Source organism: Citrobacter sp. Awk 2, from assembly GCF_028069815.1.
In the GTDB taxonomy this organism is placed as follows: Bacteria; Pseudomonadota; Gammaproteobacteria; order Enterobacterales; family Enterobacteriaceae; genus Citrobacter.
This window is the reverse complement of sequence record NZ_JANEWL010000020.1, coordinates 1-55,942: the sequence shown is the minus strand read 5'-3', so window position 1 is coordinate 55,942 and position 55,942 is coordinate 1. Positions and strand designations below refer to the sequence as shown.

Annotated in this window: 50 protein-coding genes and 1 pseudogene; 15 read left to right on the top strand and 36 right to left on the bottom strand. The window is 52.9% G+C overall.

All coding sequences use genetic code 11. The annotated features are described in order from the left end of the window. Positions 1-76: 76 nt before the first annotated feature. Genes nrfG through nrfA form a run of 6 tightly spaced genes read right to left on the bottom strand, consistent with a single transcriptional unit; the run spans position 77 to position 6,584 of the window. Positions 77-697 carry a heme lyase NrfEFG subunit NrfG gene (gene nrfG, locus NNO02_RS07965; RefSeq protein ID WP_271449286.1) on the bottom strand — a complete coding sequence of 207 codons (621 nt, stop codon included), beginning with the start codon at positions 695-697 and terminating at the stop codon, positions 77-79. Next, positions 694-2,907 (bottom strand): heme lyase NrfEFG subunit NrfF, encoded by a 2,214-nt coding sequence (gene nrfF / locus NNO02_RS07960; protein WP_271454538.1) that lies wholly within the window; start codon positions 2,905-2,907, stop codon positions 694-696. Before nrfF ends, nrfG begins: the two co-directional genes overlap by 4 nt. A gap of 8 nt (positions 2,908-2,915) precedes the next feature. Beyond that, on the bottom strand, positions 2,916-3,872 hold the full coding sequence (gene nrfD, locus NNO02_RS07955) for a cytochrome c nitrite reductase subunit NrfD (RefSeq protein WP_202037162.1): 957 nt from the start codon (positions 3,870-3,872) through the stop codon (positions 2,916-2,918). Continuing rightward, positions 3,869-4,540 carry a cytochrome c nitrite reductase Fe-S protein gene (nrfC, locus tag NNO02_RS07950; RefSeq protein ID WP_271454537.1) on the bottom strand — a complete coding sequence of 224 codons (672 nt, stop codon included), beginning with the start codon at positions 4,538-4,540 and terminating at the stop codon, positions 3,869-3,871. Before nrfC ends, nrfD begins: the two co-directional genes overlap by 4 nt. Beyond that, positions 4,537-5,103 carry a cytochrome c nitrite reductase pentaheme subunit gene (gene nrfB, locus NNO02_RS07945; RefSeq protein ID WP_137381164.1) on the bottom strand — a complete coding sequence of 189 codons (567 nt, stop codon included), beginning with the start codon at positions 5,101-5,103 and terminating at the stop codon, positions 4,537-4,539. The genes nrfC and nrfB overlap by 4 nt, the downstream gene beginning before the upstream one ends. A 44-nt stretch (positions 5,104-5,147) precedes the next feature. Continuing rightward, positions 5,148-6,584, bottom strand: coding sequence for an ammonia-forming nitrite reductase cytochrome c552 subunit (gene nrfA / locus NNO02_RS07940; protein WP_137381165.1), 1,437 nt, complete (start codon positions 6,582-6,584; stop codon positions 5,148-5,150). 432 nt (positions 6,585-7,016) lie between these two features. Here nrfA and acs point away from each other — a divergent pair, with 432 nt between their 5' ends. The 3 genes from acs to actP all read left to right on the top strand — a co-directional run bounded on the left by acs (position 7,017) and on the right by actP (position 11,179). Beyond that, a complete protein-coding gene (gene acs / locus NNO02_RS07935) occupies positions 7,017-8,975 on the top strand; it encodes an acetate--CoA ligase (protein ID WP_271454536.1) in 1,959 nt (652 codons plus the stop codon). Between the two features lie 243 nt (positions 8,976-9,218). Next, positions 9,219-9,533, top strand: a complete 315-nt coding sequence (locus NNO02_RS07930; RefSeq protein ID WP_003031750.1) for a DUF485 domain-containing protein — start codon at positions 9,219-9,221, stop codon at positions 9,531-9,533. After that, a complete protein-coding gene (actP, locus tag NNO02_RS07925; protein WP_271449288.1) occupies positions 9,530-11,179 on the top strand; it encodes a cation/acetate symporter ActP in 1,650 nt (549 codons plus the stop codon). The genes NNO02_RS07930 and actP overlap by 4 nt, the downstream gene beginning before the upstream one ends. A gap of 45 nt (positions 11,180-11,224) precedes the next feature. Here the strand turns inward: actP and NNO02_RS07920 are convergent, their stop codons facing one another. Continuing rightward, a complete protein-coding gene (locus NNO02_RS07920) occupies positions 11,225-11,914 on the bottom strand; it encodes an LrgB family protein (RefSeq protein ID WP_137381170.1) in 690 nt (229 codons plus the stop codon). Then, on the bottom strand, positions 11,907-12,317 hold the full coding sequence (locus tag NNO02_RS07915) for a CidA/LrgA family protein (RefSeq protein WP_271440966.1): 411 nt from the start codon (positions 12,315-12,317) through the stop codon (positions 11,907-11,909). Before NNO02_RS07915 ends, NNO02_RS07920 begins: the two co-directional genes overlap by 8 nt. A gap of 101 nt (positions 12,318-12,418) precedes the next feature. Here NNO02_RS07915 and NNO02_RS07910 point away from each other — a divergent pair, with 101 nt between their 5' ends. Further along, the gene (locus tag NNO02_RS07910; protein ID WP_271440967.1) at positions 12,419-13,309 is read left to right on the top strand and encodes a LysR family transcriptional regulator; all 891 of its coding nucleotides are present in this window, start codon (positions 12,419-12,421) and stop codon (positions 13,307-13,309) included. An 84-nt stretch (positions 13,310-13,393) separates the two neighbouring features. Here the strand turns inward: NNO02_RS07910 and NNO02_RS07905 are convergent, their stop codons facing one another. From NNO02_RS07905 to soxR, 4 genes are all read right to left on the bottom strand, one after another. After that, positions 13,394-13,879 (bottom strand): REP-associated tyrosine transposase, encoded by a 486-nt coding sequence (locus tag NNO02_RS07905; RefSeq protein ID WP_271454535.1) that lies wholly within the window; start codon positions 13,877-13,879, stop codon positions 13,394-13,396. 670 nt (positions 13,880-14,549) lie between these two features. Then, positions 14,550-16,196: a Na+/H+ antiporter gene (locus NNO02_RS07900; RefSeq protein ID WP_040229801.1), complete on the bottom strand. Its 1,647-nt coding sequence runs from the start codon at positions 16,194-16,196 to the stop codon at positions 14,550-14,552. A 157-nt stretch (positions 16,197-16,353) separates the two neighbouring features. Then, the gene (gene ghxP, locus NNO02_RS07895; protein ID WP_137381172.1) at positions 16,354-17,703 is read right to left on the bottom strand and encodes a guanine/hypoxanthine transporter GhxP; all 1,350 of its coding nucleotides are present in this window, start codon (positions 17,701-17,703) and stop codon (positions 16,354-16,356) included. Positions 17,704-18,302: 599 nt separating this feature from the next. Further along, positions 18,303-18,761 (bottom strand): redox-sensitive transcriptional activator SoxR, encoded by a 459-nt coding sequence (soxR, locus tag NNO02_RS07890; protein ID WP_003826630.1) that lies wholly within the window; start codon positions 18,759-18,761, stop codon positions 18,303-18,305. A gap of 86 nt (positions 18,762-18,847) precedes the next feature. Between soxR and soxS the strand changes: the two genes are divergently transcribed. Further along, the gene (gene soxS / locus NNO02_RS07885) at positions 18,848-19,171 is read left to right on the top strand and encodes a superoxide response transcriptional regulator SoxS (RefSeq protein WP_005132611.1); all 324 of its coding nucleotides are present in this window, start codon (positions 18,848-18,850) and stop codon (positions 19,169-19,171) included. 2 nt (positions 19,172-19,173) lie between these two features. Here the strand turns inward: soxS and NNO02_RS07880 are convergent, their stop codons facing one another. Beyond that, entirely contained in the window at positions 19,174-20,760 is a 1,587-nt protein-coding gene (locus NNO02_RS07880; RefSeq protein WP_271440969.1) for an EAL domain-containing protein, read from the bottom strand. A 551-nt stretch (positions 20,761-21,311) separates the two neighbouring features. Between NNO02_RS07880 and NNO02_RS07875 the strand changes: the two genes are divergently transcribed. Further along, positions 21,312-21,593 (top strand): YjcB family protein, encoded by a 282-nt coding sequence (locus NNO02_RS07875; protein ID WP_048213921.1) that lies wholly within the window; start codon positions 21,312-21,314, stop codon positions 21,591-21,593. Between the two features lie 66 nt (positions 21,594-21,659). On the opposite strand, the gene ssb1 is transcribed toward NNO02_RS07875, so the two are convergent. Further along, positions 21,660-22,184 (bottom strand): single-stranded DNA-binding protein SSB1, encoded by a 525-nt coding sequence (gene ssb1 / locus NNO02_RS07870; RefSeq protein ID WP_003826621.1) that lies wholly within the window; start codon positions 22,182-22,184, stop codon positions 21,660-21,662. Between the two features lie 251 nt (positions 22,185-22,435). Between ssb1 and uvrA the strand changes: the two genes are divergently transcribed. Beyond that, entirely contained in the window at positions 22,436-25,258 is a 2,823-nt protein-coding gene (uvrA, locus tag NNO02_RS07865; protein WP_271454534.1) for an excinuclease ABC subunit UvrA, read from the top strand. An 83-nt stretch (positions 25,259-25,341) separates the two neighbouring features. Here uvrA and NNO02_RS07860 read toward each other — a convergent pair whose 3' ends face one another. Together NNO02_RS07860 and aphA are read right to left on the bottom strand one after the other, a co-directional pair. Then, positions 25,342-25,698 (bottom strand): MmcQ/YjbR family DNA-binding protein, encoded by a 357-nt coding sequence (locus NNO02_RS07860; RefSeq protein WP_271454533.1) that lies wholly within the window; start codon positions 25,696-25,698, stop codon positions 25,342-25,344. Between the two features lie 127 nt (positions 25,699-25,825). Next, entirely contained in the window at positions 25,826-26,539 is a 714-nt protein-coding gene (gene aphA / locus NNO02_RS07855; protein WP_137381176.1) for an acid phosphatase AphA, read from the bottom strand. 121 nt (positions 26,540-26,660) lie between these two features. Between aphA and NNO02_RS23845 the strand changes: the two are divergent. Beyond that, positions 26,661-26,779: pseudogene (locus tag NNO02_RS23845) on the top strand (hypothetical protein); the annotation flags it as partial. Here the strand turns inward: NNO02_RS23845 and tyrB are convergent. The 3 genes from tyrB to dnaB all read right to left on the bottom strand — a co-directional run bounded on the left by tyrB (position 26,780) and on the right by dnaB (position 30,750). Beyond that, complete coding sequence (gene tyrB, locus NNO02_RS07850; RefSeq protein WP_271454532.1) at positions 26,780-27,973, bottom strand: aromatic amino acid transaminase; 1,194 nt, start codon at positions 27,971-27,973, stop codon at positions 26,780-26,782. Between the two features lie 136 nt (positions 27,974-28,109). Then, a complete protein-coding gene (alr, locus tag NNO02_RS07845; protein WP_271440972.1) occupies positions 28,110-29,189 on the bottom strand; it encodes an alanine racemase in 1,080 nt (359 codons plus the stop codon). A gap of 145 nt (positions 29,190-29,334) precedes the next feature. Continuing rightward, positions 29,335-30,750, bottom strand: coding sequence for a replicative DNA helicase (gene dnaB / locus NNO02_RS07840; RefSeq protein ID WP_137381179.1), 1,416 nt, complete (start codon positions 30,748-30,750; stop codon positions 29,335-29,337). Positions 30,751-30,811: 61 nt separating this feature from the next. On the opposite strand from dnaB, the gene NNO02_RS07835 reads away from it, so the two are divergent. Then, complete coding sequence (locus NNO02_RS07835; protein ID WP_202037171.1) at positions 30,812-31,795, top strand: quinone oxidoreductase; 984 nt, start codon at positions 30,812-30,814, stop codon at positions 31,793-31,795. Positions 31,796-32,022: 227 nt separating this feature from the next. Here NNO02_RS07835 and pspG read toward each other — a convergent pair whose 3' ends face one another. The 3 genes from pspG to NNO02_RS07820 form a co-directional block, all read right to left on the bottom strand. Continuing rightward, positions 32,023-32,265 (bottom strand): envelope stress response protein PspG, encoded by a 243-nt coding sequence (gene pspG, locus NNO02_RS07830; RefSeq protein WP_048213926.1) that lies wholly within the window; start codon positions 32,263-32,265, stop codon positions 32,023-32,025. Between the two features lie 133 nt (positions 32,266-32,398). After that, positions 32,399-33,397: a tRNA dihydrouridine(20/20a) synthase DusA gene (gene dusA, locus NNO02_RS07825; RefSeq protein WP_271454531.1), complete on the bottom strand. Its 999-nt coding sequence runs from the start codon at positions 33,395-33,397 to the stop codon at positions 32,399-32,401. Between the two features lie 106 nt (positions 33,398-33,503). Next, positions 33,504-33,992, bottom strand: a complete 489-nt coding sequence (locus NNO02_RS07820) for a cupin domain-containing protein (protein WP_048213928.1) — start codon at positions 33,990-33,992, stop codon at positions 33,504-33,506. Between the two features lie 115 nt (positions 33,993-34,107). On the opposite strand from NNO02_RS07820, the gene zur reads away from it, so the two are divergent. Beyond that, positions 34,108-34,626 carry a zinc uptake transcriptional repressor Zur gene (gene zur / locus NNO02_RS07815; protein WP_271454530.1) on the top strand — a complete coding sequence of 173 codons (519 nt, stop codon included), beginning with the start codon at positions 34,108-34,110 and terminating at the stop codon, positions 34,624-34,626. A 44-nt stretch (positions 34,627-34,670) separates the two neighbouring features. Here zur and NNO02_RS07810 read toward each other — a convergent pair whose 3' ends face one another. From NNO02_RS07810 to NNO02_RS07795, 4 genes are all read right to left on the bottom strand, one after another. Beyond that, the gene (locus tag NNO02_RS07810) at positions 34,671-34,880 is read right to left on the bottom strand and encodes a CsbD family protein (RefSeq protein ID WP_005132658.1); all 210 of its coding nucleotides are present in this window, start codon (positions 34,878-34,880) and stop codon (positions 34,671-34,673) included. Between the two features lie 136 nt (positions 34,881-35,016). Then, the gene (gene dinF, locus NNO02_RS07805) at positions 35,017-36,336 is read right to left on the bottom strand and encodes an MATE family efflux transporter DinF (RefSeq protein WP_271440974.1); all 1,320 of its coding nucleotides are present in this window, start codon (positions 36,334-36,336) and stop codon (positions 35,017-35,019) included. A 121-nt stretch (positions 36,337-36,457) separates the two neighbouring features. After that, positions 36,458-37,066, bottom strand: coding sequence for a transcriptional repressor LexA (gene lexA, locus NNO02_RS07800; RefSeq protein WP_103777801.1), 609 nt, complete (start codon positions 37,064-37,066; stop codon positions 36,458-36,460). A gap of 109 nt (positions 37,067-37,175) precedes the next feature. Then, complete coding sequence (locus NNO02_RS07795) at positions 37,176-37,544, bottom strand: diacylglycerol kinase (protein ID WP_271454529.1); 369 nt, start codon at positions 37,542-37,544, stop codon at positions 37,176-37,178. 171 nt (positions 37,545-37,715) lie between these two features. On the opposite strand from NNO02_RS07795, the gene plsB reads away from it, so the two are divergent. Further along, complete coding sequence (gene plsB, locus NNO02_RS07790) at positions 37,716-40,136, top strand: glycerol-3-phosphate 1-O-acyltransferase PlsB (protein WP_188232235.1); 2,421 nt, start codon at positions 37,716-37,718, stop codon at positions 40,134-40,136. A 59-nt stretch (positions 40,137-40,195) separates the two neighbouring features. Here the strand turns inward: plsB and ubiA are convergent, their stop codons facing one another. The 5 genes from ubiA to malK form a co-directional block, all read right to left on the bottom strand. Beyond that, on the bottom strand, positions 40,196-41,068 hold the full coding sequence (ubiA, locus tag NNO02_RS07785; RefSeq protein ID WP_137381186.1) for a 4-hydroxybenzoate octaprenyltransferase: 873 nt from the start codon (positions 41,066-41,068) through the stop codon (positions 40,196-40,198). A gap of 13 nt (positions 41,069-41,081) precedes the next feature. Continuing rightward, positions 41,082-41,579, bottom strand: a complete 498-nt coding sequence (gene ubiC / locus NNO02_RS07780) for a chorismate lyase (RefSeq protein ID WP_005132668.1) — start codon at positions 41,577-41,579, stop codon at positions 41,082-41,084. 180 nt (positions 41,580-41,759) lie between these two features. Then, a complete protein-coding gene (gene malM, locus NNO02_RS07775; protein WP_202037176.1) occupies positions 41,760-42,707 on the bottom strand; it encodes a maltose operon protein MalM in 948 nt (315 codons plus the stop codon). A gap of 113 nt (positions 42,708-42,820) precedes the next feature. Then, positions 42,821-44,143 (bottom strand): maltoporin, encoded by a 1,323-nt coding sequence (locus NNO02_RS07770; RefSeq protein ID WP_271454528.1) that lies wholly within the window; start codon positions 44,141-44,143, stop codon positions 42,821-42,823. Between the two features lie 91 nt (positions 44,144-44,234). Next, a complete protein-coding gene (gene malK / locus NNO02_RS07765) occupies positions 44,235-45,344 on the bottom strand; it encodes a maltose/maltodextrin ABC transporter ATP-binding protein MalK (RefSeq protein WP_005132674.1) in 1,110 nt (369 codons plus the stop codon). A gap of 361 nt (positions 45,345-45,705) precedes the next feature. On the opposite strand from malK, the gene malE reads away from it, so the two are divergent. The 4 genes from malE to xylE all read left to right on the top strand — a co-directional run bounded on the left by malE (position 45,706) and on the right by xylE (position 51,287). Next, positions 45,706-46,896 carry a maltose/maltodextrin ABC transporter substrate-binding protein MalE gene (gene malE, locus NNO02_RS07760; protein ID WP_003031680.1) on the top strand — a complete coding sequence of 397 codons (1,191 nt, stop codon included), beginning with the start codon at positions 45,706-45,708 and terminating at the stop codon, positions 46,894-46,896. Between the two features lie 130 nt (positions 46,897-47,026). After that, complete coding sequence (malF, locus tag NNO02_RS07755) at positions 47,027-48,571, top strand: maltose ABC transporter permease MalF (RefSeq protein ID WP_271454527.1); 1,545 nt, start codon at positions 47,027-47,029, stop codon at positions 48,569-48,571. Between the two features lie 14 nt (positions 48,572-48,585). Next, on the top strand, positions 48,586-49,476 hold the full coding sequence (gene malG, locus NNO02_RS07750) for a maltose ABC transporter permease MalG (RefSeq protein ID WP_016155340.1): 891 nt from the start codon (positions 48,586-48,588) through the stop codon (positions 49,474-49,476). A gap of 335 nt (positions 49,477-49,811) precedes the next feature. Then, positions 49,812-51,287 carry a D-xylose transporter XylE gene (gene xylE / locus NNO02_RS07745; protein ID WP_271454526.1) on the top strand — a complete coding sequence of 492 codons (1,476 nt, stop codon included), beginning with the start codon at positions 49,812-49,814 and terminating at the stop codon, positions 51,285-51,287. A 40-nt stretch (positions 51,288-51,327) separates the two neighbouring features. Here the strand turns inward: xylE and psiE are convergent, their stop codons facing one another. From psiE to yjbE, 5 genes are all read right to left on the bottom strand, one after another. Next, entirely contained in the window at positions 51,328-51,738 is a 411-nt protein-coding gene (gene psiE, locus NNO02_RS07740) for a phosphate-starvation-inducible protein PsiE (protein WP_003031674.1), read from the bottom strand. A 175-nt stretch (positions 51,739-51,913) separates the two neighbouring features. Beyond that, positions 51,914-54,010: a YjbH domain-containing protein gene (locus NNO02_RS07735; protein WP_271440978.1), complete on the bottom strand. Its 2,097-nt coding sequence runs from the start codon at positions 54,008-54,010 to the stop codon at positions 51,914-51,916. After that, positions 54,010-54,747 carry a capsule biosynthesis GfcC family protein gene (locus tag NNO02_RS07730; protein WP_271449298.1) on the bottom strand — a complete coding sequence of 246 codons (738 nt, stop codon included), beginning with the start codon at positions 54,745-54,747 and terminating at the stop codon, positions 54,010-54,012. The genes NNO02_RS07735 and NNO02_RS07730 overlap by 1 nt, the downstream gene beginning before the upstream one ends. Beyond that, entirely contained in the window at positions 54,744-55,382 is a 639-nt protein-coding gene (locus NNO02_RS07725; protein ID WP_271440980.1) for a YjbF family lipoprotein, read from the bottom strand. The genes NNO02_RS07730 and NNO02_RS07725 overlap by 4 nt, the downstream gene beginning before the upstream one ends. Before the next feature lie 119 nt (positions 55,383-55,501). Beyond that, positions 55,502-55,744 carry an exopolysaccharide production protein YjbE gene (gene yjbE, locus NNO02_RS07720; RefSeq protein ID WP_003826562.1) on the bottom strand — a complete coding sequence of 81 codons (243 nt, stop codon included), beginning with the start codon at positions 55,742-55,744 and terminating at the stop codon, positions 55,502-55,504. Positions 55,745-55,942 lie beyond the last annotated feature (198 nt).

Below are 55,942 nucleotides of genomic sequence, written 5' to 3'. Positions count from 1 at the left end.
GAGTTTTTTTTGTCCACTTGTTCAACTGCCTGTTTTTTAAACAGGCAAAATGATACAAATCACAAAAAAAACAAATTTATTTTTGCCGATTCTGCAACAACTTCGCCATATTAATGGAGTCGATCAACTGCGCACGATTCACCCTAGGCGAGTTTAAATCCATTACTTTTTGCCACATTGAAATCGCCTGTGCGTAATCAGCCTGCATAAACGCATCAGAAGCCAACAGCATCAGCGCGGTGACTTCATTGCCGTCCAGCGCCAGGGATTTATCTATCATTTCGCGCGTTTGCGGTGTCATATGCTGTCCGGCCTGGTAATACAATACCGTCGCCAACGCCGAATAGATTTCGGCGTTTTCACCCCGAAAACGCAGCGCCTGCTCATAGGCCAGCAGTGCATTGTGATACGCATTTTGCCAAAGATAATATTCCCCCAGTTGCGCCCATAACACACCGTCCTGTGGCGTGGCACGAATCTGCGACTGCAAAGAAAGCAGCTGTTTTTCCTGAATATTTTCATCAGAGAACGCGTGCAATGGGTCGGCCAGTCGTGCTTGCTCCTGACGGACAGCCTGCCATTTTGGCGTTAACAGATAACCTCCGATGCAGGCAATAACCATCATCACAACCGCGGTAACCAGCCGTTTTACCGGCATCGGACGAAACGGTGCCACGGCGCGTTCGGAGTGACTCATCGCTCGTCCTCCTCAGTACGCTGGCGCGATCTCACCCGCCAAATCACCGCGCCCATCAGCAGCAATAACACGCACGGTAGCGCCCATAGCAGCAGTGTTTGCTCATTCAGAGGGGGGTTATAACGAACGAAATCACCATAACGCGCGGTCATCCAGGCAGTGATCTCTGCTTCGTTTTTGCCCTCTTCAACCATGCTGTAAACCTGATGACGCATACTGACCGCCACTGGCGCATTGGATTCCAGTAAGTTTTGGTTTTGGCACTGCGGACACCGCAGTTGGCTGGCAATAAACAGCGCCTTTTCCTGCTGTTGCGGGTTTGCAAAGCGCCAGGTATCCACAACCTGAGCATGCGTGATGAAAGGTAGAAAAATCAGTAAGAGCATAAGTAACATCGTTTTGCCGGATGGCGGCGTGAACGCCTTATCCGGCCTACCAGGCTTTTCACTCGTAGGCCTGATAAGCGCAGCGCCATCAGGCAATAACTCATGGCGTTTCCTTCCCCGCCAGCCGCTCAGCAGCGCACCAAATACCATCAGCAGTCCTCCCCCCCAAATCCAGCGCACGCCGCTTTGCACGTATAAGCGCATGGCATAACGATCCTGCCCTGTTTTTTCGCCCATTACCGCATACCAGTCATGCAGCAGATTCCAGCGGATACCCGGCTCCATCATTTGCTGGCGACGCGCGGCATAGAAGCGCCGTTCGGGTTGAAGACTGCCGATACGTTTCTCATCCTGCCACAGCGTAATCAGCGCTTTTTCACTGGTGTAATTTCCTTTTGCTTCCAGACTGAGGCGCTCAAAACGGAAGAGATAACCTGCCAGCTCAACCTGCTGGCCCGGACTCAGATTCAGGCTAATCTCCTGACGACTGCCGCTGGAAAAGACGATCCCCGCCGCGAAAACCAGTACCCCACTGTGCGCTAACAGGGCCGGAAGCTGGCTTCGTAGCGATCCTTTCCAGCTTCTGATGGTTGCGATAACGATGACCGCCAGCATCAATAACCCAAACGGCAACGTGGCGCGGTTAAAGTACGGCGCGCCAACCGAGAGTCGCCCCCAGCCAAACAGACCGTAAATCATGGGATAGAGCGTGCCGATCAGCACAATCAGTAGCACCGCACAAAAAAGCAGTAACGCGACCAGAATTAACATCTCGCGCGACCAACCGCCGAAACGCGCCGTCTGGCGACCATCCTGTGCCCGCCAGGCGTACAGCCCGAGCGACGCCAGGCTTAAGACGGAAAATAGTGCAAACAGCGGCGCGGCGCGGACATTATCCAGCGCGAAAGCATGAACAGACACCAGGATGCCGGAACGCACAATCAGCGTCCCGAGCAGCGATAGAATCAGTGTGACGATGGCCAGCAGCAGCGACCAGTGACGGAAGAGCCCGCGCTGGCGTGAGACATACAAACTATGCAGCAATGCGCTGGCAGAAAGCCAGGGTAATAAAGAGGCGTTTTCCACCGGGTCCCAGAACCACCAGCCGCCCCAACCCAGCTCGCAGTACGCCCACCAGGAGCCGAGGATGATGCCCAGCGTCAACGCACACCAGCCGGGTAAAGCCCAGCGCCAGCAGACCCATGCAGTTTCTGCGCTAAAGCCGCCACGCAGCAGCGAAGCCAGCGCAACCCCAGCCGCAACCATCAATCCACCGTAACCCAGATAGAGCAAGGGCGGGTGGAGGATGAGCCCAAGATGCTGCAACATCGGATTAAGATCGCGTCCTTCAATGGCTGGTGGGAAGATGCGCACGAACGGATCGGACCACACCACGACAAACAGCAGCAGTAAGGCCAACATCATTGACAGGACGCAGAGCGTCAGCGGAAAAAGCGCGTCGGTATCACGCCGATAGCGAAGAGCGAACAGCGCGCTCCAGCCGGAAAGAAACAGCACCCACAGCAGCAGCGATCCTTCATGACCGCCCCACACCGCCGCCAGTTTTAGTCCCCACGGCAGCAGGCTATAGCTATGCTGAGCAACATAGACAACCGAGAAGTCGCTGGTCATAAAACAGAAGACCAGAATGGCAAAAGCGATCAGCTGTAGCGTAAATTGCGTCCACGTCCCCACGCAGGCCAACTGCATCACACCCTGCCAGCGCCGGCGGAGCCCCACCAGCGCGACAAGCGGGGTCAACACGTTGACCCCGAAACTTAACAACAGAGCCAGAAAACCGGCTTCAGGAAGGAAGACGTCCAGATATCACCTTACGCAACGGTTAGCTGTCCTGCATACAAAATAAAGAAACGCAGCAGTAAAACACCAGTCAGGCTGGCACCACATACCGCCAGTACGCCATGAAACGTTGAGCTACGATTCGCCCACGGTTTCAACAGCATCGGGAGGATCAGTCCAAGCCCTGCCACACCCAGCCAGAACCACCAGGTCCAGAACCCACCGCCCAAGGCAGCAGCCAGCGCGCGCATTTTGCCGTCATCACCCAGCGCCAGCCCGACAAAGAAAGCCGCCAGCAGGAAGATTTCCAGCCACACCACCGGCGTTTCCATACGGTGGACAAAGTGCGCTTCAGTGCTGTGTGGGTTACTACGATGGCGTAATGCCATGGCGATTAACGCCACTGCAGCACCGGAGGAGATCCCAGAAAACAGGAACAGTACCGGCAGGATCGGGTTATTCAGGAACGGGTAGGATTTCAACGCCGACAGCAAGAACCCGGTGTACGCCCCGAGCAGTACCGCCAGCACCAGCATCACCGTTTCAAGCATCCGGTGGAACGGTGCGATCAACGCCAGCAGTTTCGGCACAATGCTCAGGCGTGGAATGAAGCGCTGTTGTAAGGCAATCACCTCTTTTTCAAAGATTTTTGCCAACCACAGCACCAGCACCACCATGTACAACTGAAACAGCATGACCCCCATCGACATCACTGACGTGAAGCTGTAGTGGAACATCAGCTTCCAGAAAGTCCATGGACGCGTCAGGTGGAATACCAGGATCAGCAGTCCAAGAATAATGGCTCCCGGTCCCAGTACCAGCGTGGTGCGCAGCAACGTGCTGTCAGCACCGCCCGCTTCCGGGTGCAGCCGTCGTAACAATACCGACAGTGTCACCAGCCCGGCAGATATGCCTATCAGAAACAAATAGATGGCAATGGGCCAGTCCCACACCAGTGATTCAAAATGAAATGCAGAAGCGGGTGTCATTGGCTCACCTCCCCATATTTAAAGGGAACGCGGTAGACCTTCGGTTTCGTGCCCAGCGCCAGCTTGTAACGGTAGGTATTTTTCTGGTGCAACAACCGCGAGATTTCGCTGTTGGGGTCGTCCAGATTACCAAACGTCAGCGCTTTCGTCGGACATGACTCCACGCAGGCGGGCTGCTTGCCCGCTTTCAGGTTGGTTTTGCGGCAAAAATCGCATTTATCCGCCGTCTTGCTGACCGGATGAATAAAGCGCACGCGATAAGGACAGGCGGCGATGCAATACTGGCAACCGACGCACAGATCCGGGTTCACATCCACAATGCCGCTGGCGGCATCGCGGTACGATGCCCCCGTCGGGCAGACGTCAACGCAGGGCGCGTGATCGCAGTGCTGGCACGAGTGACGGAAGAATCGATACTTCACATCGGGAAACGTCCCCAGCGGTTCACTGCGAATGATCGTCAGACGCGAGACGCCTTCCGGTACGCTGTTAACTTCCCGACAGGCATCCATGCACGCGGTACAGCCGATGCATAATGACTCATCATGTACCATGCCGTAACGCACGCCATTAATGTTTAACGTCTTCGCTACGACGCGTCCCGCCGTCCCGCTAACAGCCACTAGCGCGCTGACGCCGGTGATAAACTGGCGACGAGAGCAACTCATGGATGCTCCTTAAGCAAGGGAATAGACGCCGGGTTAAAGTTTGGATTGTTACGCTGATCGCTGTGGCAATCGACGCAAATCTTGATCCGTCCTTTATCGCTTAGCGTCTGCATCGTGTCTTGCTTCGGATGCAGTGAGTGACAGCTGGCGCACGCTACTTTCGTCACGTGAACATCGTGCGGCCAGAACGCTTTTTGCAACTGCTCAGGCAGGTGACAGGACATACAGACGCTGTTCTGCTGCTCCACGTTGTACATCGGCTCGTTAAAGCGCATCACATCCTTCACCCCTTCACGGTGGTTTGGCGATGGCTGGCCGTGACAGTTGGTGCAGGTAACCGGCAGTTTATTATTTGGGTTGATGACTTCTGCATGTTTACCATGCATGCCTTCGGTATCCGGCTTGTGACAATCGAGGCACGCCGCATCCGGATTACGCTGTTGGGTGACCGTCCAGCGTTGATCTGACTCCTGCGGGGTTGGCGTGGCGGTTATCCCGCTCAGGCTCCAGAACAGACCTGACGCCAGCACCCCAGCAGTTAATAACGAACGTAATACGCTCATATTCACTCCGTTGAGTTATCCGCCCCTTGCGAGGCGGAATGGGGTTATTGGCTTAACAGACCGTTTTTACGCGCCTGATCTTCCCATTGCGGAATCACCGTTTTAATGAAGTCCTGCTTCTCAGCGTTGATTTGCTGCATGTTCAGACCAATCGCCTGCTGGGCTTTCTCTTTGGTAGAGATATCCGGCAGAGGGATTTCATGCGTGATGCCTTTGGTCGCCAGCAGACGGACCAGTTTGGTACGCGCATCAGCGGCTTTATCCATCGCGCTACCCAGCATCCGCAGACCTTCTTCCGGTGCGTGCATATGGATACCGTGAGAAGCAATCGACAGATCCCAGCGCCATTGTGCGTGGCGAATGTCTTCCAGAATCGGCTTCATTTCCGCTTCCGTCGCACCCGCATCCCACGCAGCCTTCGCTTCGAAGTGCGCATGTACCAGTTGATCTTCAACTTTGATTTTCAGGTCATGAATCGCTTGCTTACGCTCAGCAACCACTTTTTGCAGAGACGCTTTGTCCTGGGTGTGGCAGTTGGCGCAAGTCTGTGGGAAGTTGTCGAACGGGTTACCAATCTTATGGTCGGTGTAGATTTTACCTTCTGCGTTCTGCACTTTCGGCATGTGACAATCGATACAGGTCACGTTGTTCTTACCGTGAATGCCCGCACTCCAGGTTTCATACTCCGGGTGCTGCGCTTTCAGCATTGGGGTTTTAGACAGAGAGTTGGTCCAGTCAGAGAAAGCTATGTTGTCGTAGTATTTCTCCATGTTCTCGACTTTCATACCGTCATCCCATGGGAACTTAACGGCTTTGTTCTTACCGTCGAAGTAGTACTCCACGTGGCACTGACCGCAGACCATGGATTGCTGATCAAAGCGGCTGGCTTTTTCAAACGGTTTGCCAATGGTTTCCATCGCTCGCTCGGCATAAGGACGCGACAGCGTCAGTTCCGGTTTCCCTTTCGCAAAATCTGCTGATGCCGTGTTATGGCAGTCAGCGCAGCCGAGGTTGTTAACAATTTCCGGGCCGCCACGCGCCCATTTACCGTGGAAGTACCCATCTTCACCGTCTTTCTGGATCAGACGTGCCACATCCGGGCTTTTACAGCTCCAGCAGGCCATCGGCAACGGACCATCTTCAGCCGTTTTTGGCGCACCGGTACGTAACGTTTCACGCACATCGGTAACCGCATACGCGTGTCCACGCGGTTTGTTGTAATCGCGGGAGAAAGGATATCCCGCCCACAGGATCACCAGACGAGGGTCTTCTGCCAGCGCATCTTCACGGGCTGACTGTTCAGACGTGGCTTTCCAGGAGAGGTATTGATCGGGATGCTGAGGGGCGAAGGTTTCATTCTTCGCTTCAACGGTGACGGTCTTTGCGGGTACAGAGGTTTGCTCAGCGTGAACGGCAGTAATAAATAAAAACGGTAATATCAGGCTGAAGAAACGGCGTACGCGTGATTTTGTCCTTGCCATAGGGGTCTCATCCAGATGTCGCCATTATCTGCAATGGCGGTTCTTTTATTGTTTTCCATAACAGCAACCACACAATACTGTCATGACATTGCTCCGCCCTATTTGTAACAAGAAACCACACAAGAAATGTTGTTTTTAATCAATTGTAAGTGTATGTAAAATACCACTTTAGAGTTATTCACCCCCTCTAACCCCCTACTCTTTTGTCTATACCCGACACAGATCACCTTTTCAAAACTCTCTATATAACCGCATGTTATCGCGATGTTTAATCAATTTTTGCTAGTTCTCTTCAAAATTCAGTTTGCCGCTAATTTGCACAATTCGGTTATTGCGTGATCTGTCGCCCAAATACTAAACAAAACTTGCAAAGCCCCTACATTTAACGTTTGTGCGACATATTATTAACATCCTACAAGGAGAACAAAAGCCATGAGCCAAATACACAAACACGCTATTCCCGCAAATATTGCGGACCGTTGCCTGATCAACCCGGAGCAGTACGAAGCGAAATACCAACAGTCCATTACCGATCCCGACACATTTTGGGGCGAGCAGGGAAAAATTCTTGATTGGATCACACCGTACAGCCAGGTAAAGAACACCTCTTTTGCCCCTGGCAACGTATCCATTAAATGGTACGAAGACGGCACGCTGAATCTGGCAGCAAACTGCCTTGATCGCCACCTACAGGAAAACGGCGATCGCACCGCCATTATCTGGGAAGGCGATGATGCTACCCAGAGTAAAAATATTACCTATCGCGAACTGCATCGCGATGTCTGCCGTTTTGCTAATACCCTTCTGGATTTGGGGATTAAAAAAGGCGATGTCGTGGCTATTTATATGCCAATGGTCCCGGAAGCCGCGGTTGCCATGCTGGCCTGCGCCCGTATTGGCGCGGTACATTCGGTCATCTTTGGCGGTTTCTCTCCAGAAGCCGTTGCCGGACGTATTATCGATTCCAATTCACGTCTGGTGATCACCGCCGATGAAGGCGTACGTGCCGGGCGCGGTATCCCGCTGAAAAAGAACGTTGATGATGCGCTGAAAAACCCGAATGTGAAGACGGTTGAGCATGTCATTGTCCTCAAACGTACCGGCGGAAAAACGGACTGGAAGGAAGGCCGCGATCTGTGGTGGTCCGATCTTATCGAGAAAGCCAGCCCTGAACATCAGCCGGCAGAGATGAACGCGGAAGATCCGCTGTTTATCCTGTATACCTCTGGTTCAACCGGTAAGCCAAAAGGCGTGCTGCACACCACGGGTGGATATCTGGTTTACGCGGCAACGACCTTTAAGTATGTGTTTGATTACCATCAGGACGATATCTACTGGTGTACCGCTGATGTGGGTTGGGTTACCGGCCACAGCTACCTGCTGTACGGCCCACTGGCCTGCGGTGCCACCACGCTGATGTTTGAAGGCGTACCTAACTGGCCGACCCCGGCGCGTATGTCACAGGTCGTGGACAAGCACCAGGTCACCATCCTCTATACTGCACCAACGGCTATCCGCGCCCTGATGGCAGAAGGTGATAAGGCGATAGAAGGCACTAACCGTTCATCACTGCGCATTTTAGGTTCCGTTGGCGAGCCGATTAACCCGGAAGCATGGGAGTGGTACTGGAAGAAGATCGGTAACGAAAAATGCCCGGTCGTCGATACCTGGTGGCAGACCGAAACCGGGGGGTTCATGATCACCCCACTGCCGGGTGCAACCGAGCTGAAAGCCGGCTCGGCAACGCGTCCATTCTTTGGCGTACAACCGGCCATCGTTGATAACGAGGGCAATCCGCAGGAAGGGGCGACCGAAGGCAACCTGGTGATCACCGACTCCTGGCCGGGTCAGGCGAGAACACTGTTTGGCGATCACGAACGCTTTGAGCAAACCTACTTCTCTACCTTCAAGAATATGTACTTCAGCGGCGACGGCGCACGCCGTGATGAAGATGGTTATTACTGGATAACCGGACGCGTGGATGACGTGCTGAACGTCTCGGGTCACCGCCTGGGTACAGCAGAAATCGAGTCGGCGCTGGTGTCGCATCCAAAGATTGCCGAGGCCGCCGTGGTCGGCATTCCACATAGTATTAAAGGCCAGGCCATTTACGCCTACGTCACGCTGAATCACGGCGAAGAGCCGTCACCTGAGTTGTACGCCGAGGTTCGCAACTGGGTACGAAAAGAAATTGGCCCGCTGGCAACGCCAGACGTGCTGCACTGGACCGACTCACTGCCGAAAACCCGCTCCGGCAAAATCATGCGCCGCATTCTGCGTAAAATCGCGGCGGGCGATACCAGCAATCTGGGCGATACCTCAACCCTTGCCGATCCTGGCGTGGTAGAGAAACTGCTCGAAGAGAAGCAGGCCATCGCGATGCCATCATAACAAAGTCCTGAAAATGCCGGATGGCGACGCGAAAGCGTCTTATCCGGCCTACAAATCTGACCCTACCCTCTCTTCACCGGGGGGGAAATATAAAAAAACCTCCCCCAAAGGATTTCGTGTTACAGGAAGGCGGCAAGCGAGCACATCCCCAGGAGCATAGTTCACTATGTGACTGGGGTGGGCGAGTGCGGCCAACGAACCTGTAGCGCGAAAGACGCAGGGGGACCTCTGGAGAGCTCTGTGATGAATGACCAAATTTATCAGCGGATAGAAGACAGTGCGCGTTTCAGGGAGTTAGTTGAAAAACGGCAACGGTTTGCCACTATTCTGTCCATCATCATGCTGGCAGTTTATATCAGCTTTATTTTACTGATTGCTTTTGCACCTGGCTGGCTGGGCACCCCACTGCATGCGGGAACCAGCGTTACCCGAGGTATCCCTATTGGCGTCGGCGTGATCCTTATTTCCTTTATCCTGACCGGGATCTACATCTGGCGGGCAAACGGTGAATTCGACCGTCTTAACAACGCGGTTCTGCACGAGGTTAAAGCATCATGAAGAGAGTCCTGACGGCGCTTGCCGCCACGCTGCCCTTCGCTGCGAACGCGGCGGATGCTATTAGCGGTGCAGTCCAACGCCAGCCAACGAACTGGCAGGCGATTATCATGTTCCTGATTTTCGTCATCTTTACGCTCTGTATTACCTACTGGGCGTCTAAACGTGTGCGTTCGCGTAATGACTATTACACCGCAGGCGGCAACATTACCGGCTTCCAGAACGGGTTAGCAATTGCAGGCGACTATATGTCGGCGGCCTCGTTCCTCGGGATTTCCGCACTGGTCTTTACCTCAGGATATGACGGGCTGATTTACTCGCTCGGCTTCCTCGTCGGCTGGCCGATCATTCTGTTCCTGATTGCTGAACGTCTGCGTAACCTCGGTCGCTACACCTTTGCCGACGTGGCCTCTTATCGCCTGAAGCAAGGTCCCATCCGTATTCTGTCAGCATGTGGATCGCTGGTGGTGGTCGCGCTGTATCTGATCGCGCAGATGGTTGGCGCAGGCAAGCTGATTGAACTGCTGTTTGGTCTGAACTATCACATTGCCGTGGTGCTGGTTGGCGTACTGATGATGATGTACGTGCTGTTCGGCGGCATGTTGGCGACCACCTGGGTGCAAATCATCAAAGCGGTACTGCTGCTGTTCGGTGCCAGCTTTATGGCTTTCATGGTCATGAAACATGTCGGCTTCAGCTTCAACAATCTGTTCACTGAAGCAATGGCGGTACACCCGAAAGGCTCCGCAATCATGAGTCCAGGCGGGTTGGTTAAAGATCCGATATCCGCGCTGTCGTTAGGCCTCGGTCTGATGTTCGGTACGGCAGGCTTGCCGCATATTCTGATGCGCTTCTTCACGGTCAGCGATGCCCGCGAAGCGCGTAAGAGTGTGTTCTATGCGACCGGTTTTATGGGTTATTTCTACATCCTGACCTTTATCATCGGCTTTGGTGCCATCATGCTGGTCGGTGCAAATCCGGCGTATAAAGATGCTGCAGGCGCGCTGATCGGTGGTAACAACATGGCGGCAGTGCATCTGGCTAACGCGGTGGGCGGTAACCTGTTCCTCGGCTTTATCTCCGCCGTAGCATTTGCCACTATCCTGGCGGTGGTTGCAGGTCTGACGCTCGCGGGCGCATCGGCGGTGTCGCACGATCTGTACGCTAACGTGTTCCGCAAAGGCGCGACCGAACGTGAAGAACTGCGCGTCTCGAAAATTACCGTACTGGTATTGGGTGTCATTGCCATCGTGCTCGGCGTGCTGTTCGAAAATCAGAATATCGCCTTCATGGTAGGTCTGGCATTTGCCATCGCGGCAAGCTGTAACTTCCCCATCATTCTGCTCTCCATGTACTGGTCAAGACTGACCACGCGTGGTGCCATGATGGGCGGCTGGTTAGGTCTGCTGACTGCCGTTGTGCTGATGGTACTTGGTCCAACAATTTGGGTACAAATCCTCGGTCACGAAAAAGCCATTTTCCCGTATGAATATCCGGCGCTGTTCTCGATAAGCGTTGCATTCCTCGGGATCTGGTTCTTCTCTGCCACGGATAACTCAGAAGAAGGTAACCGTGAGCGTGAGCAGTTCCGTGCGCAGTTCATCCGTTCCCAAACCGGGTACGGCGTGGAGCAAGGTCGCGCGCATTAATCTCACTTATCCTCCGGCTTTCGGGCCGGAGGATATCACCGAATCTCAGAACATCACCCTCGCAACCAGCGGTGCAACCAGCACCATCACCACACCGGACAGCATCATCACCAGACTTGCCACTACGCCTTCCTGTTGACCAAGCTCATAAGAGCGAGCCGTACCTGCACCGTGCGATGCTGCGCCAAACCCTGCCCCTTTGGCCATACCTTCGCGGATAGAGAGTCGTAAAAACAACACATCGCCGACCGCCATACCGAATACACCGGTCACCACCACAAACAACGCCACCAGATCTGGCTGCCCACCCAAGGGTTCTGCCGCTGCCAGCGCAAAAGGCGTAGTGACGGAACGTACCGCCAGGCTACGTTGGATCTCATCAGGCAGCATAAACAGACGCGCCAGCCACACGGAACTGGTGACAGCCACCAGCGTCGCCGTGATTACCCCCGCCGTCAACGACATCCAGTGACGCTTAATCACCGCGAGGTTATCGTAAACCGGAACAGCGAAGGCTATGGTCGCGGGACCTAATAGCCACAGCAGCCAGTGTGATTCGCCAATATAGTTTTGCCAGGAGATATGGCCGAAGACCAGCATCAGCACCAGTAACGCTGGCGTGAGAACCAGCGGCATCAGCGGCAATTTGCGAAAACGGCGATACAGACGCTTGTTGGCAAAATAGATACCCAGCGTAATCACCAGACACAGCACGCTTAGCTGGAAGTTACTCACGGTTTAACCTGCTCATTTCATAGCGGTACACTTTATCCACAACCCACGCGGTTGCGCCGAGAACCATCAGCGTGCTTATCGCAATGACAGCAAAAATACGCCAGCCATCGACCAACAGCAGCTGCGTATAGTTGACGACGGCAACCACCGCTGGAACAAAAAATAGTAGCATTTCAGCCAGTAACCAGCGGGCACCGGCGCGTATCCAACTCAGCGGGATGATCCGACAGACAATCAGCGCCAACATCAGCACCATCCCCACCAGATTGGCGGGAAGCGGTAAATGCAGCCAGGAGACAAGATATTGAGCAAATACAAATAAACCTGCGTACAACAGCACCTGGACAGGTATCTGAAGTCGGTGAATGACAGCAGGCGTCACGCGGCTTATCGCCACAGCCATGAGGGTATGTCCTTAAAAAATAGAGAGCGCCAGTATAGAGAGCACCCGTCCAGGACTGAAATGAATTAAACTCATTGCAGGCATAGTCTTAAGGAATAATCATGGATATCAGAACACTGCGATATTTTGTTGAGGTGGTGCGTCAGCAGAGCTTTACCCGCGCAGCGGAGAAGCTTTTTGTCACCCAACCCACCATCAGCAAAATGTTGAAGAACCTTGAAGACGAGCTGAACTGCACGCTGTTAATCCGCGACGGACGACGGCTGTTGCTGACCGATACCGGACAGGTTGTTTTTGAGCGCGGTCTGGCGATTTTGGCCGAGTTTCGCCAGCTTGAAGCCGAACTTAGCGACATTAACCACCTGAACAAAGGGCTATTACGCCTTGGTATCCCGCCAATGGTCGGTATGTTGATGGCAGGTCCCATCAGCCTGTTTCGCCAGCGTTATCCCGGCGTTGAACTTAAAGTATCAGAGTTTGGCGGCTTAACCGTCCAGCAGGCAGTAATGAACGGTGATTTGGATGTCGCCATGACGGCACTTCCGGTCGAAGAAGAGAGTGGACTGGCAACCTTGCCGCTTTTCAGTCATCCGCTCTGCGTGCTGGTCCCGCGCTCGGGCCAGTGGACAACCTGCGAATCCATTTCCCCCGAGGCGCTGGCGGAACACCCACTGCTTATCTACAACGAAGATTTCGCCCTGAGCCGTCAGTTACTGGAACTGTTTAACCAGCACGATGTAAAACCCCGCATCGCGGTACGTAGCGGGCAGTGGGATTTTCTGGCGGCCATGGTGCAAGCCGGGGTCGGTATCGCCATTTTACCGGAGCCAATTTGCCAACGGCTGGACAAACAGACGCTGCGCTGGATTCCGCTGGAGAGCGATTTACGCTGGCAACTCGGCATGATTTGGCGTGAAGGTGTGTATCTCTCGCACAGCGCTCAGGCGTGGCTGACATGCTGCGAAGGGTTTTGGCTAACGCAAGAATCGTAAGTGCCGGATGCGGCGTAAACGCCTTATCCGGCCTACATCGCTATTGCCGGTCTTGTAGGCCTGATAAGCGTAGCGTCATCAGGCTCATTCCCCCGTACGGAGGTCCATCATTTCCCCCGCCCAGTTTTCCGGATACAACCCCGATTTAACATCACGATGAAACGTTGAAAAAGGCCATGACTTCACCTGCTGCACCCAACCGTGTTTCACAGGATTGATATAAATGTAATCCACATGCTGGCAATAATCGCGCTCATCACGAATGGTATGTTCCCAAAAGCGGGGTTGCCAGATATGCCTGGCGGATAACGATCGGGTGAAATGCTTTTTAATTTCCCGCCAACGAGAGGAAAAATCAGCGTCGCTATCAGGTAACGTCCATATGCAATGCATATGCTCAGGTAAAACCACCCACGCATTGATTTGAAAAGGCATAACCTTCTTTACCGCCGAAATAGCACAGCGAAGCTGGTTAATGTTGGATGTCAAAAGATGGCTTCTACGGTCCTGTAAATTCACCGTAAAAAACCATGTTCCACCGCTGATGTAATGGCGCCGATAGTTAGACATGTTTCCCCCTTTTCTCAACCGTATGGAGAAAAGAGGGAATCGACAAGAAAGATGGATTGGTTCAGGAAAGCCGCTCGCAAATTACACGATGAATAATTTTTTGCAGACCTGAAGGCTGTGCACCATCAGGTACATTCTTCGCCGGATGCGGCTAACGCCTTATCCGGCCTACATCGCTATTGCCGGTCTTGTAGGCCTGATAAGCGTAGCGCATCAGGCACACCTTTCGCCGGATGCGGCTTAACGCCTTATCCGGCCTACATCGCTATTGCCGGTCTTGTAGGCCTGATAAGCGTAGCGCATCAGGCACACCTTTCGCCGGGTGCGGCTACCGCCTTATCCGGCCTACATCGCTATTGCCGGTCTTGTAGGCCTGATAAGCGTAGCGCATCAGGCACACCTTTCGCCGGATGCGGCTTAACGCCTTATCCGGCCTATATCGCTATTGCCGGTCTTGTAGGCCTGATAAGCGTAGCGCATCAGGCACACCTTTCGCCGGGTGCGGCTAACGCCTTATCCGGCCTACATCGCTATTGCCGGTTTTGTAGGCCTGATAAGCGTAGCGCATCAGGCACACCTTTCGCCGGATGCGGCTTAACGCCTTATCCGGCCTACATCGCTATTGCCGGTCTTGTAGGCCTGATAAGCGTAGCGCATCAGGCACTACCGTTTATTGATTCTCAATCAACAACGCTTCCAGCAAATCCAGGTCGTGCAGCAGTTTTTGCAGCGTTTCGTTGCTGATTTCGCGCGTGGCGCGCAGGTGATACAGTTCTGCTCGTTCCGAACGCAATGCCGCCAGGCGGAAACGTCGCTCGAGATTCTCTTCTTGTAATGAGCTTTCCACATCGTTACGTCCATCGACGCGACGACGCAGGTTACCGATTACACGAGAACTCACTTCGGTCAGCAGTTGATTATCAATATTCTCTTCGCTGTCCGCCGCCAGACGCTCTTCCATTTTCTGGATAGCAACAATCGCGACTTCCGCCGTCGCAGCGCGGGCTATCCGTTCTTCTTTCAGTTGCTGTGAGTGATCTGCCACTTCCAGGTGTTGCAGCAGAATCGGTAGCATCACCACACCGACAAACAGCGAGAACAGGATCACGCCCGCGGCAAGGAATACTAACTCGTAGCGCGCCGGGAAGCCGCTACCATCCGGCAACAGCAGCGGGATGGAGAGCACACCGGCAAGCGTAATCGCCCCGCGAACACCCGCAAAGGAGGCGATCAGGATTTCACGCGTTGTCCAGGAGCCAAACTCCATGGGCTTTTTCTTCAGGAAGCGCAGACTGAATTTTTTCATCGTCCACAGCCAGCCAAAACGCACCAGCATCAGCGCCACGTAAATCAGCACGATATCGGTAAACAGCATCCAGGTTTCAACGTTCGGATCGGCTTCTGCCGCCACCAGCGAAGACTCCAGAATCCCCGGTAATTGCAGCCCTAACAGCAGGAAGACCATGCCGTTAAAGACGAACTCCAGCATTGCCCAGGTGCTGTTAGCACGTAAACGCATCGCCAATGGCGCACGACGCATTACGCCTGAACGGGTTATCGTCATCCCGGCTGCGACCGCCGCGAGGATCCCGGAAACACCGATGTGTTCGGCAATCAGATAAGAAGCAAACGGCAGCAGGAACAGCAGAACGATTTGCGTTGCTGGCTCATCACCACCCCAGCGGCTAAGAAAGCGCAGAGAGCGTCCATACAACCAGCTGACGACAAAACCAGCCAGGATGCCGCCAATCGCTACCTTGAAGAACTCAACCGTCGCTCCGCCGACGGTAAACACCATCGTCCCCATTGCCACGGCCACAGCAAATTTCAGCGATACCAGGCCAGACGCATCGTTCATCAACGCTTCGCCCTGCAGGATGCCCATGATTTTCTTCGGTATACGCCCCTCGCCTACAATGCCAGAAAGGGCAACGGCATCGGTTGGCGACAGCACTGCGGCCAGCGCAAAAGCGGGGATCAGCGGAATCCCCGGGACCAGCCAATAAATCATAAAACCAATGCCGACCACCGTAACCAATACGAGCGCCAGTGCCAGACCGAAGATCTCTCGTCCATGCTCCAGAAACTCTCGCGTTGGCGTTTTCCAGCCATCGGCAAACAGCAACGGCGGGATGAACAGAACCAAAAACAGTTCAGGGTCAAATTCCACATGCAAACCAAACGTCGGCCACGCCAGCAACGCGCCAATGGCGATCTGCATAAGGGGTAAAGGGAGTTGGAAGGGTAATACGCGAGTAAATACCCCCGACAACGAGACCACAAGGGTCATGATGAGTATGGTAAAAAAGATTTCCATGCGTTCCCTGTTTGCGATGTTTCTTATGATTAGTGATGAGAGGCGTCGTGCCTCAATTCTATCTACTCGAGAGTAACGCAAAAGACAACGAGTGTGTTCTGAAAATAAAAACGGGCGGCAAAAGCCACCCGTTTTCAGGATCAAGAGCGTATCGGGATTAAATAGCCCAACCGCCCGCATAGAATGCAACCAGCGCCACGGCAATCACCACCGTTCCGATATTCAGTTTGCGCCATTCGCCGGAAACAATACGGCCAATAACCAGAGTGGCAAAACCGATCATAATACCGGTAACGATATTACAGGTCAGCACGATAAAGACGGCGGTAATCAGTCCCGCCATCGCATCGACGAAGTCGGTAAAGTCGATTTTCGCCACGTTGCTCAGCATCAGCAGACCAACATACATCAGGGCCGGCGCCGTTGCGTAAGCAGGAACAAGGTAAGAGAGCGGAGAAAGGAACAGGATCAGCAGGAACAGAACACCTACGGTGATCGCCGTCAGACCGGTTTTACCACCTGCCGCGGTACCCGCTGCAGATTCAATGTAAACCGCCGCCGGAGCTGCCCCTACCAGACCAGAGAACACGCTGCTCAGGGAGTCCGTCGTTAACGCTTTGCCACCATCGATAATCTGACCGTCTTTATCCAGCAGATTCGCCTGACCCGCAACCGCGCGGATGGTTCCGGTCGCATCAAAGACCGCAGTCATAACCAGCGCCAGCACGCTCGGCAGGACGACAGGGTTCAGCGCTCCCATAATGTCCAGGCTGCCAATCAGAGAGTTACCTTCAGCATCACTCAAAGAAGGCATGGCGAAAATACCGGAAAAATGCACCGCGGGATCGAAAATCAGACCAACAACGGAAATACCAATAATGGTCAACAGTATGCCACCCGGTACTTTCAGTTTTTCGAGGCCAATAATCACCGCCAGACCAATCAGCGACATAATGACCGGGAAGGTGTCGAAGTCACCCAGCGCAACCGGCAGGCCGTCCAGCGGGTTCTTAATGACCAGACCAACACCGTTTGCCGCAATCAGCAGCAGGAACAGGCCGATACCAATACCGGTACCATGCGCAACGCCCTGTGGCAGATTGCGCAGGATCCAGCTACGAATACCTGTCGCGGAAATGATGGTAAACAGAACACCCATCAGGAACACCGCGCCCAGCGCAACAGGCACGCTAATATGCTGCCCCAGCACCAGACTGAATGCGGTAAACGCCGTTAACGAAATGGCGCAACCAATCGCCAGCGGCAGGTTTGCCCACAGGCCCATCACAATAGAGCCGACACCGGCTACCAGGCAGGTTGCCACAAATACAGCGGCTGGCGGGAAACCGGCTTTACCCAGCATGCCAGGAACCACGATAACAGAGTAGACCATCGCCAGAAACGTCGTTAATCCGGCAACGACTTCCTGTCGAACGGTACTGCCACGGTGCGAAATTTTAAACCAGGCGTCGAGTGAACCGCCGGTACGCGCTGAAGGCGTAGACATAGAAAACATCCCCTGAGAGTTTATTTTTCGTCATTATGCGTGCTGGACAATCCACTGCCTGCTTAACGTTTTCTCCCTGTGCCAGGTTTGCGTCAGTAGGGGTGTCGCAAAAAAGCAAACGTTTAGCTCCGCGCATAAAAAACGGGTGGTAAAAAAAAGCAAACGATTATCTAGCGATCATGTGCCGGTTTTCAACTGAACTTTGCCGCTTTTTACTCATTTCTTCTTATAACGCACAAGAAATAGCCAGTCGATGCGCAAACGTTATCGTCAATGCGCAATCTGGCAACAAATTTCGCGCAGTTATTACAACCTCGACAGTTACCTTTCACGTTCACTCGCGCAAAAAAATGGATGAAGATGCGGAAAATTTTTCGGCTAAAAAATCACCAATTGACTGGTAAATAGACGGGGGTGGCATACACTTACCTTATCAACACAAGCCGGAACCTCCCCTAATGTGCTCGACTGAGGGGTGTTGATGTCGGGGGAAACCCTCCCGTGAACCAGCGGGATAGAGTGAAAGACAAAGACCGGAACCAAACTAAAGCGCCCTCTGTGGCGCTTTAGTTTTATACCCGTCACATATTTCAAACCCATCAATCATCTTCCAGCAGGCGCGCCCCGGTTCCCTGCTCGCCAAGCTGGTCGCCTGGGTTACGCAACGGGCAATCGCTGCGCGATAAACAACCGCAACCAATACAACCATCCAGCTCATCGCGTAATGCCACCAGAGTATGAATACGTCGGTCCAGTTCTTCACGCCATTGCGACGAGAGCTGCTTCCACTCTTTGGCACTGAGTGAATGCCCTTCAGGTAATACCCCTAACGCATCACCAATAGTTGCCAGTGGGATCCCGATGCGTTGAGCAATCTTGATAATCGCAACATAACGCAACACATCACGTTTGTATCGACGCTGATTGCCACTGTTGCGCATACTGCTGATTAACCCTTTGCTTTCATAGAAGTGCAAAGTTGATACCGCTACACCGCTACGTTTTGCGACTTCACCTGGCGTGAGCAGCGCTTTTATCCGGGGTAATTTCTTTTCCATAAATCGCTTTACCTCAAGTTAACTTGAGGAATTATACTCGCCCACAGACAAAACGACGAATCGAATACTGAGAAAGAGGCAGCCCTATGTCCCATCAGCAGATAATTCAGACCCTTATTGAATGGATTGATGAACATATCGATCAACCGCTGAACATTGAGGCGGTGGCGAAAAAATCAGGTTACTCGAAGTGGTATTTACAGAGGATGTTCCGCACGGTGATGCGTCAGACGTTGGGTGACTATATCCGCCAGCGCCGACTTTTGTTAGCCGCCGTGGAACTACGGACGACCGAACGACCTATTTTCGATATCGCAATGGATCTCGGCTATGTGTCGCAACAAACGTTCTCACGGGTGTTCCGTCGCGAGTTTGATCGCACTCCCAGCGACTACCGTCATCGCCTGTAAGATTATTGCCCGCTCTGCGTCAGTATGGCGGGCGAGCGCTGTAGCCAGTGCATAAACTCCTGCGGCGGTAACGCTTTCGCAAAGTACCACCCCTGACAATACTGAACGCCACGTTCAAGCAGCCATTCAATTTGATCTGCCGTTTCCACCCCTTCAGCAATTGTCTTCAGATGTAAGCTTTGCGCCATCTCGATGATATGTTCGGCAATCAGGTGGCTGGTACTGTTGGTCGCCAGCGTACTAATAAAAGATTTATCAATCTTCAGGATATCCACGTTCAGTGCCGCCAGGTTGTGCAGATTGGAATATCCCGTCCCAAAATCATCAAATGCCACTTCATAACCTGCCTGACGGAATGCCTGGATTACCGGGGTCATTTTCTGCACATCAATAAATCCACGTTCCGTCACTTCGACTTTAATTTGCTGAGCAGCCACTGAGTAATCACGCGCTTTCTCAGCGATCAGGGCAATCAGTCGGGATGAATGGAAATCAGAAGCTGAGAGGTTAATTGAGATATAAATCTGGGGATGCGCAGAAAGAAAATACCCTAAATCATTGAACACTTCTTCGACCACGTAATCCGTGATCCTTTCAATCATGCCTTCTTTTTCAGCCAGCGGAATAAATTCCGTCGGGCTCATGACCTCACCTTTGCAACCTGGCCAACGCATCAGCGCCTCGGCCCCCACACATTGACCATTCTTGATATCGATGATCGGCTGGTAATGCAGGCGTAGCTGGCGCTTTTCCAGTGCACGTCTTAGCAAACGACGAGGGGAATGGTACTGCTGGCGCGTGCGCCACCACATCAACAGCATCAGAATGCTGCAGATCACTCCAAAGGGGACCGTTAGTGCGGCTTCGTGATAGAAATTTTGATGGACGCGATCGCTGGTAGTCGAAACAATAATCGCGATCGGGCGCTTCTCAGAACGAACGATGGTATAGAACCGATCGTCAAGTTGGAAGGTAGAGGCTTTACCGCGCACCAGTGGCAGAAATTGCTTAACATGCGCCTGATTGCTGGCGGAGAAGAAAGTATCCGTTATCGTGTCATAGACGCCCCACAATAGGCCAGGGTCATCTGACATGACTTCGCTGTAAGATAATGGGTTAATGACTACGACGTAGTTTCCTCTTTGCATATACGTCATGTTGTAGCCAGAGAAAAAAGGCGTATCGCGATAGTAATAGATCGAAACGTCCGGCGTACGTTTATAGTCAGCGGTTGGCATAATATAGGGAACTGACGGCGCCATCGACGTAGAGCACAAAAAATGATCAGCCTGTGCATAAATTAGCTCGCTGATATATAAACGCCCGCGAATAATATTCAGCATACTTTTCTGATGTGCAGGGGTACACATCTTGCCCTGATACAGTTGAGCCATATCACGCGCTAAATCGGCTTGCTGGATCACTAGTTCCGTTTTATTTAACACCAGTTGAGCAAAAGAGCGGAGTTGAGTGCGGGTTTCGGACATCGCCCGGATATGAGCAAACCATAGCGCCAGCACCACGGGGAGCAATACCACCGTGAGCGTGCCGAGGAGCTTCAGCATCTTGCTTTGCGCACTGAGATTCATGTCAGCCCTATTTCCCTGTTTCGTATATGCCAGTACCCATCAAGGCAGGATGCTATAAACACCAGCTGGTTAAGTTGCATGAATCTATCAACATTATCAACAGACGTCTCTATGTAAAAGTCTGATAATAGTGGATGATGATATTATTTTCCCGTAAGGCAAACTTAAAGTTACGCTTATTTTGCAACATCATTATCAAGAAGGAGTAATGTTTTACACGCGTTATACTGACGGCACGTATAAAACACATTAACTTTTTTAACGATTAATTTCGGATAAAGAAAACAAGCAACACGAATGCATCTTACATAACGCATAATTTATTATTCGTTTATGAACCCAAATAACCACACAACTACAATGGGTAATGACAGGCAAAAATAACGTCAGATACTGGTGAACAAACGAGCGGTTGTGATATAGTTCACATAATTAATGTAACAGAAACATTGTTTCATTCATGTTATTGCCCGTCGATAGCCAGAGTACCACACCCTCTGTGAACAACCCCGCGCTGTCCTGGGCATCAAGACTTTCTGAGGACGTTTTTCATGGCAACAATAACAACTGGCGTGGTTCTTCTGCGGTGGCAACTGCTCAGCGCAGTACTGATGTTTTTAGCCAGTACGCTCAATATTCGTTTTCGTAAATCAGATTATGTTGGACTGGCCGTTATCAGTAGCGGTTTAGGGCTTGTTTTTGCCTGCTGGTTTGCAACCGGATTACTCGGTATCACCCTGGTAGATGTATCCACTATCTGGAATAACATCGAATCCGTGATGCTCGACGTGATGAGCCATACTCCGCCAGACTGGCCGATGGTGTTGAACTGATAACAGAAAGGAATGGGGTTACCCCGACACTGGGGCAACCCTGATTAACGAAATAAAGCAGAGGGATTAGAACGGAATATCGTCGTCGAAATCCATCGGCGGTTCGTTAGACGGTGCTGCCGGAGCGGATTGCTGCGGGCGAGACTGTGCGCCACCGCTGAACTGGTTGCCGCCTTGTGGCTGCTGAGGCTGACCCCAACCACCCTGCTGCTGACCACCACCTGCCGGTGCGCCGCCGCCCTGACGACCACCCAGCATTTGCATGGTGCCGCCAACGTTAACAACGACTTCAGTGGTGTATTTTTCTACGCCGGATTGATCGGTCCATTTGCGAGTACGCAGTTGGCCTTCAATATAGACCTGAGAACCTTTACGCAGATATTCGCTGGCGACTTCCGCCAGTTTGCCGAACAGCACAACACGGTGCCACTCAGTCTGCTCTTTCATTTCGCCGGTCGCTTTATCACGCCAGGATTCGGAAGTAGCCAGCGTAATGTTGGCAACTGCGCCACCATTCGGCATATAGCGTACTTCCGGGTCCTGGCCCAGATTACCGACGAGAATCACCTTGTTTACGCCTCTGCTGGCCATGATCGTGTCTCCTGAAAAACGTTACTGAATAAGTGTAAGCGCGGGATTGTAGCATTTCCAATAGCGCTTTTACTACGTTGCGAAGTTGATTCCAGTAAACAACCTCAGCCAGACATTGTTGCACAGACGCCTGTGTTTTGCATTCCAATACTGTATATCCATTCAGGTTGGGTTGTGTCATAATTAACCGTTTGTGATCGCCGGTAGCACCATGCAGCCAGGCAAAAAAGCGTTTAATCCGGGAAAGATGAATGGATAAGATCGAAGTTCGGGGCGCCCGCACCCATAATCTCAAAAACATCAACCTCGTCATCCCGCGCGACAAGCTGATTGTCGTTACCGGGCTTTCGGGCTCAGGCAAATCTTCGCTCGCTTTCGACACCTTGTATGCCGAAGGGCAGCGTCGTTACGTTGAATCCCTTTCCGCGTACGCACGTCAGTTTCTGTCGCTGATGGAAAAACCGGACGTCGACCACATTGAGGGGCTCTCTCCCGCCATCTCAATCGAGCAGAAATCGACGTCGCATAACCCGCGATCCACGGTTGGGACAATTACCGAAATTCACGATTATCTGCGCCTGCTGTATGCCCGCGTTGGCGAGCCACGCTGCCCGGATCACGACGTGCCGCTGGCGGCGCAAACGGTCAGCCAGATGGTAGACAACGTCCTGTCGCAGCCAGAGGGCAAACGCCTGATGCTGCTGGCACCAGTAATTAAAGAACGCAAAGGTGAGCACACCAAAACGCTGGAAAACCTGGCAGGCCAGGGCTATATCCGCGCACGTATTGATGGTGAAGTGTGCGACCTTTCCGATCCGCCTAAGCTTGAGCTGCAAAAGAAACACACTATCGAAGTGGTGATTGACCGCTTCAAGGTACGAGACGATCTCACTCAACGTCTGGCCGAATCGTTTGAGACCGCGCTGGAGCTTTCCGGTGGTACGGCAGTGGTCGCTGATATGGATGACCCGAAAGCAGAAGAGCTGCTCTTCTCCGCCAACTTCGCCTGCCCTATTTGTGGTTATAGCATGCGCGAGCTGGAGCCACGGTTGTTCTCGTTCAACAACCCGGCAGGCGCGTGTCCGACCTGCGATGGTCTTGGCGTACAACAGTACTTCGACCCAGACCGTGTGATCCAGAACCCGGAACTGTCGCTGGCAGGCGGGGCGATTCGTGGCTGGGATCGCCGTAATTTCTATTACTTCCAGATGCTTAAGTCTCTGGCTGAGCACTATCAATTCGATGTAGAAGCCCCGTGGGCCAGCCTGAATCCTACGGTCCACAAAGTGGTGCTATACGGTTCCGGCAAAGAGAATATCGAATTCAAATACATGAACGATCGTGGCGATACGTCCGTACGTCGCCACCCGTTTGAAGGTGTATTGCACAATATGGAACGTCGCTATAAAGAGACGGAATCCAGTGCAGTCCGCGAAGAGTTAGCCAAGTTTATCAGTAACAGACCTTGCGCCAGCTGTGACGGAACCCGTCTACGCCGGGAAGCTCGTCACGTGTTTGTCGAGAATACGCCATTGCCTGCGATTTCCGACATGAGCATCGGCCATGCAATGGATTTCTTCAACAGCCTGAAACTTGCAGGTCAACGGGCGAAGATTGCCGAGAAAATCCTCAAAGAGATCGGCGACCGCCTTAAGTTCCTGGTCAACGTAGGCCTGAACTATCTGACACTGTCCCGTTCAGCAGAAACACTCTCCGGTGGCGAAGCACAACGTATTCGTCTGGCAAGCCAGATTGGCGCAGGTCTGGTCGGTGTGATGTACGTGCTGGATGAACCGTCAATCGGTCTGCATCAGCGTGATAACGAACGCCTGCTCGGGACACTTATCCATCTGCGCAATTTGGGTAACACCGTGATTGTGGTTGAACACGATGAGGATGCCATTCGCGCCGCCGACCACGTTATCGACATTGGCCCAGGTGCAGGCGTTCACGGTGGTCAGGTTGTGGCCGAAGGGACGCTGGAAGACATCATGGCCGTACCGGAATCGTTAACCGGCCAGTACATGAGCGGTAAGCGTAAGATTGAAGTGCCAAAACAACGTGTTGCGGCTGATCCGGAAAAAGTGCTGAAGCTGACTGGCGCACGCGGCAACAACCTGAAAGATGTCACCCTGACGCTGCCGGTGGGTCTGTTCACCTGTATTACCGGCGTGTCCGGTTCCGGGAAGTCGACGCTGATTAACGACACATTATTCCCGATTGCCCAAACTCAGCTTAACGGTGCCACGCTGGCAGAGCCCGCGCCATACCGGGATATTCAGGGTCTGGAACATTTCGACAAAGTGATCGACATTGACCAAAGCCCGATTGGTCGTACACCGCGTTCCAACCCGGCAACCTACACCGGCGTGTTTACGCCAGTGCGCGAACTGTTTGCCGGCGTACCGGAATCCCGTGCGCGTGGTTACACGCCAGGTCGTTTCAGCTTTAACGTTCGTGGTGGACGCTGCGAGGCCTGCCAGGGCGATGGCGTGATCAAAGTCGAAATGCACTTCCTGCCAGATATTTACGTGCCGTGCGACCAGTGTAAAGGTAAGCGTTATAACCGTGAAACGCTGGAGATTAAGTACAAGGGCAAGACCATCCACGAAGTGCTGGATATGACGATTGAAGAAGCTCGCGAGTTCTTCGATGCTGTTCCTGCGCTGGCGCGTAAGTTGCAAACGTTGATGGATGTTGGCTTGACGTACATTCGACTGGGCCAGTCCGCGACCACGCTTTCTGGCGGTGAAGCCCAGCGTGTGAAGCTGGCGCGTGAGCTGTCAAAACGCGGTACCGGGCAGACGCTGTATATTCTTGATGAGCCAACAACCGGGCTACATTTTGCCGATATTCAGCAACTGCTTGACGTGTTGCATCAGCTCCGGGATCAGGGCAACACCATTGTGGTGATTGAGCACAATCTGGACGTGATTAAAACAGCCGATTGGATTGTCGACCTCGGTCCGGAAGGGGGTAGCGGCGGCGGCGAAATTCTGGTCTCTGGTACGCCAGAAACAGTTGCTGAGTGTGAAGCCTCACACACGGCCCGCTTCCTCAAACCGCTGCTGTAATAGCGCTGAACTTATCAGGCCTGCAGTATAGCCGTAAATATTGTAGGCCGGATAAGGTCTTGCGCCGCATCCGGCGAAACAGATCAGGGCTGCGCCAGTATCCGGCGTTTATTTTCCGGTAGCGTGTTCACCGCCTGCTGATAAGAGGCATCGACCAGATAATAAATTTGTGAATCCGGCAACGAGCCGTCCAGATACACCGTACTCCAGTGTGCTTTGTTCAGATGCCGGCTTGGCCGGACATCACTATGCTGCTGGCGTAACAACTCCGCCAGTTCTGGGCTGGTTTTCAGAGAGACTGCCGGGCGTTCTTCCACCTCTTTTACCATGGCAAAGAGCACATCTTCGACTTTGATTTGTGTGGCTTTCCAGTCACTGTGCACGCTCTGCTCCGCGCCTGTTTTCGCCATGCAGTATTGCAGCAACTCCGAATTCGTCATTTTTATTCCCCTTACCAGCAAGTCGCCTAATGAGAACATCATTTATTCAGTGTGCAGCAAGTCCGCAAAAGGTAAAAGCCGGTAACGTAAATTTGTTTAAAAAATCATCACCCCGCATTCGGTGACCTCAATACTCTGAATTTACGATCACCTCTTCGCCAAACCCTCCTGCCTGTGGCAGCGGCTTATAGGTAGAGTTAGAGGCGCGCAGAATACGAATCCCGCGGATACCGACATCGCGAGCGGCGGTGATGTCATTATCGGAGTCGCCGTAGAACATGCGGATATTTTTTTCCTGCAACCACTGCGTTTTGGTGTTCTGCCCAGGCTTGTCACCGGCAAAAATAACCGGGTTCATATTTGCAGACGGGATGTGGAAGTTATCAGATAGCGTTTTAGAGACCGTTTCGGTCTTCGTCGGGCTGCGTCCAGTCACGAAAAAGATACTGTCCCCACGACGCACGTGCATATCAATCAACTGCCGCGCTACTTCTTTCGGAATGCTGAATTCATCCCAACCGTTGTTCATTTTCTCCCAAAATGCTGGGTTTTTCAGGTAATCCTCGCTGTCCGGGGAGTACGTTTTTTTACCGCGCCAGAAGCCCGGGCTGGAAAAGAGAACCGTATCATCGATATCAAAGCCAACGGCCATCGGCGGGCGGCCCGTCAAACTATTTTCAATTTGTGCAACAGAGACCCAGTGAATGGGGGCCTGCTCAGCAAGTTTTGCAACGTTAGTACCTGGATTGAGCTGAGAAGGAGAAGAAACTAAAGCCTGGGCTGGCTGATTCAACGTGAACAATAAACAAACGGCACTCAGTGCCAAAGTAATCTTGCGCATATTTTTCCCTAAGTAGTCAGTTAGTTATGATTTTTTATTTAACAACTGGTCAAAAAACTATCTGACCTTACCCCCTGGGGGAAGGGAAAGGAAGGATTTTCTCTGGTTTTGTTACAGAAAAAGAGGACGATCACACTGGGAAACGTGCCTGATGGCGCTGCGCTTATCAGGCCTACAAATGAAAAATCCATATGCCTTTGTAGGCCTGATAAGGCATTTACGCCGCCATCCGGCACCTAATTACATTACTGCGGCAAATGCCTTCGCAACCCGCTTCACGTTGCCGTGATTCAAGCCCGCAACGCACATGCGTCCACTGGCAATCAGGTAAACACCAAACTCATCACGCAGGCGGTCAACCTGAGCCGCACTCAGCCCGGTATAGCTGAACATACCACGCTGTTGCAGCAGGTAGTCGAAATTACGGCCCGGAATCTCAGCGTTCAGCACGTTGACCAGTTCCTGACGCATCGTCAGAATACGGGTACGCATTACCTCAACTTCCGCCAGCCAGCTGGCTTTCAGCTCTTCATCACCCAGTACCGCGGCAACAACCTGTGCGCCAAAGTTTGGCGGGCTGGAGTAGTTACGACGAACCGTCGCTTTTAGCTGCCCCAGAACACGACTAGCGGCATCTGCGTCTTCACACACCACAGAAAGCCCGCCAACACGTTCGCCATACAACGAGAAAATCTTCGAGAATGAGTTGCTGACCAGAGTCGGTAAACCAGCACTCGCAATCGCGCGGATGGCGTAGGCATCATCTTCCATTCCGCCACCAAAGCCCTGGTAGGCAATGTCGAGGAACGGGATCAGGTCGCGCGCTTTCAGGATCTCAATAACCGCATCCCACTGTGCTGGTGTTAAATCCGCACCCGTCGGGTTATGGCAGCACGGATGGAGCAGCACAATGCTACGCGCTGGCAAGGTGCTCAATGTTGCCAGCAGGTCGTTGAAACGAACGCCATTAGTCACGTCGTCATACCATGGGTAAGTACTTACTTCGAATCCCGCACCTTCAAAAATCGCGATATGGTTTTCCCACGTCGGGTCGCTGACCCATACGCCAGAATCAGGGAAGTAACGCTTCAGGAAGTCCGCTCCCACTTTTAACGCACCAGACCCCCCCAGCGTCTGAATCGTTGCCACACGCTGTTGCTGGAGTACCGGATGCTGCGCCCCGAACAGTAGCGGCGCTATGGTATGGCGATACGTGTTCAGACCTTCCATCGGCAAATACAGCGAAGCGCCATGCGGCTTCGCATTGAGGCGGGCTTCCGCTTCTGCAACGGCTTTAAGTTGAGGAATAATCCCATCTTCGTTGTAATACAGACCAATGCTGAGGTTCACTTTGTCGCTACGTGAATCCTCTTTAAAGCGCTCCATGAGCGATAAAATCGGGTCGCCAGCGTAGGCGTCAACTTTTTGAAACACGTGTGGTTCTCCAGGTTTACAGGCAGTGGGATAAGAACACAATAAACCGGAAGCGGGAGAAGATCGAGAGGATGTTGCAGTTGGTGAGAATATTGCCGGATGGCGACGGTAGCGCCTGATCCGGCATATCAGGTAATTAATCGATATATTTCATCGCAACCCTTGATGTCAGGCGCGTGATAAGTTCGTAAGCACTTACTTTCGTCATCTCTGCGATGCGTTCCACAGGCAGGCCATCGCCCCACAGGATCACGGGATCGCCCGCTTTGTCCTGCGCCTCGGGGCCTAAATCAACGCAGATCATATCCATCGCAACACGACCGACAATCGGCACTTCACGGCCGTTAACCAGCACTGGCGTACCCGACGGCGCAGCTCGCGGATAACCATCGCCATACCCCATCGCCACCACTCCGAGACGTGTGTCGCGTTCGCTCTGCCATGTGCCACCATAACCCACTGGCTCACCAGCTTTATGCTCGCGCACGGCAATCAGGCTTGATGTCAGTGACATCACTGGCTGGCAACCAAAATCTTCTCCGATGGAGTGATTTTCCAGCGGCGATACACCGTACAGAATCAGACCCGGACGCGCCCAATCGAAGTGAGACTGCGGCCACAGCAGAATACCACCCGATGCGGCAATCGAACGCTGCCCCGGTTTACCTGCGCAAAAGCTATTGAAGATATCGAGCTGCTTTTCGGTCGCGCCACACTCAGGTTCGTCGGCACGGGCAAAGTGGCTAACGATATTGACCGGCTGGCGCACGTTTTCACATTGCGTCAAGCGCTGATAAAACGCCTCAGCCTGCTCCGGGCGTACGCCCAGGCGGTGCATACCCGTATCGAGCTTCATCCAGACAGTGACAGGTTCAGTCAGTTCGGCCGCTTCCAGAGCATCAAGCTGCTCCTGGTTATGTACGGCAGTATGCAGACGCTGCGCGGATATCGTCGGCAAATCGGAAGCATCAAAAAATCCCTCCAGCAGCAGGATGGGTTGCGTGATCCCTCCCGCGCGTAGCCGCAGGGCTTCTTCAAGACGAGCGACACCAAAAGCGTCCGCATCCGGGAGCGTTCGCGCGGTCTCTAACAGACCATGGCCGTAAGCGTTCGCTTTCACGACCGCAACCAGTTTACTGGCAGGTGCCAGTTCACGCAGACGTTGCAGGTTGTGTCGCAGAGCGCGGCGGTTAATGACAACAGTTGCCGCTTGCATTTTAATTCCTTAATAAAAGAATCGCCTAAATCATTCGTGTTGCAGAAAGGCGACAAGCCTGAGAATCCCCGGGAGCTTAGTAAACTAAGTGACCGGGGTGAACAGGCGTAGCCAACGCATCTGCAGCATGAAGGATGACGGAGATTTATTCGTCGTCGTATTGTGGGCCCGCATAATTATCGAATCGCGACCACTGTCCGTTAAACGTCAGACGTACCGTACCGATTGGGCCGTTACGTTGCTTACCAATAATGATTTCTGCGATCCCTTTCAGGTCGCTGTTTTCGTGATAAACCTCATCACGATAGATAAACATGATTAAGTCGGCATCCTGCTCAATAGAGCCTGATTCACGCAAATCTGAGTTGACCGGGCGCTTGTCAGCACGTTGTTCCAGAGAACGGTTAAGCTGTGACAGCGCCACCACCGGCACATGCAGTTCTTTCGCTAACGCTTTCAGCGAGCGGGAAATTTCGGCAATTTCCAGCGTACGGTTATCGGAAAGCGACGGTACACGCATCAGCTGCAGGTAGTCGATCATGATAAGTCCGATACCGCCGTGTTCACGGGCGATACGGCGTGCGCGCGATCGCACTTCCGTTGGCGTCAGACCGGAGGAATCATCAATATAGATGTTTCGTTTCTCCAGCAAAATACCCATTGTTCCGGAAATCCGCGCCCAGTCTTCATCATCCAGTTGACCGGTACGGATTTTGGTCTGGTCCACGCGCGAAAGCGAGGCCAGAGAACGCATCATGATCTGTTCTGAGGGCATCTCGAGACTGAAGATAAGAACCGGCTTATCCTGCAACATCGCCGCATTTTCGACGAGGTTCATCGCAAATGTCGTTTTACCCATCGACGGACGTGCCGCGACAATAATCAAGTCCGACGGCTGTAGACCCGCGGTCTTTTTGTTGAGGTCGTCATAGCCGGTATTCACCCCGGTGACGCCGTCGTGCGGCTGCTGGAACAACTGTTCAATACGCGCGACGGTGGCATCAAGCACATCGGTAATATTTTTCGGGCCTTCGTCTTTATTGGCGCGGCTTTCGGCAATTTTAAAGACACGGGATTCCGCGAGATCCAGCAGGTCTTCACTGGAGCGTCCTTGCGGATCGAAACCCGCTTCCGCAATCTCATGGGCCACCGAAATCATGTCACGAACAACGGCGCGTTCGCGGACGATATCAGCATAGGCGCTAATATTCGCCGCACTTGGCGTGTTTTTAGATAACTCAGCCAGGTATGCAAAACCGCCGACGCTGTCCAGTTGCCCCTGAACTTCCAGCGACTCTGCCAACGTAATCAGGTCGATAGGTTTTCCCATCTCCTGCAGGCGATGCATTTCGGTGAAAATATGCCGATGTGGGCGGGTGTAAAAGTCCTCCGCAACCACGCGCTCGGCCACATCGTCCCAGCGTTCGTTATCCAGCATTAAACCGCCCAACACCGACTGTTCCGCTTCAATCGAGTGCGGCGGTACTTTCAGCCCGGCGACCTGCAGATCGCGCTCACGAGCATCAGTCTGTTGTTTGTTGAAGGGTTTATTTCCTGCCATAGTGAATGGAGTTACCGAGATAATGATTGGGTCGAAAGATTACCACATTTCTGGAGGAAGCATGGCAACACGTATTGAATTTCACAAGCACGGCGGCCCTGATGTACTGAAGGCTGTGGAGTTTACGCCCGTTGACCCGGCGGAACATGAAATCCAGGTCGAGAACAAAGCGATTGGCATCAACTACATCGACACCTACATCCGCAGTGGACTTTATCCGCCTCCCTCGTTACCCAGTGGTCTGGGCACAGAAGCCGCAGGCGTGGTCAGTAAAGTCGGCAGCAAAGTGACGCACATTAAAGTTGGCGACCGTGTGGTGTATGCCCAGTCAACACTTGGCGCGTACAGCTCAGTGCACAACGTGCCAGCCGATAAAGCCGCCATTCTGCCTAATGCCATCTCTTTTGAGCAGGCAGCGGCCTCATTTCTGAAAGGGTTGACCGTTTTTTATCTGTTACGTAAAACCTACGAAATCCAGCCCGATGAGCCCTTCTTGTTCCATGCTGCAGCGGGCGGCGTTGGGCTGATTGCCTGCCAGTGGGCAAAAGCGCTGGGAGCGAAGCTGATTGGTACTGTTGGTAATGCGCAGAAGGCGCAAATAGCGCAGCAGGCCGGTGCATGGCAGGTGATTAACTACCGTGAAGAAAGTATCGTCGAACGGGTTAAGGAGATAACCGGCGGTAAAAAAGTACGGGTGGTATACGACTCGGTGGGGAAAGATACCTGGGAAGCCTCACTGGATTGCCTGCAACGCCGGGGATTGATGGTCAGCTTTGGCAACGCCTCCGGGCCGGTAACCGGCGTTAACTTAGGTATTCTGAATCAGAAAGGCTCGCTGTATGTCACGCGCCCTTCTCTGCAGGGTTACATCACCAACCGCCACGAATTAACGGAAGCCAGCAATGAGCTTTTCTCGTTGATTGCCAGTGGGGTGATTAAAGTGGATGTCGCGCCTGGTCAGACATTCGCGCTGCACGACGCGCAGCGTGCTCATGAAGTGCTGGAAAGCCGGGCCACGCAAGGATCGAGTTTGCTGATCCCGTGAGACTTCCCTCTTAAATAATTCAAGCAGCCAACACACCTGCGGTTTGAATTATGACGGGGAAAGAAAGAATTAGGGCTTCCCGCAGGAAGCCCTTTCTTTTTTAGTTCGGCTGTATGTAGGGTACAGCTCGATGAATTCGTTAACCACGCAATAGTGACAGATTTGATAATCAATTCCTATTTGGTTCTAAAGGCAATGTTGCAGGTTGTGACGTACCGCTCAATACCTTAGTAAAAGCGGCGGTTATTGCGCTGATACTGTGGGACTTTTGGCGCTTTTATCGCCTTAATCACCCACACCACGGCGACGGCCAGTAGCAGCCAGGGAAGCAGTTTAATCATCAACGCAAACATCCCACCGAGGAACATCACTGCCGTCGCCACCATCAGCGCGGCGAGGATGCCCAACAGTGATATGCCAGTGACCATCAGCATGATAAAAAAGCCAATCACAAAAAGTAGTTCCAGCATGACGCTCTCCCGAAATGAAATTCTCTCCATTGCATTACAAGAAACATGCCAAAATTAATGCATTGATTTATAACGAAAACGCCCCGCGATAAAACGCAGGGCGTGGTGAAATTGACTAACTTTTGGTGAGAACTTAACGCTTATCTGCGACCAGTTTCAGCGCATGTTCCAGAACGTTAATATCGGCCCCGGCTTTATGCGCATTTTCACTCAGATAACGACGCCACTGGCGTGCGCCTGGAATTCCCTGGAACAACCCAAGCATATGGCGGGTCACATGCCCCAGATACGTCCCCTGACTCAGCTCCCGCTCAATATAGGGATACATAGCGCGCACCACGGCGACAGGGTCAGCATCCGGAGTAGTCGCAGCAAAAATTTCACGGTCGACCGATGCCAGAATACCCGGGTTTTGATAGGCTTCCCGACCCACCATTACGCCGTCCATATATTGCAGATGCGTCTTTGCTTCTTCCAGTGATTTAATTCCACCGTTTATCGACATCGTCAGGTGCGGGAAATCACGCTTCAACTGATAAACACGGTCATAATCCAGCGGCGGGATCTCACGGTTTTCTTTCGGGCTTAACCCGGACAGCCAGGCCTTGCGGGCGTGTATGATAAACATCTCACACTCACCGTTACCGGAAACCGTATTGATGAAGTCACACAGGAATTCGTAGCTGTCCTGGTCATCAATGCCAATACGCGTTTTCACCGTCACCGGAATCGACACCACATCGCGCATCGCCTTCACACAATCAGCGACCAGTTGCGCATTCCCCATCAGGCAAGCGCCAAACATCCCGTTTTGTACGCGATCGGAAGGGCAGCCGACGTTGAGGTTAATCTCGTCATAGCCTCGTGCTTCAGCCAGCTTTGCGCACTGGGCCAGCGCGGCCGGATCGCTCCCACCTAGCTGAAGTGCAACCGGATGTTCTTCTTCGCTATACGCCAGGTAATCGCCTTTGCCATGAATAATTGCCCCGGTGGTCACCATCTCCGTATAGAGCAACGTCTGGCGGGACAGCAGGCGCAAAAAGTAACGGCAGTGTCTGTCCGTCCAGTCGAGCATCGGCGCGATAGAAAAACGATGAGCGGGAAAAGCGGTAGACTGAGATTCAGGCAGCATGGCGAATATTCAAGCATCCGGTTAAAAAAGGGGCGCTACTATAGCATAGACCGTTGCGATAGTGAGCCACATCGTCGTGGATAGCGCCCTTCGTTCGCGTAGATCGTCATTTCCGCCCAGGTTTTCCGTCGTGTGGACCAAAAAACTGTGGAGGATGGTCAACCCAGCGATCCTCACGTGTGACCGCGTAGACCGGATTGAGCGGATAGTAGATACGGTTATGCTTCTTGTTCGCCTCACCGACGACCAGCAGCCGCACCTCGTCACTGGTGTTGTTGATAAAAGTGTGGCACACGCCGGTTCCTGCCGGAAAACCGACGCTATCGCCGGGTTCCAGCTTCCATAAGTAACCATTTATCCAGGCTTCCGGGTAGCCTTCCAGCACGTAGATAAACTCTTCTTCATCGCTTTCAGCGTGTGGATAAGAAGTACGACGCCCCGGCGGCAGACGTTCGTGATGAATGCCTAATCGCCCTAACCCCAACCTGCGGGCCAACGGCGCGCCAATAGAAAATAGCTCATCGCTACCTGGATAGGTGGAGTCATCAGGCCCCTCAACTTCACGCCAGTGGCGAATACAATCGGGTCTTTTCATGTTAATTTTCCAGTGTTGCGATGCGTCAGGTATAGCACACAGCGGTGGATCTCGGCGTTTTAAGCAGAACATGATAAAGTAAGGGATTAACCTTCCACACAAATCGAGGCGCCAAATGGACAAAACCACCACGCAGGAGTTATTGGCTCAAGCTGAAAAACTCTGTGTGCAACGTAACGTGCGACTAACGCCACAACGCCTCGAAGTGCTGCGCCTGATGAGCCTGCAGGAAGGGGCGATCAGCGCCTATGATCTGCTTGATCTGCTGCGGGAAACCGAGCCGCAGGCCAAACCCCCTACCGTGTATCGTGCGCTTGATTTTCTGCTTGAACAAGGTTTTGTGCACAAAGTGGAATCCACCAACAGCTATGTGCTCTGTCATCTGTTCGATCAGCCAACCCATAGCTCGGCAATGTTTATTTGTGACCGCTGTGGCGTGGTAAAAGAAGAGTGTGCGGAAGGCGTGGAAGATATTATGCATACGCTGGCCGCTAAAATGGGATTTGCTCTGCGCCATAACGTGATTGAAGCCCACGGCCTGTGTCCGGCATGTGTGGAAGTGGAATCATGCCGCCATCCTGGCGATTGCCAGCATGACCATACCATTCAGGTGAAGAAGAAAGCCGGGCGGTAAATAAAAGAGCGTACATCCTTGTACTCTCAGGAGGGAGGGGTTAATTACCAGCGGTAATCGTTGCGTTTTTCCCAATCTTTAACTTCTTTCTCCGCCTGATCTTTCGCGTACCCGTATCGTTCCTGGACTTTACCTACCAGCTGGTCGCGTTTACCTTCAATGACCGTCATATCATCATCGGTCAGTTTGCCCCATTGCTCTTTCACTTTACCTTTGAACTGTTTCCAGTTACCGCTGACTTCGTCTTTATTCATCATCAAGTCCTCATCGTTAGGTTGTGAATAGCGAGAGTGCTGCGCCCGGATACATGCTGTTTTTGCTGGGCGTGATAATAAGTGTAGTCAGGGATTCTGGGTTTTATTTACTATTCAGAATTTTTAACCATAAGCATCAGGCAAACCAGGTGCCATTACGCCAGTGACGTCGCCAGATGAAGGCCAGTGAAAGCCCGCGCAGCGCGAGAAAAACGGTTAACGCCAGCCACAAGCCGTGGTTTCCAAGCCACGGTAAAGCCAGTAGCGTTAACGCGAAACCCGCGGCCGCAACGGCCATGCTGTTACGCATTTCCGCGGCTCGTGTTGCGCCAATGAACATCCCGTCCAGCAGATAACACCAGACGCCCACCAGCGGTAAAATCACCTGCCAGATGAGATAGCGATCGGCCAGAAGTTGGATCTGCGGCAATGAGGTCAATAGCGTAATGATCTGCTCGCCGAACAGGGCATAGACCAGGGAAAACAGGATCGCCACGATACCCGACTGCCGGCAAGCCGCCCGCCAGACATCCAGTAACTGGCTACCATCGCGTGCCCCATAGGCCTGGCCAGAGTGCGCTTCTACAGCATAGGCAAATCCGTCCAGCGCGTAGGCGGTGAACGTCAGCAGGGTCATCAGAACGGCATTAACCGCAATGATATCGCCCCCCAGACGCGCGCCCAGCACCGTGATAGCGCCAAAACAGAGTTGCAGCAGCAACGAGCGCAGCATGATGTCGCGGTTAAGCGCCAGTAAACGGCGGAAGTTGCCGCGCCACGCAAGCTTCAACATCGCCAGCGAAATTCCGCGTATATGCAGGACTTTACGTACCATCATCAGGCCGATCAGCAAAGTGGCATATTCGGCAATCACCGTCGCCAGCGCCGCGCCCTGCACGTTCATATGCAGGCCCATCACCAGCCACAAATCGAGCGCGATGTTAAGCACATTGCCAACAATCAGCAGGATAACCGGCGCGCGTGCATACTGGACGCCAAGCAGCCAGCCAAGCAGCACCAGATTTGCCAGCGAGGCGGGCGCGCTGAGCCAGCGGATTTCCAGGAACCTTCGGGCCTGCTCCAGCACCGCTTCACTACCTCCCACGATATGTAACGCCAGGCTGATAATCGGTGTACGAAACAGTGCGATAAGCAATCCGGCACCCAACGCCAGCATCAGCGGCTGAACCAGCGCGCGTGCCAGTGCCTGCGGATTTTTCGCGCCGAACGCCTGGGCTGTCAGACCGGTGGTACTCATGCGTAAAAACAGCAGCAGCATAAAGAGAAAACTGGTCGCTGTTGCGCCAACGGCAACGCCGCCAAGATAGACCGGGCTATCCAGATGACCAATCACCGCCGTGTCCACCAGCCCCAGCAGTGGAACAGTGATGTTGGAGAAAATCATCGGTAAGGCAAGGTGCCAAAGTGCTTTATCAGAGGAGGTAAAGAAAGGCATGGAAAGGAGCCTGAAAAGAAATTAACGCGTTTTTGTAGACCCGATAAGCGTAGCGTCATCGGGCAATTTGCCGGAGAGCGGCGTAAACGCCCTTTCCGGCCTACAGGAAATCAGCTGATCATTACAGCCATTCACCGTTACGAATCACGCCAACAGCCAACCCTTCAATAGTGAAGCTTTGCTCACGTAGATCAACGATGATTGGCTTAAACTCGCTGTTTTCTGGCAGAAGTTCAACCTTGTTGCCCTGCTTTTTCAGGCGCTTAACCGTGACTTCATCATCAATACGGGCAACAACAACCTGGCCGTTACGTACGTCCTGCGTTTTATGCACAGCCAGTAAATCGCCATCCATAATCCCGATATCTTTCATCGACATACCGCTGACGCGCAGCAGAAAATCGGCGTTCGGTTTGAACAGTGATGGATCAACCTGGTAATGGCCTTCTATGTGCTGCTGTGCCAGAAGTGGCTCACCGGCCGCGACACGACCAACAAGCGGTAAGCCTTCCTCTTCTTCCTGCAGCAGACGAATACCACGCGATGCGCCAGAAACGATTTCCAGCACACCTTTCCGCGCCAGCGCTTTCAGGTGTTCTTCAGCCGCGTTTGGGGAACGGAACCCCAAACGCTGCGCGATCTCCGCACGCGTCGGTGGCATACCTGTCTGGCTGATGTGATCTCTAATGAGATCAAACACCTCTTGCTGCCTGGCCGTTAACGCTTTCATTCCGCCCCCTGGGTGTATATACAGTTATGCTGTGAGTATATACAGCTAAAGGCGAATTTGGAACCGCAAACTGCACAAAAAACAGGAGATTTATGAAGTTGTGGAATCTTTATCGCAAATGCGACCACAACAGGATGCCCCAGGTGATCAGAGCGACGAAAATAGAAAGCAATACCGCAGCCGATCCCATATCTTTCGCCCGGCCAGAAAGCTCGTGATACTCAGAACCAACTCGGTCGACAACCGCCTCAATGGCGCTGTTCAGAATTTCAACGATCATCACCAGCATCACCGAACCAATCAGCAGTACGCGGGTAATTGCGTCAACGTCCAGCCAGCAGGCAATGGCTACCCCCAACAGTACGGCAACGCTTTCCTGACGGAATGCCGCCTCATTGATCCATGCGGCGCGGAAACCTTGCCAGGAATAGCCTGCTGCTTTGATAATCCGGGTGAATCCAGTGGTATTATTGGCCATCAAAAGAACCTTTTTACATTATTAGCGTTAGTATTATTGTCTCGTTACCCTGTTTGTTTCAGGGCATAAGCAAAGCTGCGCGAAGTATGACGGGATACCACAGAAATTCACTAAACTTTCTGATATCCTTGCAGCGCATTTGCATTATTAACCAGAGGCTTTACATCGTTTATGTCCGGCTGGCCACGAATTTACTACAAATTACTGAATTTACCATTAAGCATCCTGGTAAAAAGCAAGTCTATCCCGGCGGAACCCGCCCCGGAATTGGGACTCGATACCTCTCGTCCCATTATGTACGTCTTACCGTACAACTCAAAAGCTGACTTGCTGACACTGCGTGCCCAATGTCTGGTGCACGACCTCCCCGATCCCCTGGAACCGCTGGAGATAGACGGGACTTTGCTGCCGCGCTACGTGTTTATACACGGCGGCCCGCGTGTATTCACCTATTACACGCCAAAAGAAGAGTCCATCAAACTGTTCCATAACTATCTCGATCTGCATCGCAGCAACCCCGATTTGGATGTGCAGATGGTGCCGGTATCGGTGATGTTTGGCCGAGCCCCAGGGCGCGAGAAAGGCGAGGTCAACCCACCACTGCGCATGCTGAATGGCGTGCAGAAATTCTTTGCCGTCTCCTGGCTGGGGCGCGACAGTTTTGTCCGCTTCTCACCTTCCGTCTCCCTGCGCCGCATGGCAGACGAACACGGCACAGATAAAACCATCGCACAGAAACTGGCACGCGTGGCGCGTATGCACTTTGCCCGCCAGCGCTTAGCCGCGGTTGGCCCTCGCCTCCCTGCCCGCCAGGATCTGTTTAATAAACTGCTGGCCTCAAAAGCCATCGCACGCGCGGTGGAAGATGAAGCACGCAGCAAAAAAATCTCCCATGAAAAGGCGCAGCAAAACGCTATCGCATTGATGGAAGAGATTGCCGCGAATTTCTCCTATGAGATGATCCGCCTGACGGACCGTATCCTGGGCTTTACCTGGAACCGTCTGTACCAGGGAATTAACGTTCACAATGCCGAGCGCGTACGCCAACTGGCGCACGACGGGCATGAAATCGTCTATGTACCGTGCCACCGCAGCCATATGGATTACATGCTGCTGTCGTATGTTCTGTACCATCAGGGGCTGGTTCCACCGCATATCGCTGCAGGGATCAACCTGAACTTCTGGCCGGCAGGTCCGATTTTCCGCCGTCTGGGCGCATTCTTTATTCGTCGTACGTTTAAAGGCAATAAGCTCTATTCCACCGTATTCCGCGAATATCTGGGCGAGTTGTTCAGCCGTGGTTACTCGGTTGAATACTTTGTCGAAGGTGGTCGCTCACGTACAGGCCGTCTGCTTGACCCGAAAACCGGCACGCTGTCGATGACCATCCAGGCGATGCTGCGCGGCGGTACACGTCCCATTACACTGGTGCCTATCTACATCGGCTACGAGCACGTGATGGAAGTGGGGACTTACGCAAAAGAGCTGCGTGGCGCGACCAAAGAAAAAGAGAGCCTGCCGCAAATGCTACGCGGTTTGAGCAAGCTACGTAATCTGGGTCAGGGCTACGTTAACTTTGGCGAACCTATGCCATTGATGACCTACCTGAATCAGCATGTGCCGGAGTGGCGCGAATCTATCGATCCTATCGAGTCTATTCGCCCGGCCTGGCTGACGCCGACGGTAAATAACATTGCCGCCGATCTGATGGTACGCATTAACAACGCAGGCGCGGCCAACGCCATGAACCTGTGTTGTACCGCGTTACTGGCTTCCCGTCAGCGTTCTCTGACCCGCGAGCAGCTCACCGAACAGCTCGATTGCTACCTGAGCCTGTTACGCAATGTGCCGTATGCTTCGGATACGACAGTACCGACACAAAGCGCCAGTGAACTGATCGACCACGCCTTGCAGATGAACAAGTTTGAGGTTGAGAAAGACACGATCGGTGACATCATCATTCTGCCGCGCGAGCAGGCGGTACTGATGACCTACTACCGCAACAACATTGCGCACATGCTGGTTCTGCCTTCGTTGATGGCCGCGATTGTGACTCAGCACCGTCGGATTTCACGCGCCGCATTGCAGCAGCATATTGAAGCGCTGTACCCGATGCTGAAAGCAGAGCTGTTCCTGCGTTGGGAGCGCGATGAGCTTGCCGGTGTGATTGACGAGCTGGCCAACGAAATGCAGCGTCAGGGTCTGATAACCCTGCAGAACGATGAGCTGCATATCAACCCGGTTCACTCTCGCACGCTGCAGCTGTTGGCTGCGGGCGCGCGTGAAACGCTACAGCGCTATGCCATTACCTTCTGGCTGCTGAGTGCGAACCCGTCCATCAACCGCAGTACACTGGAGAAAGAGAGCCGCACCGTGGCGCAACGTCTTTCCGTGCTGCACGGTATCAACGCGCCTGAGTTCTTCGATAAAGCCGTGTTCAGTTCCCTGGTGCTGACGCTGCGTGACGAGGGCTACATCAGCGATACCGGTGATGCCGAACCGGAAGAAACGATGAAGATCTATCAGATGCTGGCCGAGCTGGTCACATCCGATGTGCGTCTGACTATCGAGAGCGCAACGCAGGGCGAGTAAGCATAAAAAAACCGGTCAAAATGAAATGACCGGTTTTTATTTTGCAGGTTAAGCCAAACTCAAAGGTGCCAGTAGCTCATCGCCAGCCCCAAGAACAGCACCAGCCCCACATAGTTATTGTTCATAAACGCTTTAAAGCAGGCATCCCGTTCGCGATCGACAATCAGTTTCTGCTGATACACAAACAGCGCGCCCGCCACCAGCAGTGACCAGTAATAGCCCAGCCCCAACCCGTTTAACCAGCCCACCGTCGCCATCAGCGCCAAAACACCGACCTGCAGAATGCCAATAATCAGCTTATCGTTCTGACCGAACAGAATGGCGGTCGATTTAATGCCAATCTTCAGATCGTCATCACGGTCAACCATCGCATACTGGGTGTCATACGCCACCGCCCAGAGAATGTTGGCGAGGAACATCAGCCAGCAGCTCAGCGGTACAGATTCACTGACGGCGGCGAACGCCATGGGAATAGACCAGCCAAACGCCGCCCCCAGCACCACCTGCGGCAGGTGCGTATAGCGTTTCATGAAGGGATAAACCCACGCCAGTGCTAACGCCGCAACGGACAACAAAATCGTCATCGTGTTAAGAGTCAGAACCAGCAGGAAGGCGAGCAACACCAGCACAACAAACAGCGTTCGGGCCTCTTTCTCCGTGACTGCACCGCTCGGCAGCGGTCGGTTTGCGGTGCGTTTGACGTGTCCGTCAAATTTCCTGTCGGCATAATCATTCACCACGCATCCGGCAGCGCGCATCAGCCACACACCGGCGACAAACACCGCCAGTATCCACAATTGCGGTACGCCAGGGGTCGCTACCCACAGCGCCCACAGCGTCGGCCAGAGCAGCAGTAAGGCGCCAATTGGCTTATCCGTACGCATCAAGCGGTGAAACGCCAGCAGCTTATTCTGCGTCAGACTCCACTCCATCTTTATCTTCCTCTCAGTACAACGGCGATGCAGGCAAAAAAAGCTCGGTAAGCATCAGCGGCTTACCGCTCAGCCGCAGGCGGGAACGGCGTCCCCACAGCGCTGCATCACGGCCAATCTCAATAAAATCGCGGGTCAATGTCGATGATGTAAACAGATAGCGCCCGAGCGGGGTTTTCCCCAGATTTTGCAAAGCCAGTTCGGGGCCGCACAAGGTGGATTCCGGCACGACAGTCCGACCGGCAAGCCACGGCTCACCATCCGCGCATAACAGGATTTCCCGCAACCAATAGCGGGATTCTGCCGGCAACAGCGTCAACTCTTCAGTGACCTCATTTTGCCCAACGAATCCTTCTCGTATCAATGTTACGGTGACCTGTTTTCCCTGCTGCTCAAAACGTTTGGTCATGGAATCTTCCAGTAACAACCAGTCGAGCAATTGAGGGTCAAGCGACGGGATCGCATCAAAATAACGCAGAGCACGCAGTTGCGTTAACGCGGGGTGTGGCATGCCTTACTCTCCGATTCATAACCTGAGGGCATTGTATCGCAGAAAAGGCTTTGCGGGGTGAGCAAACACGATTAAGTGATCGGTAGGGCAACATAAGTGTAACAAGTAGCATCGAAGGATAAAAAAAGGTGCGCCAGGAGACGCACCAGTTGTTGCAAAATCAACAATGTGGGGAGATGGTTACCCCTTGCCTTTTACACTGCTGATAAAGGTGGAACGGGCAGATTTGGATCCCAGACGTTCAGCTTCATCAAGCAGCTTCAGCGCTTTATCAACATCACCTTTCGCCACGGCATCCTTAATCGCCTGGTTAAAATAGTTCTCAGTGTCATTCAGCACCGGTTCACTTTTCTTCACAGGTTGCGGTGCCGGCGCGGCTACCGCGGCAGCCGGAGCCGCATAGGCCACTGCAGGCGCTGCGGTATTACCCACCGTCACCGGACCCGGGCCAGAGGAACCAAATAACGGCCCAACCAGCACGCTGGAGGTGCTGTTAGTTTTCACCTGCAGTTTCACCAGACCATCGGTAGTATGGCGGGCAATCGGGTCCGGAATATCCGGAACAGCGTTGCCCACACCCTTGGCATACGCTTTCGCCGGGTCAAGCAGCGTGGTGGTCTGTTGGAGATCTTTATCAGTAGTAAAGACCAGAACATAAAGCTTCTGCTGTCCCAGCGCTGGCGTCAGACGCATCACGCCTTCCAGGCGATCCGCACTCATCACACCCGGAGCCTGGTAGGTAAAGTAACTGCTGGGGAAGAACGCAGATGGCGTCATGTTCTGATCAAGAATTAAGACGTTTGGCGCAAATACACTGGTTTGTTTGTTAACTTCACTGCTCAGCGTCAGGGTCAGTTCACCAATGTTGGCCGGTACGCTATAGGCGGCAACCGGGCCGCTAATACCGGCAATGTCCAAACGCTGCCCCGCTGTCGCCAACGGAGTTGACTGGGTTTTCGATTGGTCGACTGGCGTCCAGGCCAGCTGTTGCAACGCAGCCGTCGGAATCGACGGTGCAGCGGCGGTGTCCTGCGGAACGATATTCACATCGGCCAGGCTGATTCCAGGGACGCTGGCAAATAACCCTGCCGATAAACAAAGGGCAACGAGACTTTTCTTCATTTTCATTGTTATCACCTCAGATAGCATGGGTTCAGCGGTGGCCAGGCAATAGCGCGCTAAACCGTAAGTAAGAGGGGCTTACGCCCCTCTTTAGGTCATTACGTCAGGTTAATGCTGGATTACCACCAGATTTCCATCTGGGCACCGAAGGACCACTCATCATTGTCGCCACGGCTGTAGGTTTTCGCACTGGTATCTTTGTAAGCGATACCGTTGTCATAACCCCATTTTTCATCCCATTTCGCATAGGTTGCGAAGACACGGATTGCCGGACGAGACCAGATGCTGTCGCCTGCCTGCCACTGTTGCGCCAGGGTGATTTTGTACTGATTGTTGGTGTCATCAGTTTTCTGAGACTTAACGTTGTCGTAACCGATTTCCATCAGGGTGCTCATGATCGGCGTCCATTTGAACATCGGACGTACACCCACGGTGTACCAGGTTGTACCGTTATTATCATCACGGTCGATATCCTGATACATACCGACGTACATCAGGTCCCAACGCTCGCCGAGAGAAATAGCACCGTGGTCGAGAATACGTACCAAACTGCCATTGTTATTGATATTACCGTTGACTACACCGATTTCGGTGTCTTTGTTGTAGTCATTACCGGTATAAGACCCCTGCGGAATACCTTTACCTTGGGTCGTCATCGCGTCGGTTGCGTACTGGACTACAAACTTGTTATAGCCCTTCAGCATGCTCTGGGTATGTTCAGCAGTGAACATCCAACCATCTTTCGTTGCGCCATCAGCATAGCTGTAGCCGTCTGTTTTATTTGCACGACCATAGTCAACACCCAGTTCCAGCATGCCGTCCGGGTTAATTTCCATTTGTGCTAAACGGACGTCGAATACGTCGTTAGCAGTATCTTTAAAGTCGTGATAGGTATTGTTGCTGGTGAAAATGTAAGAACCGCCCGCTTCCTGAGAACGGGTTGCGGCCAGAGACAGCTTACCAAAGCCCAGATCGATGTTTTCAATACCGGCACCAGGACCAGAGATATCCCAGTAGTAGAAGTCAATCATATGGACGTCATGACGCTGATAGAAGCGCTTACCGGCCCAGATGGTGGAACCCGGCAACCATTCAATCAGGTTTTTACCCTGCACGTTCGCTTCACGGAAAGCAGGATCGGTCGCTTCCCAGTCATTCTGCTGAGATACAGAGTAGGCAACGTTAGTGTCGAAGTAGAAGCTCTTGTCGCCCTCTTTCCACACTTCCTGTCCCAGTTTTAATTCCGCATAGGTTTCACATTCGTTACCGAGACGGTATTTACTTTGGGCACCGGTTGCCTGGAAACATTGTTGTTCGCCGCCACTACCCGTCCAGCCGATACCGGAACGAGCATAACCATGGAAATCTACAGCCATTGCCTGAACAGACATAATGCCTGCTGCCACAGCAACCGCCAGAGGGAGTTTGCGCAGAGTAATCATCGTTCTATCTCCTGAGATCATTGCTTTTCTTTAAACGCTGCCACCTTCTGCAACTACGAATGGTTTTGCGTTTCGTTTTTTTATGGGGACCTTAAACGCCCGGCTCCTGATGCAACCGACGACATGCAGTGCCATCCTCACGGAACAGATGGCAACGCTCTGGCGGCAGGCCGATAGCGAATGTGGCACCCTCTTCTACCAACACCACGTCGTTCTGGCGGTAAACCAGGTTCTGACGGATGGCGGGGATCTGGATATGGATTTGAGTTTCGTGACCCAACTGCTCGACTACCTGTACTTCACCTTCGAGGGTGACATCAGCAATATCGCTGGGCAGCAGATGTTCCGGGCGGATACCTAAAGACATATTGGCGCCGACCTGCACCGCACGGCTTTCCACTGGTAGCCATATTTGCTGGCGGTTAGGCAGCTCAACCTGAACTTGATCGATCGCCGTTGCTGTCACTTTCACCGGCAGGAAGTTCATCTTTGGCGAACCAATAAACCCGGCAACAAAGCGGTCAGCCGGGTAGTGGTACAGCTCGAGGGGTTTACCAACCTGCGCGACGCGGCCGGCATCCAGCACCACAATTTTGTCGGCCAGGGTCATCGCTTCGACCTGATCGTGGGTGACGTAAATCATCGTGCGACCAAGACGCTTATGCAGGCGGGAGATTTCGATGCGCATCTGGACGCGCAGTGCGGCATCGAGGTTTGACAGCGGTTCGTCCAACAGAAAGACACGCGGCTCTGCAACCAACGTACGGCCAATTGCCACACGCTGACGTTGCCCACCGGAGAGCGCTTTGGGTTTGCGCTCCAGCAGATGGGCCAGTTGCAGCACCTCCGCAACCTGATTAACACGCTGGTTCATCACCTCTTTTTTCGCGCCAGCGAGTTTGAGGCCGAATGACATGTTTTCGGCGACGGACAAATGGGGATACAGCGCATAGGACTGGAAGACCATCCCCACACCACGTTCGGCGGGTGGAATGTCGTTCATCCGGGTCTCCCCGATAAACAAATCACCACTGGTAATGGTCTCAAGTCCGGCGATCATACGCAGCAAGGTTGACTTACCACAGCCTGACGGTCCGACAAACACCACGAATTCCCCTTCGTGAATGTCGAGATTGATATCTTTCGATACCACCACGTCACCCCAGGCTTTCGTTACATTTCGCAGCTGTACGCTCGCCATGCCCTTCTCCCTTCGTTACAACCTGTCATCGACAGCAACATTCATTGATGGATTGACTATGCGTTATCCCTTAACGGCGTGAATCCTCCACCCCCCAGCTTTTTTATGGGGGAGGAGGCGGGAGGATGAGAGAGCAGCGTCTGAGACCCTGGCTACCTGCCTCAGAGGAATTTCGTGATGCAGCCTGCAAAAATCAGTGGGTTTTTATGTGCGCCAGTACGCATTACTCACATTTATGTAACACAGATCACATAAAGAACGGGTGGGGCGTAGGGGTAAGGAGGATGGAAAGAGGTTGTCGTATAAAGAAACTAGTAACCGTTAAGCCACCTCTGCAAAATCACCAAACAGGATGGGAACTATGAAAATCAAAACTGGCGCACGCATCCTCGCATTGTCCGCATTGACGACGATGATGTTCTCCGCCTCGGCTCTCGCCAAGATTGAAGAAGGTAAGCTGGTTATCTGGATTAACGGCGATAAAGGCTACAACGGCCTCGCTGAAGTGGGCAAAAAATTCGAGAAAGACACGGGTATCAAAGTCACCATTGAGCACCCTGACAAGCTGGAAGAAAAATTCCCGCAGGTTGCCGCGACCGGTGATGGCCCGGACATCATCTTCTGGGCGCATGACCGTTTTGGTGGTTACGCACAGTCTGGCCTGCTGGCTGAAATCACGCCGGACAAAGCGTTCCAGGACAAACTCTATCCGTTCACCTGGGATGCCGTACGCTATAACGGCAAGCTGATTGCCTACCCAATCGCGGTTGAAGCACTGTCACTGATTTATAACAAAGACCTCGTTCCGAACCCGCCAAAAACCTGGGAAGAGATCCCTGCGCTGGATAAAGAGCTGAAGGCGAAAGGTAAATCTGCACTGATGTTCAACCTGCAAGAACCGTACTTCACCTGGCCGCTGATTGCTGCCGACGGTGGTTACGCATTCAAGTTTGAAAACGGTAAGTACGATGTGAAAGACGTCGGCGTGGATAACGCTGGCGCGAAAGCCGGTCTGACCTTCCTGGTTGATCTCATCAAGAACAAACACATGAACGCGGATACCGACTACTCCATCGCCGAAGCGGCCTTTAACAAAGGCGATACCGCGATGACCATTAACGGCCCGTGGGCATGGTCGAACATCGACAAGAGCAAAATCAACTACGGCGTAACGCTGCTGCCAACCTTCAAAGGCAAAGCGTCTAAACCGTTTGTTGGGGTACTGAGCGCCGGTATTAACGCCGCCAGCCCGAACAAAGAACTGGCGAAAGAGTTCCTCGAAAACTACCTGCTGACCGATCAGGGTCTGGATGAAGTGAACAAGGACAAACCGTTGGGTGCCGTTGCGCTGAAATCCTTCCAGGATCAATTAGCAAAAGATCCACGCATCGCTGCCACCATGGATAACGCCCAGAAAGGCGAAATCATGCCGAACATCCCGCAGATGTCAGCGTTCTGGTACGCCGTTCGTACCGCAGTGATCAACGCAGCCAGCGGTCGTCAGACTGTTGATGCTGCACTGAAAGACGCACAGGGTCGTATCACCAAGTAGTGCTGTAGCACACGTGCCGGGTGGCGGCATAAATGCCTTATCCGGCCTACAACTCACCGTAGGCCGGATAAGCGCAGCGCCATCAGGCACTTTTGCCGACAGATGTTCAATGTTGTAGAGGAAGATCCCCATGGATGTCATTAAAAAGAAACACTGGTGGCAAAGCGACACGCTGAAATGGTCAGTGATGGGTCTGCTTGGGCTACTGGTCGGTTACCTTGTTGTTTTGATGTACGCTCAGGGGGAGTACCTGTTTGCCATCATGACGCTGATTTTAAGCTCTGCTGGCCTGTATATTTTCGCTAACCGTAAAGCCTATGCCTGGCGCTATGTTTATCCTGGTGTCGCGGGGATGGGGCTGTTTGTTCTGTTTCCGTTGGTTTGCACCATTGCCATTGCCTTTACCAACTACAGCAGCACTAACCAGCTGACCTTTGAACGCGCTCAACAAGTCCTGATGGAGCGTTCATATCAGGCGGGCAAAACCTATAATTTCGGCTTGTACCCGGCGGGTGATGAGTGGCAACTGGCCCTTACCGACGGTGAAACAGGAAAAAATTACGTTTCCGATGCCTTTAAATTTGGCGGCGAGCAGAAACTGCAACTGAAGGACGCTGATACACTGCCAACTGGCGAACGCGCGACGCTGCGTATTATCACCCAAAATCGTCAGGCGCTGACGCAGTTAACGGCCATTCTGCCGGATGACAGCAAAGTTATCATGAGTTCGCTGCGTCAGTTCTCCGGCACACAGCCGCTCTATACGCTCGCTGATGACGGTACGCTCACCAATAACCAGAGCGGCGTAAAATACCGGGCCAACAACGATGTTGGTTACTATCAGGCAATTAACGCTGACGGGAGTTGGGGTACAGAAAAACTCAGTCCAGGCTATACCGTCGCTATTGGGTGGGACAACTTCACCCGCGTCTTTACTGATGAAGGCATCCAGAAGCCATTCTTCGCCATCTTCGTCTGGACAGTGGTGTTCTCAGTCCTGACGGTAATCCTCACCGTTGCGGTAGGGATGGTTCTGGCCTGTCTGGTGCAGTGGGAATCCCTGAAAGGCAAAGCGATTTACCGCGTCCTGCTTATCCTGCCCTACGCCGTACCGTCGTTTATCTCGATTCTGATTTTCAAAGGATTGTTCAACCAAAGTTTTGGTGAAATCAACATGATGCTGAGCACACTGTTTGGCATCAAACCGGCCTGGTTCAGCGACCCAACCACCGCGCGCTCGATGATTATCATCGTCAACACCTGGCTCGGCTATCCGTACATGATGATCCTGTGCATGGGTCTGCTGAAGGCGATTCCTGATGACCTGTATGAAGCATCAGCAATGGATGGCGCCGGTCCGTTCCAGAACTTCTTTAAGATTACGCTTCCGCTGCTGATTAAGCCGCTAACGCCGCTGATGATTGCCAGCTTTGCCTTTAACTTTAACAACTTCGTGCTGATTCAACTGTTGACCAACGGTGGCCCGGACCGACTTGGCACCACCACGCCTGCCGGTTATACCGACCTGCTCGTGAGCTACACCTACCGTATCGCCTTTGAAGGCGGCGGCGGTCAGGACTTCGGTCTGGCGGCGGCGATTGCCACGCTGATCTTCCTGCTGGTAGGCGCACTGGCGATCGTGAACCTGAAAGCCACACGTATGAAGTTTGATTAAGGGAGACAACGAACATGGCTATGGTACAACCCAAATCTCAGAAACTGCGTCTCTTAACAACACACCTGCTGCTGCTGATTTTTATCGCGGCGATCATGTTCCCGCTGCTGATGGTTATCGCTATCTCGCTGCGCGAAGGTAACTTCGCCACTGGCAGTCTGATCCCGGAAAACATCTCCTGGGAGCACTGGAAACTGGCGCTGGGCTTTAGCGTAGAGCACGCGGATGGTCGTGTGACGCCACCACCTTTCCCGGTGCTGTTGTGGCTGTGGAACTCAGTGAAGGTGGCCACCATTACTGCGATCGGTATTGTGACGCTCTCCACCACTTGTGCTTATGCCTTTGCCCGCATGCGTTTCCCGGGCAAAGCAACGCTGCTGAAAGGGATGCTGATTTTCCAGATGTTCCCGGCGGTACTGTCCCTGGTGGCGTTATACGCGTTGTTTGACCGTCTGGGCCAATATATTCCGTTTATCGGTCTCAACACCCATGGTGGTGTGATCTTCGCTTATCTTGGCGGCATCGCACTGCATGTGTGGACGATTAAAGGCTATTTCGAAACCATTGATGGTTCGCTGGAAGAAGCGGCCGCGTTGGATGGCGCAACGCCGTGGCAGGCTTTCCGCCTGGTGCTGTTGCCGCTCTCGGTACCGATTCTGGCGGTCGTGTTTATTCTGTCATTCATTGCCGCCATTACTGAAGTCCCGGTCGCATCACTGCTGCTGCGTGATGTGAACAGCTACACCCTTGCGGTAGGCATGCAGCAGTACCTCAATCCACAGAACTATTTGTGGGGCGACTTTGCCGCCGCAGCTGTACTTTCCGCCATTCCGATCACGCTGGTATTCCTGTTGGCACAGCGCTGGCTGGTCAACGGCCTGACCGCGGGTGGTGTGAAAGGTTAAGTTTCATCAAAGTAGTTGTGTTACCCCGCCCGGCAACGGGCAATGCCACTGCAACCCTCAACTTATGTTATCCCAACCTGTGACTGTTATTCGGCGCTCTACGGAGCGCCCTTTTTTTATGTTATTTTGCATTGCCGTTATGATTATTTCCTTTCGTGCTCTCCATCACTGCAATTCAATTCTCCACCTGACTGGCAACATATTAAACAGAGCTAAGATCACAGAAAAGACAAAACGTAATTGCAATGTAAAAAATGATAATTGTCTTCCCTGCCTGTTAAATCCACCATCTCCAATACTGATAAAAAGAGCTGTATCGTCTAAGGCAGGTCTGAATGAATACCCAATATAATTCCAGCTATATATTTTCGATTACGCTAGTTGCTACATTAGGAGGTCTATTATTTGGTTATGACACTGCGGTCATATCCGGTACGGTAGAGTCCTTAAATACTGTTTTTGTTGCCCCACAAAACCTCGGTGAATCCGCCGCTAACTCGCTGTTAGGTTTCTGTGTTGCCAGTGCACTGATTGGCTGCATCATCGGCGGCGCGCTTGGCGGGTATTGCAGTAACCGCTTTGGTCGCCGGGATTCGCTGAAAATCGCTGCGCTGTTATTTTTTATTTCCGGCATCGGTTCCGCATGGCCAGAATTAGGTTTTACCACCATTAACCCCGATAATGCTGTACCTGTTTATTTAGCAGGGTATGTCCCCGAATTCGTTATTTATCGCATCATCGGTGGTATTGGCGTAGGTTTAGCTTCCATGCTTTCACCTATGTATATTGCTGAGCTGGCTCCGGCACATATTCGTGGAAAACTGGTTTCCTTTAACCAATTCGCGATTATTTTTGGCCAGTTACTGGTGTACTGCGTTAACTATTTTATTGCCCGTTCTGGCGATGCCAACTGGCTGAATACCGATGGCTGGCGATATATGTTTGCCTCCGAAAGTATCCCCGCCCTGCTGTTTTTACTGCTGCTGTATACCGTACCAGAAAGCCCACGTTGGCTGATGGCGCGCGGCAGACATGAGCAGGCAGAAGGTATTCTGCGCAAAATTATGGGTAGCACACTCGCCACTCAGGCAATGCAGGAGATTAATCAGTCACTTGAGCATGGACGCAAAACCGGTGGTCGTCTGTTGATGTTTGGTGCAGGCGTGATCGTCATCGGCGTGATGTTATCCATCTTCCAGCAGTTTGTCGGCATCAATGTCGTGCTGTACTACGCACCGGAAGTCTTCAAAACGCTTGGAGCCAGCACCGATGTGGCGCTATTGCAGACCATTATTGTCGGTGTAATCAACCTCAGCTTCACCGTGTTGGCTATCATGACGGTGGACAAGTTTGGTCGTAAACCGCTGCAGATCATTGGCGCACTCGGCATGGCAATTGGGATGTTCAGCCTCGGCACTGCATTTTATACGCAGGCTTCCGGCCTGGTGGCGCTGCTGTCGATGCTGTTTTATGTCGCAGCATTCGCTATGTCCTGGGGACCGGTGTGTTGGGTGTTGCTGGCAGAAATCTTCCCCAATGCGATTCGCGGTAAAGCACTCGCCATTGCGGTCGCAGCCCAGTGGCTGGCGAACTACTTCGTCTCCTGGACCTTCCCGATGATGGACAAAAACTCCTGGCTGGTTTCCCATTTCCACAACGGTTTCTCCTACTGGATTTACGGTTGTATGGGCATTCTGGCGGCGCTGTTCATGTGGAAGTTCGTACCGGAAACCAAAGGTAAAACACTGGAAGAACTTGAAGAACTGTGGGAACCCACAGCAGAGAAAGCCAAACCCGTCTCTGCACAATAAGACTGACCTGCAACACGCCGCCCCAACGGCGTGTTGTTTTTTACTCTCGCTTCAACCGCTTCGAGTTGCACAGCCACAGGGTGATCACCAGCAGCAGGATCGCCGCAGAGTAGATCAGCACATCCATGGGTGCTTTATGATCGACAATGATCAACCGCACAATCGCAGTGATCCCGATATAGACAAAGTAGCGCAGCGGAAAGTGAAACCCTGACTGAAAATACTTCACAATCAGCGCGATAAATTCAAAGTACAGAAAGTAAACCACCAGTCCTTCCACCAGCTCATATTTGCTGGTTTGTTCCGGCGCGAACAACACATCTGCCAGATGCAGCGTTTCTTTCCCGAGGAATACGACCAGGATCAGGCCCAGACTCAGCAGCCCCAGATTCAGCACGGTCTGCAAGATGGTGGAGATAAACTCCACGCGCGGACGAGATAGCGACGTCATAACAGCACCTCTTACTCAGTGGCGAGGTTCCTGTATAACGCAAAAATGTGACAGAGATCTACATTTTTTGTTTAGATTTTGTTCGCACAACGGTTCTTGCCGGATGGCGGCTTTGCCATATTCGGCCTGCCGTAGGCCCGGTAAGCGTAGCGCCACCGGGCGATCAACATTCACATCAACGGAAGTTCTCACTCCTGTCACTGGTCATATCGTACAAACCAAACTTACGCCCAAGCTGCTGACCACCATCACGCGTTAACGGTGTCCAGCCTATCGCTGCACGGCTGCGGGTTGGACCAGAGGAGAAAAGATCCAGCGGCACGGAAACGTACACCCCTTTGGTGAAATCCCCCTCTCCGTACTCGTCCGGCGATGCATTCGTGATAGTCGCATAGCCGCCAACTATCACACCGCTATCGAAGCGTTTCGCAATTTCCAGCGTGCCGCCTTTATCACCCGCCAGATACTGCCCCACGCTGGCTTTCACCAGAACATCCTGAGCAAACGAAGGATTCCAGTACGCCGTCAAATGCCCGGTCTTCACGCTGTAGTCGGTGAACTTCATCATGTCCTGTGCGCTACGCCAGTCACGCTGTTTCACGTAGTTGGCGTCAATGCCAAACGCCCAGTTGCTATCCAGCGGACGATACAATACTTCCGCGCCCGCCCCGCCGTACATGGTTTCCAGATAACCGCCGTAAACCTGTCCATAGAATCCGTTTCCAAGTGACTGGAAGTAATTGGCCTGCAGGTTATTCACGTAGACGTCGTTCTGTACATACTCACGCACATGGGTACGCACCCGCGGTAAATGCGAATCCTGCGGTGGGTTAGTGTAGTTAAACTTGTCGTAGTTATTGGCGAGGTTGGCAAACAGGCTACCGGTGGTCAGCAGGTGATCCGTGACCCACAGATCCGCCGTTCCCATCACGCCCAGTTGATACATATAGAAGTTTTCCGGGCCACCCACCGACTGGTTAAGTACCGGATCGATGTGAAAATCGAAACGTGATTTGTCGATATACCAGCCCTGCTCGGTAGTATTCGGCACCACGGGCTCAACGCGTTTTTGCGCCAGTTGAGTTTCATGACCCAGCGGCTCGCCTTCCAGATGGCGCTTGAGGCTGGAAACCTCCGTTTCGGTCGTCACCTGCGGTAAGTTCAGGCGATTTTCCGTAATGCGGATCGTGCGGATCCCGTCAGGGAGATCGTTCATCACGATCCGGTTGGCGCGTTCGATCCCTTCACGCGAATCACGGTATTTCACCTGTTCACCGGTGACGTATAGCGTATCGCCCTGCACCTGAATTTTAGGGTCTGCCAGCCCAGCGTTATATTTCAGCAACGTTAGCTGATTCGCCACCACAGAATGTTGCAGGATGGCATCCTGGGGCTGGGGCTGATATTTCGGGCGGGCATTGTCATTATACGCGGGCCGCAGATCGTTAAAGTTGGTACGCAGCGTGAAGCCAAACATAACAGTGTTGCCACGTTCGTAGCTGAGGTTAACGTCGGCCCAATCGGTGACGCGATAAATAGCGCCGACGTTAAACTTGCTCTTCTGATCCAGCTTACCCGCAAAATCCTGCTGATAATTATTGCCTTCATACTCCAGCTTCAAACGCAGCGGCTGCCAGGGGGTTTGATATTCCACACCGCCAAACAACGATGCCGGACCATGGAACATCTGACTACCATCGATAGAACCCGCCTGTTTGTAGCTATTGTCGCGATAACAGAATTTATCGCTGTAGGAACACAGCGGGTTGCTGACGTTGCCGCTGGTCCCCAGGTAGCCCCAGCCAAGACCCAGTGAGAAATCAAACGGTCCCCAGGCTTTACTCGCCACAATGTACTCCGCATCAAACAGACCGGTTCCACCAATATCCCGTGCACCAACCGCGACCTGCGGCATCCAGTAACTCTCTTCCCACAACCGCAGTTTGAGGTCAAACGCCTTATCCTTGTATGTCTGATCGCCAGAAAACGACTCTACACTGCTGTACTTTTTGGTGCGAACATCGGTATAACGCAGCGTGGTTTCCAGCCAGGGGAAAAGCTGCACCGACCCTGAGTAGTAACGGTATTGATCGTTATCGCGGTAGTTGAGGCTCATTTCGCCCTCACGCGCCATCCGCGCAGTCGGGGTTTGCAGCAGCCCCACGCCGCCAAAATCGGACTGTGATGGTCCAACAGGTGCAGGCCAGGTTTCACCGTGGCAGGCAACGCTCACGCCCAGCGCCAACAGGCTGAGCAGATAAGTTTTTCTCATTATTCAGGGATCCGCTGAGTCAGAGTGCGAAGAACATCGGCATTGATTTCATCCGGAACGTTGCTCCAGACGGCTTCGGAAAGTCCGACAAAAATGATGCTGCCGGGCATCGGCTCAACGTGGCGTTTGTTCCAGTAAGCCACCGGCGCTTTCTGCATATGTCCGTCGGGATAGACCACCCACGCATAGCTGCGATCTGCACCGCTGAGCCGATGTTGTTCAGCGAGATAACTGGCCACATCACGGCCGGGCATAAACGGTTGTTTACCCGGACGACTTAGTAAGCCAAATAGCGTTATCTCCGTTGGCTGTGGACCAACCCACAGCGAGTAATTGCCCTGCAACGGCGGGTTGCCTCGTTCGCTGACGCGCACAACATCCGGGTCGAGGTTAATCTTCTGTCTGCCGGTTATCTTCACTGCCTGAATCTGCTGGCGTAGCGCGTTAATCGCTGCAGCATCCTCACCACTTTCCTCTGCACTCAGCACTGCCAGGCGCGCCAGTAATGCCTGCTGCTGGCGTTGTGCCGAGATAGTGGCTTGCGCTTCACCGAGAACCGCTGCCGGCCACCAGCTGTTGCTTAATCGTGGCTGCCCCACCAGGTCGATCAGATGTTCAGCACCGGTCAACATCTGCGGTTCTGAGTGGCCTGCGATCATCACTTTTACGTCACCTGCGGCAAAAACAGATGACATACTCAGACTGACGAGCAACGCGGTAATTGTCCGTTTCATCATGGTTTTGCCGCCTTAATCAGCGTGGTTTTCACCAGGAAGAAATGTGCACCCAGATACTGCTCTGACTGACGGATTTGCCCTTCATTGTCGATCCAGTAGCGGTTATGCCAGTGCGCCTGATCGGTCGTCACCTCTTCGTCCAGCACCCGAACCGCGGTCTCTTCGCTGCCCACGCTGATGCTATCAGGGCCATCCCATTTGAAAATCGAGTGGGCAGTGGCGTAACGGACCTGTTGATGCTCAGTCCAGCCCATCGTTCGGGTCCACGTTGCGCCATCGACTATCTGATTGGGCTTGATCAGTGGATCCGCCGCCAGATTATTCACCTCGATCAGGTTGTCGCCACCGAGTTGCGTTTTCACCAGTCGCCCATGCTGCGTTACGAGAATGGCCCGATCCTGAGTCACCCATTTCTGCTGCCCGTTTTCGGTAAAAGCGAGCACGACAAACAGCCGGGGACCACCGTTGAGCTGCATATACTGGCTGGCGTAGGGCATATTGTGGATATCATCATCCGTCATCAGAACGCCAGGTGACCCAAACACACTCTCCCACAGCGAATGACCCAGCCCTTCGGTGGTAGCTGAACACGCTTGTAATAACAGGCAAACCAATATCAGCGCTGGTCGCTTCACGACGCTTCTCCGCATTATTGCCGGGTGATGCTATGTTTACCCCGGCCTACAAATCCCACAGGCTTATGGCAATCCAAAATAACCACACCGAAGTGTGGTTATGGTTAAACGTACCGGTATTACTGGGTACTGGTGGTTGTGGTGGTGGTGGTTCCGGTATTAGAACCATCGCCACCACCGGTTGCCGCCAGGGCGACCCCCACCGCAGAACTTACGGTGCTCACGCTGGTTGCGGAGGAACTTCCTGCCGAAACCGACGCTGCTGCCGACCCTGCGGCCTCCCCCACCTGAACGGGGGCGGCATAAACAGAGGTCGCCGCAAGCGCAGATATAGCCCACAGGCCATACAGAACTTTTTTCATCACAAATTCCCTTCATTGCATGAATGGAGATTTACCCAAAAGAATTTCAGGCGAGATCGAGTATACACAACCAAAGTATGCAAATTAGACCGGCCGGATATTTAGGATAATTAGATGGCAAGAAATGAAATTATTATCCACTTATAACAAAGTTAAATTAATCAATCAGTTAAAATATATAAATAAAAAACACAATAC

Excerpts from the sequence above, each read along its gene's own strand:
- nrfG (WP_271449286.1), bottom strand. The coding sequence starts at position 697 with ATGAGTCACTCCGAACGCGCCGTGGCACCGTTTCGTCCGATGCCGGTA.
- nrfD (WP_202037162.1), bottom strand. The coding sequence starts at position 3,872 with ATGACACCCGCTTCTGCATTTCATTTTGAATCACTGGTGTGGGACTGG.
- nrfC (WP_271454537.1), bottom strand. The coding sequence starts at position 4,540 with ATGAGTTGCTCTCGTCGCCAGTTTATCACCGGCGTCAGCGCGCTAGTG.
- nrfB (WP_137381164.1), bottom strand. The coding sequence starts at position 5,103 with ATGAGCGTATTACGTTCGTTATTAACTGCTGGGGTGCTGGCGTCAGGT.
- nrfA (WP_137381165.1), bottom strand. The coding sequence starts at position 6,584 with ATGGCAAGGACAAAATCACGCGTACGCCGTTTCTTCAGCCTGATATTA.
- acs (WP_271454536.1), top strand. The coding sequence starts at position 7,017 with ATGAGCCAAATACACAAACACGCTATTCCCGCAAATATTGCGGACCGT.
- NNO02_RS07930 (WP_003031750.1), top strand. The coding sequence starts at position 9,219 with ATGAATGACCAAATTTATCAGCGGATAGAAGACAGTGCGCGTTTCAGG.
- actP (WP_271449288.1), top strand. The coding sequence starts at position 9,530 with ATGAAGAGAGTCCTGACGGCGCTTGCCGCCACGCTGCCCTTCGCTGCG.
- NNO02_RS07915 (WP_271440966.1), bottom strand. The coding sequence starts at position 12,317 with ATGGCTGTGGCGATAAGCCGCGTGACGCCTGCTGTCATTCACCGACTT.
- NNO02_RS07910 (WP_271440967.1), top strand. The coding sequence starts at position 12,419 with ATGGATATCAGAACACTGCGATATTTTGTTGAGGTGGTGCGTCAGCAG.
- NNO02_RS07905 (WP_271454535.1), bottom strand. The coding sequence starts at position 13,879 with ATGTCTAACTATCGGCGCCATTACATCAGCGGTGGAACATGGTTTTTT.
- NNO02_RS07900 (WP_040229801.1), bottom strand. The coding sequence starts at position 16,196 with ATGGAAATCTTTTTTACCATACTCATCATGACCCTTGTGGTCTCGTTG.
- ghxP (WP_137381172.1), bottom strand. The coding sequence starts at position 17,703 with ATGTCTACGCCTTCAGCGCGTACCGGCGGTTCACTCGACGCCTGGTTT.
- soxR (WP_003826630.1), bottom strand. The coding sequence starts at position 18,761 with ATGGAAAAGAAATTACCCCGGATAAAAGCGCTGCTCACGCCAGGTGAA.
- soxS (WP_005132611.1), top strand. The coding sequence starts at position 18,848 with ATGTCCCATCAGCAGATAATTCAGACCCTTATTGAATGGATTGATGAA.
- NNO02_RS07880 (WP_271440969.1), bottom strand. The coding sequence starts at position 20,760 with ATGAATCTCAGTGCGCAAAGCAAGATGCTGAAGCTCCTCGGCACGCTC.
- NNO02_RS07875 (WP_048213921.1), top strand. The coding sequence starts at position 21,312 with ATGGCAACAATAACAACTGGCGTGGTTCTTCTGCGGTGGCAACTGCTC.
- ssb1 (WP_003826621.1), bottom strand. The coding sequence starts at position 22,184 with ATGGCCAGCAGAGGCGTAAACAAGGTGATTCTCGTCGGTAATCTGGGC.
- uvrA (WP_271454534.1), top strand. The coding sequence starts at position 22,436 with ATGGATAAGATCGAAGTTCGGGGCGCCCGCACCCATAATCTCAAAAAC.
- NNO02_RS07860 (WP_271454533.1), bottom strand. The coding sequence starts at position 25,698 with ATGACGAATTCGGAGTTGCTGCAATACTGCATGGCGAAAACAGGCGCG.
- aphA (WP_137381176.1), bottom strand. The coding sequence starts at position 26,539 with ATGCGCAAGATTACTTTGGCACTGAGTGCCGTTTGTTTATTGTTCACG.
- alr (WP_271440972.1), bottom strand. The coding sequence starts at position 29,189 with ATGCAAGCGGCAACTGTTGTCATTAACCGCCGCGCTCTGCGACACAAC.
- dnaB (WP_137381179.1), bottom strand. The coding sequence starts at position 30,750 with ATGGCAGGAAATAAACCCTTCAACAAACAACAGACTGATGCTCGTGAG.
- NNO02_RS07835 (WP_202037171.1), top strand. The coding sequence starts at position 30,812 with ATGGCAACACGTATTGAATTTCACAAGCACGGCGGCCCTGATGTACTG.
- pspG (WP_048213926.1), bottom strand. The coding sequence starts at position 32,265 with ATGCTGGAACTACTTTTTGTGATTGGCTTTTTTATCATGCTGATGGTC.
- dusA (WP_271454531.1), bottom strand. The coding sequence starts at position 33,397 with ATGCTGCCTGAATCTCAGTCTACCGCTTTTCCCGCTCATCGTTTTTCT.
- NNO02_RS07820 (WP_048213928.1), bottom strand. The coding sequence starts at position 33,992 with ATGAAAAGACCCGATTGTATTCGCCACTGGCGTGAAGTTGAGGGGCCT.
- zur (WP_271454530.1), top strand. The coding sequence starts at position 34,108 with ATGGACAAAACCACCACGCAGGAGTTATTGGCTCAAGCTGAAAAACTC.
- NNO02_RS07810 (WP_005132658.1), bottom strand. The coding sequence starts at position 34,880 with ATGAATAAAGACGAAGTCAGCGGTAACTGGAAACAGTTCAAAGGTAAA.
- dinF (WP_271440974.1), bottom strand. The coding sequence starts at position 36,336 with ATGCCTTTCTTTACCTCCTCTGATAAAGCACTTTGGCACCTTGCCTTA.
- lexA (WP_103777801.1), bottom strand. The coding sequence starts at position 37,066 with ATGAAAGCGTTAACGGCCAGGCAGCAAGAGGTGTTTGATCTCATTAGA.
- NNO02_RS07795 (WP_271454529.1), bottom strand. The coding sequence starts at position 37,544 with ATGGCCAATAATACCACTGGATTCACCCGGATTATCAAAGCAGCAGGC.
- plsB (WP_188232235.1), top strand. The coding sequence starts at position 37,716 with ATGTCCGGCTGGCCACGAATTTACTACAAATTACTGAATTTACCATTA.
- ubiA (WP_137381186.1), bottom strand. The coding sequence starts at position 41,068 with ATGGAGTGGAGTCTGACGCAGAATAAGCTGCTGGCGTTTCACCGCTTG.
- ubiC (WP_005132668.1), bottom strand. The coding sequence starts at position 41,579 with ATGCCACACCCCGCGTTAACGCAACTGCGTGCTCTGCGTTATTTTGAT.
- malM (WP_202037176.1), bottom strand. The coding sequence starts at position 42,707 with ATGAAAATGAAGAAAAGTCTCGTTGCCCTTTGTTTATCGGCAGGGTTA.
- NNO02_RS07770 (WP_271454528.1), bottom strand. The coding sequence starts at position 44,143 with ATGATTACTCTGCGCAAACTCCCTCTGGCGGTTGCTGTGGCAGCAGGC.
- malK (WP_005132674.1), bottom strand. The coding sequence starts at position 45,344 with ATGGCGAGCGTACAGCTGCGAAATGTAACGAAAGCCTGGGGTGACGTG.
- malE (WP_003031680.1), top strand. The coding sequence starts at position 45,706 with ATGAAAATCAAAACTGGCGCACGCATCCTCGCATTGTCCGCATTGACG.
- malF (WP_271454527.1), top strand. The coding sequence starts at position 47,027 with ATGGATGTCATTAAAAAGAAACACTGGTGGCAAAGCGACACGCTGAAA.
- malG (WP_016155340.1), top strand. The coding sequence starts at position 48,586 with ATGGCTATGGTACAACCCAAATCTCAGAAACTGCGTCTCTTAACAACA.
- xylE (WP_271454526.1), top strand. The coding sequence starts at position 49,812 with ATGAATACCCAATATAATTCCAGCTATATATTTTCGATTACGCTAGTT.
- psiE (WP_003031674.1), bottom strand. The coding sequence starts at position 51,738 with ATGACGTCGCTATCTCGTCCGCGCGTGGAGTTTATCTCCACCATCTTG.
- NNO02_RS07735 (WP_271440978.1), bottom strand. The coding sequence starts at position 54,010 with ATGAGAAAAACTTATCTGCTCAGCCTGTTGGCGCTGGGCGTGAGCGTT.
- NNO02_RS07730 (WP_271449298.1), bottom strand. The coding sequence starts at position 54,747 with ATGATGAAACGGACAATTACCGCGTTGCTCGTCAGTCTGAGTATGTCA.
- yjbE (WP_003826562.1), bottom strand. The coding sequence starts at position 55,744 with ATGAAAAAAGTTCTGTATGGCCTGTGGGCTATATCTGCGCTTGCGGCG.